Annotated in this window: 50 protein-coding genes (1 of these 50 only partly in view); 5 read left to right on the top strand and 45 right to left on the bottom strand. The window is 34.7% G+C overall.

The genetic code is table 11. From position 1 onward, the window contains the following. The 15 genes from BLS90_RS09290 to BLS90_RS09220 form a co-directional block, all read right to left on the bottom strand. On the bottom strand, positions 1–841 hold the 5' portion of the coding sequence (locus tag BLS90_RS09290) for a glycosyltransferase family 4 protein (RefSeq protein WP_245705078.1). 260 nt of this gene lie to the left of the window's left edge; the window shows 841 of its 1,101 coding nt (coding positions 1–841); it begins with the start codon at positions 839–841; its stop codon lies off the left edge, out of view. 118 nt (positions 842–959) lie between these two features. Beyond that, the gene (locus BLS90_RS09285; RefSeq protein WP_091257378.1) at positions 960–2,084 is read right to left on the bottom strand and encodes a glycosyltransferase; all 1,125 of its coding nucleotides are present in this window, start codon (positions 2,082–2,084) and stop codon (positions 960–962) included. A gap of 8 nt (positions 2,085–2,092) precedes the next feature. Continuing rightward, the gene (locus BLS90_RS09280) at positions 2,093–3,076 is read right to left on the bottom strand and encodes a hypothetical protein (RefSeq protein WP_091257377.1); all 984 of its coding nucleotides are present in this window, start codon (positions 3,074–3,076) and stop codon (positions 2,093–2,095) included. A gap of 60 nt (positions 3,077–3,136) precedes the next feature. After that, positions 3,137–4,129, bottom strand: a complete 993-nt coding sequence (locus BLS90_RS09275; protein ID WP_091257376.1) for a glycosyltransferase family 2 protein — start codon at positions 4,127–4,129, stop codon at positions 3,137–3,139. A 3-nt stretch (positions 4,130–4,132) separates the two neighbouring features. Next, positions 4,133–5,680, bottom strand: coding sequence for a glycosyltransferase family 2 protein (locus BLS90_RS09270; RefSeq protein WP_091257375.1), 1,548 nt, complete (start codon positions 5,678–5,680; stop codon positions 4,133–4,135). A gap of 132 nt (positions 5,681–5,812) precedes the next feature. After that, positions 5,813–6,979 carry a glycosyltransferase family 4 protein gene (locus tag BLS90_RS09265; protein WP_091257374.1) on the bottom strand — a complete coding sequence of 389 codons (1,167 nt, stop codon included), beginning with the start codon at positions 6,977–6,979 and terminating at the stop codon, positions 5,813–5,815. A gap of 2 nt (positions 6,980–6,981) precedes the next feature. After that, positions 6,982–7,857 carry a hypothetical protein gene (locus BLS90_RS09260; protein WP_091257373.1) on the bottom strand — a complete coding sequence of 292 codons (876 nt, stop codon included), beginning with the start codon at positions 7,855–7,857 and terminating at the stop codon, positions 6,982–6,984. A gap of 246 nt (positions 7,858–8,103) precedes the next feature. Then, positions 8,104–8,436, bottom strand: coding sequence for a GIY-YIG nuclease family protein (locus tag BLS90_RS09255; RefSeq protein ID WP_091257372.1), 333 nt, complete (start codon positions 8,434–8,436; stop codon positions 8,104–8,106). A gap of 296 nt (positions 8,437–8,732) precedes the next feature. Further along, positions 8,733–10,166 carry an MBOAT family O-acyltransferase gene (locus BLS90_RS09250; protein ID WP_091257371.1) on the bottom strand — a complete coding sequence of 478 codons (1,434 nt, stop codon included), beginning with the start codon at positions 10,164–10,166 and terminating at the stop codon, positions 8,733–8,735. Between the two features lie 29 nt (positions 10,167–10,195). After that, positions 10,196–11,287, bottom strand: coding sequence for a glycosyltransferase family 4 protein (locus BLS90_RS09245; RefSeq protein WP_245705077.1), 1,092 nt, complete (start codon positions 11,285–11,287; stop codon positions 10,196–10,198). Continuing rightward, complete coding sequence (locus tag BLS90_RS09240) at positions 11,274–12,677, bottom strand: hypothetical protein (RefSeq protein WP_091257370.1); 1,404 nt, start codon at positions 12,675–12,677, stop codon at positions 11,274–11,276. The genes BLS90_RS09245 and BLS90_RS09240 overlap by 14 nt, the downstream gene beginning before the upstream one ends. Continuing rightward, complete coding sequence (gene neuC / locus BLS90_RS09235; protein WP_091257369.1) at positions 12,677–13,798, bottom strand: UDP-N-acetylglucosamine 2-epimerase; 1,122 nt, start codon at positions 13,796–13,798, stop codon at positions 12,677–12,679. The genes BLS90_RS09240 and neuC overlap by 1 nt, the downstream gene beginning before the upstream one ends. Before the next feature lie 137 nt (positions 13,799–13,935). Next, a complete protein-coding gene (locus BLS90_RS09230; protein WP_091257368.1) occupies positions 13,936–14,976 on the bottom strand; it encodes an N-acetylneuraminate synthase family protein in 1,041 nt (346 codons plus the stop codon). Further along, positions 14,973–15,617 (bottom strand): hypothetical protein, encoded by a 645-nt coding sequence (locus tag BLS90_RS09225; RefSeq protein ID WP_091257367.1) that lies wholly within the window; start codon positions 15,615–15,617, stop codon positions 14,973–14,975. The genes BLS90_RS09230 and BLS90_RS09225 overlap by 4 nt, the downstream gene beginning before the upstream one ends. Next, positions 15,614–16,273: an acylneuraminate cytidylyltransferase family protein gene (locus tag BLS90_RS09220; protein ID WP_091257366.1), complete on the bottom strand. Its 660-nt coding sequence runs from the start codon at positions 16,271–16,273 to the stop codon at positions 15,614–15,616. The genes BLS90_RS09225 and BLS90_RS09220 overlap by 4 nt, the downstream gene beginning before the upstream one ends. A gap of 959 nt (positions 16,274–17,232) precedes the next feature. Between BLS90_RS09220 and BLS90_RS09215 the strand changes: the two genes are divergently transcribed. Next, positions 17,233–17,616, top strand: a complete 384-nt coding sequence (locus BLS90_RS09215) for an HU family DNA-binding protein (RefSeq protein ID WP_091257365.1) — start codon at positions 17,233–17,235, stop codon at positions 17,614–17,616. 657 nt (positions 17,617–18,273) lie between these two features. On the opposite strand, the gene BLS90_RS09210 is transcribed toward BLS90_RS09215, so the two are convergent. The 16 genes from BLS90_RS09210 to BLS90_RS09135 all read right to left on the bottom strand — a co-directional run bounded on the left by BLS90_RS09210 (position 18,274) and on the right by BLS90_RS09135 (position 36,995). Continuing rightward, positions 18,274–19,158: a glycosyltransferase family 2 protein gene (locus tag BLS90_RS09210; RefSeq protein ID WP_091257364.1), complete on the bottom strand. Its 885-nt coding sequence runs from the start codon at positions 19,156–19,158 to the stop codon at positions 18,274–18,276. Positions 19,159–19,256: 98 nt separating this feature from the next. Next, positions 19,257–20,267, bottom strand: a complete 1,011-nt coding sequence (locus tag BLS90_RS09205) for a glycosyltransferase family 2 protein (RefSeq protein ID WP_091257363.1) — start codon at positions 20,265–20,267, stop codon at positions 19,257–19,259. After that, positions 20,264–21,166, bottom strand: coding sequence for a beta-1,6-N-acetylglucosaminyltransferase (locus BLS90_RS09200; RefSeq protein WP_091257362.1), 903 nt, complete (start codon positions 21,164–21,166; stop codon positions 20,264–20,266). Before BLS90_RS09200 ends, BLS90_RS09205 begins: the two co-directional genes overlap by 4 nt. After that, entirely contained in the window at positions 21,166–22,311 is a 1,146-nt protein-coding gene (locus BLS90_RS09195; protein ID WP_091257361.1) for a glycosyltransferase family 4 protein, read from the bottom strand. The genes BLS90_RS09200 and BLS90_RS09195 overlap by 1 nt, the downstream gene beginning before the upstream one ends. Further along, entirely contained in the window at positions 22,312–23,118 is an 807-nt protein-coding gene (locus tag BLS90_RS09190; RefSeq protein WP_091257360.1) for a glycosyltransferase family 2 protein, read from the bottom strand. Between the two features lie 128 nt (positions 23,119–23,246). Continuing rightward, positions 23,247–24,245 carry a glycosyltransferase family protein gene (locus tag BLS90_RS09185; RefSeq protein ID WP_091257359.1) on the bottom strand — a complete coding sequence of 333 codons (999 nt, stop codon included), beginning with the start codon at positions 24,243–24,245 and terminating at the stop codon, positions 23,247–23,249. Positions 24,246–24,348: 103 nt separating this feature from the next. Next, positions 24,349–25,188, bottom strand: a complete 840-nt coding sequence (locus BLS90_RS09180) for a glycosyltransferase family 2 protein (protein ID WP_091257358.1) — start codon at positions 25,186–25,188, stop codon at positions 24,349–24,351. 1 nt (position 25,189) lies between these two features. Continuing rightward, positions 25,190–25,969, bottom strand: a complete 780-nt coding sequence (locus BLS90_RS09175; RefSeq protein ID WP_091257357.1) for a glycosyltransferase family 2 protein — start codon at positions 25,967–25,969, stop codon at positions 25,190–25,192. A 1-nt stretch (position 25,970) separates the two neighbouring features. Further along, a complete protein-coding gene (locus BLS90_RS09170; RefSeq protein ID WP_091257356.1) occupies positions 25,971–27,221 on the bottom strand; it encodes a protoporphyrinogen/coproporphyrinogen oxidase in 1,251 nt (416 codons plus the stop codon). Further along, complete coding sequence (locus BLS90_RS09165) at positions 27,211–27,807, bottom strand: hypothetical protein (RefSeq protein WP_139171404.1); 597 nt, start codon at positions 27,805–27,807, stop codon at positions 27,211–27,213. Before BLS90_RS09165 ends, BLS90_RS09170 begins: the two co-directional genes overlap by 11 nt. Before the next feature lie 37 nt (positions 27,808–27,844). After that, positions 27,845–28,795: a hypothetical protein gene (locus BLS90_RS09160; RefSeq protein ID WP_139171403.1), complete on the bottom strand. Its 951-nt coding sequence runs from the start codon at positions 28,793–28,795 to the stop codon at positions 27,845–27,847. 11 nt (positions 28,796–28,806) lie between these two features. Then, entirely contained in the window at positions 28,807–30,066 is a 1,260-nt protein-coding gene (locus BLS90_RS09155; protein WP_091257353.1) for an ABC transporter ATP-binding protein, read from the bottom strand. A gap of 256 nt (positions 30,067–30,322) precedes the next feature. Then, the gene (locus BLS90_RS09150) at positions 30,323–30,670 is read right to left on the bottom strand and encodes a four helix bundle protein (protein WP_091257352.1); all 348 of its coding nucleotides are present in this window, start codon (positions 30,668–30,670) and stop codon (positions 30,323–30,325) included. Positions 30,671–30,884: 214 nt separating this feature from the next. Continuing rightward, positions 30,885–31,754 (bottom strand): ABC transporter permease, encoded by an 870-nt coding sequence (locus BLS90_RS09145; protein ID WP_091257351.1) that lies wholly within the window; start codon positions 31,752–31,754, stop codon positions 30,885–30,887. A 645-nt stretch (positions 31,755–32,399) separates the two neighbouring features. Next, positions 32,400–33,842, bottom strand: coding sequence for a RagB/SusD family nutrient uptake outer membrane protein (locus tag BLS90_RS09140; RefSeq protein ID WP_091257350.1), 1,443 nt, complete (start codon positions 33,840–33,842; stop codon positions 32,400–32,402). Between the two features lie 15 nt (positions 33,843–33,857). After that, positions 33,858–36,995 carry a SusC/RagA family TonB-linked outer membrane protein gene (locus tag BLS90_RS09135; RefSeq protein WP_091257349.1) on the bottom strand — a complete coding sequence of 1,046 codons (3,138 nt, stop codon included), beginning with the start codon at positions 36,993–36,995 and terminating at the stop codon, positions 33,858–33,860. 521 nt (positions 36,996–37,516) lie between these two features. On the opposite strand from BLS90_RS09135, the gene BLS90_RS09130 reads away from it, so the two are divergent. Further along, positions 37,517–38,173 (top strand): ribonuclease HII, encoded by a 657-nt coding sequence (locus BLS90_RS09130; RefSeq protein ID WP_091257348.1) that lies wholly within the window; start codon positions 37,517–37,519, stop codon positions 38,171–38,173. A gap of 722 nt (positions 38,174–38,895) precedes the next feature. Here BLS90_RS09130 and lipB read toward each other — a convergent pair. From lipB to BLS90_RS09115, 3 genes are all read right to left on the bottom strand, one after another. After that, a complete protein-coding gene (gene lipB / locus BLS90_RS09125) occupies positions 38,896–39,594 on the bottom strand; it encodes a lipoyl(octanoyl) transferase LipB (RefSeq protein ID WP_091257347.1) in 699 nt (232 codons plus the stop codon). A gap of 275 nt (positions 39,595–39,869) precedes the next feature. Beyond that, positions 39,870–41,024 carry a glutathione-independent formaldehyde dehydrogenase gene (locus BLS90_RS09120; RefSeq protein WP_091257346.1) on the bottom strand — a complete coding sequence of 385 codons (1,155 nt, stop codon included), beginning with the start codon at positions 41,022–41,024 and terminating at the stop codon, positions 39,870–39,872. Positions 41,025–41,535: 511 nt separating this feature from the next. Continuing rightward, the gene (locus BLS90_RS09115) at positions 41,536–42,267 is read right to left on the bottom strand and encodes a hypothetical protein (RefSeq protein ID WP_245705076.1); all 732 of its coding nucleotides are present in this window, start codon (positions 42,265–42,267) and stop codon (positions 41,536–41,538) included. A 250-nt stretch (positions 42,268–42,517) separates the two neighbouring features. Between BLS90_RS09115 and lysS the strand changes: the two genes are divergently transcribed. Then, complete coding sequence (lysS, locus tag BLS90_RS09110) at positions 42,518–44,227, top strand: lysine--tRNA ligase (RefSeq protein ID WP_091257345.1); 1,710 nt, start codon at positions 42,518–42,520, stop codon at positions 44,225–44,227. Positions 44,228–44,285: 58 nt separating this feature from the next. Here lysS and BLS90_RS09105 read toward each other — a convergent pair whose 3' ends face one another. The 6 genes from BLS90_RS09105 to BLS90_RS09080 form a co-directional block, all read right to left on the bottom strand. Beyond that, positions 44,286–45,068 (bottom strand): glycerophosphodiester phosphodiesterase family protein, encoded by a 783-nt coding sequence (locus tag BLS90_RS09105; RefSeq protein WP_220083875.1) that lies wholly within the window; start codon positions 45,066–45,068, stop codon positions 44,286–44,288. A 229-nt stretch (positions 45,069–45,297) separates the two neighbouring features. Then, positions 45,298–46,257, bottom strand: a complete 960-nt coding sequence (locus BLS90_RS09100; protein WP_091257343.1) for a transporter family protein — start codon at positions 46,255–46,257, stop codon at positions 45,298–45,300. Positions 46,258–46,416: 159 nt separating this feature from the next. Next, positions 46,417–47,457 carry a cytochrome-c peroxidase gene (locus tag BLS90_RS09095; RefSeq protein ID WP_091257342.1) on the bottom strand — a complete coding sequence of 347 codons (1,041 nt, stop codon included), beginning with the start codon at positions 47,455–47,457 and terminating at the stop codon, positions 46,417–46,419. A gap of 30 nt (positions 47,458–47,487) precedes the next feature. Then, positions 47,488–48,300, bottom strand: coding sequence for an MbnP family protein (locus BLS90_RS09090; protein WP_091257341.1), 813 nt, complete (start codon positions 48,298–48,300; stop codon positions 47,488–47,490). Between the two features lie 134 nt (positions 48,301–48,434). Next, entirely contained in the window at positions 48,435–48,809 is a 375-nt protein-coding gene (locus BLS90_RS09085) for a hypothetical protein (RefSeq protein ID WP_245705075.1), read from the bottom strand. A 97-nt stretch (positions 48,810–48,906) separates the two neighbouring features. Then, a complete protein-coding gene (locus tag BLS90_RS09080; RefSeq protein ID WP_091257339.1) occupies positions 48,907–50,721 on the bottom strand; it encodes a hypothetical protein in 1,815 nt (604 codons plus the stop codon). A gap of 233 nt (positions 50,722–50,954) precedes the next feature. On the opposite strand from BLS90_RS09080, the gene BLS90_RS09075 reads away from it, so the two are divergent. Then, the gene (locus BLS90_RS09075; protein WP_091257338.1) at positions 50,955–51,419 is read left to right on the top strand and encodes a hypothetical protein; all 465 of its coding nucleotides are present in this window, start codon (positions 50,955–50,957) and stop codon (positions 51,417–51,419) included. 63 nt (positions 51,420–51,482) lie between these two features. Here the strand turns inward: BLS90_RS09075 and hemL are convergent, their stop codons facing one another. The 5 genes from hemL to BLS90_RS09050 form a co-directional block, all read right to left on the bottom strand. Beyond that, complete coding sequence (hemL, locus tag BLS90_RS09070) at positions 51,483–52,769, bottom strand: glutamate-1-semialdehyde 2,1-aminomutase (protein WP_091257337.1); 1,287 nt, start codon at positions 52,767–52,769, stop codon at positions 51,483–51,485. Positions 52,770–52,801: 32 nt separating this feature from the next. Beyond that, the gene (locus tag BLS90_RS09065; protein WP_091257336.1) at positions 52,802–53,713 is read right to left on the bottom strand and encodes a glucosaminidase domain-containing protein; all 912 of its coding nucleotides are present in this window, start codon (positions 53,711–53,713) and stop codon (positions 52,802–52,804) included. After that, on the bottom strand, positions 53,706–54,590 hold the full coding sequence (locus BLS90_RS09060) for a 1-aminocyclopropane-1-carboxylate deaminase/D-cysteine desulfhydrase (RefSeq protein WP_245705074.1): 885 nt from the start codon (positions 54,588–54,590) through the stop codon (positions 53,706–53,708). Before BLS90_RS09060 ends, BLS90_RS09065 begins: the two co-directional genes overlap by 8 nt. Positions 54,591–54,689: 99 nt before the next feature. Then, the gene (locus tag BLS90_RS09055) at positions 54,690–56,522 is read right to left on the bottom strand and encodes a T9SS type A sorting domain-containing protein (RefSeq protein WP_091257334.1); all 1,833 of its coding nucleotides are present in this window, start codon (positions 56,520–56,522) and stop codon (positions 54,690–54,692) included. A 394-nt stretch (positions 56,523–56,916) separates the two neighbouring features. Continuing rightward, complete coding sequence (locus BLS90_RS09050) at positions 56,917–57,297, bottom strand: hypothetical protein (RefSeq protein WP_091257333.1); 381 nt, start codon at positions 57,295–57,297, stop codon at positions 56,917–56,919. A 123-nt stretch (positions 57,298–57,420) separates the two neighbouring features. On the opposite strand from BLS90_RS09050, the gene BLS90_RS16860 reads away from it, so the two are divergent. Continuing rightward, entirely contained in the window at positions 57,421–57,597 is a 177-nt protein-coding gene (locus BLS90_RS16860) for a DUF5522 domain-containing protein (RefSeq protein ID WP_175455457.1), read from the top strand. Positions 57,598–57,671: the final 74 nt, after the last annotated feature.

Below are 57,671 nucleotides of genomic sequence, written 5' to 3'. Positions count from 1 at the left end.
AAAGTGCCACGGGAAGCCCCTCTGATTGTGAGGTGAGAATACCAATAGTCGATTGCCGTAGTATAAAGGGTATATCATTTTTGGTGCCGTAAAGAAACACATTTTTTTCCAAATCATATGCTACAATTAAATCCTTAATTTTTTGGGAATAATCATCTTCAAAATCTTTCCCAACCAAGTGAAAGGTCCATTCGGGATGGCATAATTTTAATTTACAAGCGACATCCAATAATAAAAAATGATCTTTTTGTAGCCTCAAATTAGCCAAACATACAATCCGCTTTCCGAGAATTCCCTTCAAAATAGTCGCTGCTGTACTGTTATTTTCTTCCGATGGAAAATTGGGCAAGTAAATGGTATTCTTAAAATTTAATTTTTGCTCCGCCCAATCTTTCAATATTTGATTCACAGCTATAATCCCACTAAAAAAGGGAGCCGCCATTTGTAAAGCACCTATTGGCCTATTGGCTAAAAACTCACTGTCACCATAATGATCGTGCCAAACTAAGTTTAAATTCGAACAACTTAACTTTAATAAAAAAGATATAAAAAAAGAGGTACTATGCGCATGAATAACAGTTACCTGATGCCTTTTCACAAACTTTCTCAGCCTGTAAACCGCAGCAAAGTCAACCGCTCTTTTTTTATTCAAAAACAAATAGGAAACAGAGTTGCTTACCTCTACTTTCAAAGGTCCTTCCTTACGGGTAACCACCAATCCGGAAAACTCAATGGTTTCAGCTAATGCATTGGCATAACTGACCGCCATCCGCTCTGCACCTCCTGCCTCCAGTGAATCGATAATTTGAATGATCCTTATTTTATGATTGTCATGTTGCATTTTTCTTCTTGCCTCTTGTTTCTTTCTTCATACTTACTATTTCGTTAATCAGGCGTCTTATATTTTGCCACTTCCATCGCGCGCAATTCTAACCCTTCAACCTTTAAACCTTAAACAATTAAACTTTAAACTTTAAACTTTTAAAAATCGCCTGCTCAAAAACCTCTAGCGTATAACTCCTCGACCAGTCCGCAGCCTTATTTCGTTTACTGTCAAAATCCGCTTGATTCTGTAATACCGCCTCTATTTGCCGACTATCATCCTCTAAATTCATTTCCAGCAAAACCCCTCTACTCCCATAATCCAGCATAAAAGGGACACACGAAACTGAAGTAGCAATAGGAACACAACCCCAAAACATCCCCTCGGCAATCACTTTTGGCCACCCTTCACTATCGGAGGGCAATACCACAAAATGACTGTCTTGATAGGCTTTCTGCACGGTAACTTTGGATTGATTACCTTCTAAAGTAATAATGGATTCAAGCTGATGCACTGCGACATATTCCTCCAAAACTTCCCGTTCTACTCCTTCACCATACAGACGCAAACGTACGGCATATCCTTTCTGATGCAATCTTTCAATCAACTGAATGGCATACAATGGCTGTTTTCCTTTGACTAAAGTACCCACGAAGACAAAATCAATTAGGTCTTCAACCACTTTTGGTGTTAGTGCCTTTTTTTCATTTTCCGAATACGTAGCGGTAAAAAAAGGTTTGATATTCAGCGAACTTCCCTCCCATGCTCCATACACTAAAACCTGCATATTTCGTGTCAAAAAGGAATTACTCAATATCCATTTCTGGAGTCGATACGTCCACGGTTGCTTCGCTTTAGGATCCCAATTCCCGGCATATTTAGCAGTTTTGGGAGTAGATGGAAATAAAATCTGTACAAAACATCCCAGCAACCCAATGTTTCCGGGACAACGCAAATGAATGTGATCGGCGTTTTTCATAGCAATAAAAATAATCCAAAGTAAACCGGGAAGTTTAAATAAAGTGCTCAAAACAGCTTTTAACGATAATAAATCAAAACTTGGAACGGGGATAAATTGTAGATTCTGATGTTCATAAGGAATATCGATGGCAGTTACTTTACCTGAAAAAAAAGGAGCTACAATGAGCATTTCATTAACTTGTTTACCCCATATATTCATTTCAAGAACATAGGGTGCGTAAGCAAAATACAGATTATCCGCTTTTGAATGGGGAACATGGGTGAATAGGACAAACTTCATTTTGACTATTATTTTTTTAAAACAGCAGCTACATCATTCCTGTTAATTAATACTGATTCAACCACGTATTTTGCTTGTGCTTGAGGAGTGCAAAAGGTGTCAAAATAATTTTTACCGTTTGTAGCTAATGCTTCATGGTAGGCTGGATTATCTATTACTTTATCGAAGACGGCTTTATATTCCATGGTTTGATCAATAAAATGCATTTCTGTATCTTGTTTGAAATTTTGAGGAAATTCAATTTTAAAAGGAAAAGACAATATAAACAGACCCTGATTTAAATATTCCGCCAATCTCCAACTAACAGCACCACAAACTGCAGGGTTATTTAAAACAATTTTAGATTTAGCACTAAACTTTGAAAATAATTTAGGAGAATATTTTTCATTATTAAGTTCAGTATCAAATCCATAATTATTTCCATCTGAGCGAGGTATAAATCCACCTTTAAAAACTATTCTTTTATCTGCCTTACAAAAACGAATAAACGCTGCACGAATTTGATTGGTTACTGGTTCTTTTTTCCAAATATTAGAGGAGAAGAATATGAAATTATCTTTTTTAAAACTTCTTTTAAATTGTTGATATGATGGCCTTCTCAAAAGAATATAAACTTGTTGAAAGACATCTTTAAATTTTAAATAGCGAAACAAATTCCATCCAAAAATACGACAATAAAGCAATGCTATATTAACGGGATAATGAGGATAAAGGGGTTTAACCTTGGGCTGCTCATATGATTCATGATCAATAAGCTTATTAGTCACAAAGTAAACACTTGCCATTTCATATAATTCTTGATTTATCACAGAAGGATCATCATTGTCAATAATGGCAATCGCACCGTTGATTTTAAAAACAAGTATCGGCTTATTGTTGAACCTTTTAAAATTAGCGTCCATTTTGAACTTGACACCATAGATTTGGTCTAATCCCAACAAATAGTAGGAAGTATAAAAATTAGGGATATTCAATAATTGTATTGTTTTCATAATTTCACCTTTCACCCTTTAAAAACAGAACATTTACGATATACATTTTAATAAAAAAAATCACTTTGGTCTATTGAACCATAAACTCCACCAACCAACTATCCTACCTACTGCCTCCGTAAAAGCTTCTTTTTTACTACTCCCGGTTAACGTATTACTAAACCTAATACCGGTCAACAGCAAAGTAATAGCATGCCATTTTAATTGATGTTTAAATGTTGGTCTAGGGTTTTTCGTTCGCCACACATACCATCCGTTTCGAACCACCATCCTTCCATATTTATAGGGATTGGGTCTTCCGGATGGATGATGATAGTGTTTCAACTGCACCTTTGTATTGATGACATTTTTGCCAAACTGTAAAGCACGGATACTGAAGTCCGCATCTTCATACAAGCCATACCCTTCAAAATAAGTGGAAAATCGAAGGGAATCAAACACTCTTTTTCGAAAGGAGAAGGACATACCAATCAACAAATCCACTTCATAAATTCGACCTGTCAAAGGAAAACCACAAGTTTTACCATGGGAATACTCCGGCATTCTTCCAGGACCAACATTGGAATGCAGTCCTAAATAATTACGCACTACATTGCGCTGTCCCTCTTTATAAACAAATCCCTCAAACTGAAAATAACGATACGCATCATATTTTTTATCAGGGACAGTTAAACTCCAACCATTCTCATTCACCGCAATACCTCCAACACCCGAGACTCTTGGATCATTTACAAAGGCATTGATCAATTCCTCAAAATAAGTGGGAGACAATTCAGTATCATCATCTAAAAAAGCAACAATATCACTAGTGGAAGCCACTTGATCTAATCCAAAATTTCTTTGTTTAGTCAACCCACGAAAGGCTTCTGAAACTAAAAAATAACGAAGATTCGCCATGTTCTTTTGAGCAATCATCCGTTCCGTTTCCTGGTTAACAGATCCATCGATAATTAATATTTCATGAGGAAACACCGTTTGCAACTGAACAGATTGCAACAATTGCTGCAACGATTGGGGACGCATATAGGTACAAATAATCAAGGATAATTTCATATTTTAGTCGTGTCGGGTTCCTAAATTCCGTAATTTTTGGGCATAAAAAACAGATTTCTTAAACTGAAGATTCTTATAAGGCAGACGCAGCAAACGATATAAAAAAGCAAGCTTAGACCCACTTAACAAATAATATGTAAAATGCTTATACTTATATTCTGTCAACTGCTTAGGCGTGTAATGTTTCAGAATACCATACATCACCGTAGGACTGGGTATAGGGGTAATATTTTTTACAGGGGTATCCAATTCCCAAGGCTGAGATTTTCTTTTTTTACCAAGCAATTTAGCCTGAGTTCCCCAAAAACGATACCCTCCGCTAGGGGGTTTTAAATGTAAATTAACAGCAAATGGATTAGATAAAACAGTTACTCCGATTTTACTTAACGACATTCCAAAATCGCTATCCTCGCCGTAACCGCCATCAAAATTAACGTCATTCCCAACCAACTGATTTACAAATTCTCGCTTGACACATGAATTGGCATTACTAAACATTTGGGTACAACCCGCAACAAATGGAGGGCGACGTAATTGTTCTAACTTATGGGCCAAATCCTCTAAATTCTGTTTGTGGTGATCCGCACGGATATCCAACCCGTTACAGGCGCCAACGGAATACGTTTGTAAGAACCGAATATGATTTTGGATAAAATCCGCAGGAATGCGAATATCATCATCGCCAAAAACAATATAATCACCCATGCACAAAGCAATCGCTTCATTCCTAGCTTTGCAGCTCCCCTTAGACTGTTGCCAGATTACTTTTAATTCAAAGGGATACTTCTTTTGTTCGTAGGCTGCTTCATCTCTCTCGCAGGACGGAGTAGCATCTACCACAATGACTTGTGTAGGTTTATAATTTTGATTAGACAAATCGTCTAACAATTGCAACGTATATTCTTGACGGAACATTGTAGGTACAATATAACTGACACTAGGGTGATCTTGAATAGAAAGAAGAGCTCTCGATGGAAGTTTGGAAGTATCATTCCTTTTTTGATAGGCGCGCTTAATACTAAAAAAGGTACTCCATTCCGAAATTTTCCAAAACCCCAATCTGTAAATCATGAAAAGAGCATGGCTTATTTTATAATTTTTCCTAAAAAAAAGATGACGGTCTTTTTGCGAAATACCAACAACTTCTTTTTGTGCAGCTGGAAATAAATTTTTAACATACAATGGAACTCCTCCTAAAAAACGGATGCATCTGAAACCAAAATCCAAAGCCTGCATTTGAGGATTTTCATAATCGCTATCAAAACCTTTTGTGAGGTCCCATACTGATTTACGAACCGCAAAAGCATTAGGATTAACCCTCCAGCTGACACATTGATCCAAGCCGTCAAAATCATTTAAATACCAAAAAAATACTGCAGTTTGATAGACCAATTCAGGGAATGCATTTTTATAGCCCTGTTCAAAAGAACTATGCCAAATATCGCCCGCTCCTTTGGACAAAACCTCTAATTGGATAAAATCTGGAGTACCAGCGTACAATAGGATTTCACCTGATGCAGTAGTAAATTCTTTTAATTGTAAATTGTCCATTTGTATTTATACCCTAACTCTTTATTTTTATATGACTTGTATTATTCAATCTGCTCATTACAACTTCTACTGCAGTAGCAGTTTCTGTTTGACGAATCACAGTTTACGACTTTTTTAAGAGCATAACAAAATCTATTTATTGTAAAATTTTTTATAAAAAACTAAACTCTGTTGTGCCACTTTTTGGATACTGAATTTTTCGCTAACTTTCTTTTTTGCCGCTAATCCAAATTCTTTTTGTAAATCACCATCTTCCATCAACTGAATAATTTTAGCCGCATAGTGTAAATGCTCTTTTGGATGTACTAAAAACCCATTGACTCCATCATCAATCACTTCCGGAGCCCATCCTACATTCGAGGCTACAATAGGTTTTTCCAATGCCATGGCTTCAATCCAGGAAACGGGTAAGGCTTCCGCAAAAGTAGGAAATACACAAACCGTCGCGCTGCTAATTTGATTTTTTATTTCATCATACGGCACAGCGCCTAAATAAGTTACATTCAGCAGCGCAGCTGGAGAAAATAGGCCTTGCATCATCTGCCAAGTGGATGAATTTCCTGAAATAATATCTGGAACATCTTTTCCTACCAGAATTAATTTCGCCTCTGGTTTTTTAGCGACCACCGCATTAAAAATAAATGGCAGTTCTAATAATCCTTTCTTACGGATTAAGCTCCCAAAATACAGTATGGTATTTTTATTATTATTTTTGTCATTATCATTACCATTGCTATTTTTATCACTAAAGACATCCATATCAATACAATTCGGAATAATAGAGAACTTTTTATCCAAATGAAATACCTCATTTGTGGTATCAGCGGTAAACTGACTCACAGAAAGCAACCCATCAGCATTTTTCAATGCTCTTTTTTCATGAAATCGATTGACCCATTTTACGGGGCGCTGATCCAAATGACAAAAATAAGTGTCTGAGCCATTTAATCGTATCACAACTGGACAATTTTTGGGAGATATAAAGGACGTAATACCCGTCCAATCCGGCGCTTCGACCAAATCAATTTCTTCATTGTCGTATAAAGCAGTAATAATATTCTCCAGTTTTTTTCGGGTAAGAAACCATGACAATCCCTTAAGTTTTACATTTCTGATTTGTTGAATACAAATACCGTTATCATAAAAAATACCTTCTTCTTTTTGGGCATACACTAAAACACGAACCGAACACCCTTCCGCCAAAAGTCCCATCGCCAGATTTTTTATACTGGTACCAATTCCTCCCGAACTTCCTGTTTTTGGATGTGGATATTCCGGCGTTAAAAAAGCTATTTTCATGGTTATTTATTAAAAAAATCTTTGATAATTATACTGGTAAACAGTCGTGCTCCAGTATCATTCAAATGCCCGCAGGAAGAAAAATACTGATCTCCCTCTACTACTTTTTCATAATTATGAATTTCAGGATAGAGATTTTGCACTTTTTCAAAATAATTCAAACCTTTGGTATTGCTGCACATCGGTGTCATTACTGCAACCAAATTGATGTTATTTTCCTCACAAAGTTGTTTAATTCCTTCATAATATTTGTTACGCAACGGTTTTAAATTGCTAATGTTATTTTTCATGTTACCCTTTTTATTACCTAAAGGATAATACCCCAAATGAGCTAAATAAATGGTAGTCTCTCTCCTTGCTGATTTGTAAAGTTCCCTAAACCCAATCTTGGAATCAAAGGCAACATACCGATAAAAAGGCACATAGTACAATTCATTAAAATCTGTTTCTTTAGAAAAATGATCGCAAATAGTTTTAGAATCATGAATAAAGGGAAGAAAACGGGAAGAAACACCATCATCTCGTTTCTCATTCGACAAATTCAAATCGGTCTCCAGTATCACATTTTTTATCTTATACTTTCGTTCCACCATAAGTTTTAAGAGCAATGAAGCTTCAAATAAATGGCCACCGCTCATTCCATAATTAAACGTTTTCAATCCTTTTTCGGCAAATATAGGAGCTACAAAATGATTATTGGCTCTGGAGGATCCTAAAATAACTACATCATAATCGCGTGCTGCTGAGTTGTAAACATAATCAATTTTCCCTCTATTCGAAGACTGTAAATAAACAGTGGTGTACAAAAAATCCAATACCACTAACAGTAAAAATAGTAGCACTAGGGTTTTGACGGTAAAAATTAAAAACTGCTTCATTGTTGTTTTATTCTGTATTATTATTCTAGTATTTTAATGTATTGTATTTAACAGCTCGATTTGACAATTAAACTACTCTTTGTCACGTCGAGCGCAGTCGAGACGCTTATATGTCTTAATGAATCTCGACTAAAGCCTGTCCTGAGCGTAGACGGAGGACTCGATTTGATAATTAAACTACTCACTATGTCACGTCGAAAGTTTATACTGAGCGGAGTCGAAGTACAGTCGAGACGCTTAGTCAAACTATTCTTCTATATCTTCAAAATCCGATTTGTATTTATGATTCGTTGCATTTCTACATTCTGATAAATCTTGTAATTTATCAAAATTCCCATCAATTAATGCCTGTTTTTTAACCCTGCTCCATTTTTTTAATTTTTTTTCAAACCCAATAGCCTGATTCGGATCTGTAAAATCCTGATAAAAAAGTAACGTCACAGGTCTTCTACTATGTGTATAGGCGTCTGGATATTTACCGGCATTGTGCTCGATAACTCTCCTGTCAATATCAGAAGTTACTCCTACATAAAGCGAATCATCGTTACAAAGAAGAATATATACATAATAGAATTTCATATACTGTTTTATTTTAAGTTAAACGAATCTCGACTGCGCTCGATTTGACAACTCGACTATAGCCTGTCCTGAGCGTAGACGAAGGACTCGATTTGATAACTCGAGATCTTTTGTCACGTCGAGCGCAGTCGAGACGCCTTATATTCCAAAACTAATCTCGACTGCGCTTGATTTGACAACTCGACTACAGCCTGTCCTGAGCGTAGACGAAGGACTCGATTTGACAACTCCACTACAGCCTTTCCTGAGCGTAGACGAAGGACTCAATTAAGCCTTAATCGATTCCCCTACTGATATCAAAACTGAAAATAAATAAATTCTTTATAATCAGAATACGTTCCCAGTGCTACAATGGCGGCAAGGCATAACGTTAATTTCAAATAACTATATCTCCCGGAAATGGGTTCTACTTTCGTGCGGCTGTTCCATTCCACAATAATAAAAGCAAGTATCAAAATAATGATTTCGTAATTGTAACGCTCGTTTTCCAAATACTGTGATTCAAAAATTCTATTGGTAAAAATACGACCAATATATTCAAAAGCCTCTGCTATGGATTTCACTCGGAAGAAAATCCAGGCCAAACAGGTAATTGCAAACGTGCTGATAATACTAAAGAAAACTTTAACGGAGTTCAAATCCCAATACAAGGATACTGTTTCCATATTAGATCGATTCCGCTTCAACAGCAATAACGGTAAAAAGTACAAAGCGTTAATAAAACCCCAGGCAATAAAAGTCCAATTGGCGCCATGCCAAAAACCACTCACTAAAAAAATGATAAACGTATTGCGGACTTTCATTGCCGTACCACCACTGCTCCCTCCCAACGGAATATACAAATAATCCTTAAACCAGGACGACAGGGAAATGTGCCAACGACGCCAAAACTCGGCAATGTCACGGGAGAAGTACGGGTAATTAAAGTTACGCAGTAAATCGATTCCAAACAGTTTGGACATTCCCAATGCCATATCTGAATAACCGGAGAAATCTCCATAAATTTGAAAAGCAAAATATACTGCTCCTAGCATTAGTGACAAGGAGTTCATTGATTCATAATTATCAAAAATAGCATTGGCATAGGTCGCACAGGTATCTGCGATCACCACTTTCTTGACTAATCCCCAAATAAACTGAAAGATTCCTTCTTTGGCTTTTTGATAGTCAAAACTGCGCTTCACTTTTACTTGTGGCAATAAATGTGTCGCTCTTTCAATAGGACCCGCCACCAGCAACGGAAAATAACTGACAAACAAAGAGTAATCGGCAAAGTTATATTCTGCTTTTATACGTTTTAAATAAATATCAATTACATACGATAACCCATGAAACGTATAGAAAGAAATACCCACCGGCAGAATCACGTTAAGCAATAAAGGACTTGTTTGAAGCCCGAATCCATTCAATAATTGAGAAAAAGAATCAGCAAAAAAATTATAATATTTAAAGATTCCCAAGAAACCCAGATTCACACTGATGCTCAACCAAAACCAAAATTTTCGTCCCAGTTCCGTTTTGGCCTTTTCTATCCGAATACCGGTGTAATAATCTAAAAAAGTAGAGAAAACCAGTAAGAACAAAAAACGCCAATCCCAACAGGAATAAAAATAATAGCTCGCAATAATGAGCACTGCATTTTGAGTGCTTTTGGTTTTATTAAAAACAAACCAATACAACACAAATACAATAGGAAGGAAAATGGCAAAGGAAAACGAATTAAAAAACATAAGGATAGGAACTATTTGACGGTGTAAAATTAAGATTTATTCTGTAATACCAGTGCAAAATGATGATCAACCATAGTAGTCAGTGAAAAACATTCTTCAATAAGCGTTCTGGTATTTGTTTCAATTTTCTTTTGCCCCAAATACACGGCTTCCAGAATATCCTTTAGAGCAAGAACGTCTTTTGCTTTATAAATATATCCATTTTCACCAGAAACAACAACCTCCTCATTCCCCCCAACATTAGTGGTTATTACTGGAACATCAGCCGCTAAACTCTCTAATATCGACAAACTGAAACATTCCATATGGGTAGGTTGTAGCATATAATCATAATTCGAAAATAAGGTTTTCAGGTGAGGACTACTGCCCATAAAAGTGAAACAATGCGTTACATTATGGTGTTTCATCTTTGCAACCAAAACACTTTTGTAGGGCCCCTCCCCGTAAAGATCAATTTTGACAGCCTTCTTTATTTCGTCCGGAAGTAGTGCGACAGCATCAATTAAATCCTGAATCCCTTTAGATTCCCGCAAATGCGATGCCGTCAAAAAACTGGGATGTATAATATTCCGATTCGTTCGTTGTAAAATATCCTCAATTATAACTCCATTATAAATCGTGAGCGTCTTCTTTTTTACAACAGAACCAAAGTCACGTATAATTTCCGATTTAGTATAATCAGAAACGCCTACAAAAACTGCAATATATCTAGAAAACAAAATCCCTTTGATTCTTTTCTCTATTCGCTTTTTTAAAGGATAGCCGCGAAGTGGTCTTGGATTGTGGTCTATGGTAATTATTTTAGCAGCGCTGAACTGCTTTATTTTATAAAAAAAAGGGGTGCATAATTCGATAAAGTGGGTAATGATATGCGTATATTCACTTTTTTTGGTTTTGCACAAACTAAGAAAATAATTTTCTACCGATTGGTGCCCGCTGTCAAAAATAGTTAAAGCGACATATTCCCCATGATCCGATTGATTCGGAAAAAACCAATCCACCTGAATGTCATTGGTTTTGCATTTGCTGTCAAACTGCCAAAAAAAGTAATCCATTCCACCAACTCTTTCGGATAACAGTTCATAATTACAAAGTACCGCTATTTTTTTAGGTTCTGTCATTATATTGTGATAAAGTAGCAGCAATGCGCGCACTGGTTCCATTTAATTTTTTACTTATTTGTAAGTCAATCATGGCCTTTCTTTCTTTTGTTCGAGACGAAGGATTGGCTAAAGCCTCCTTAATTTGATCGATCAACTCCATTGGATTCTTGGCAATACTCACAGATTGGCTATCAACTACTTTTTTGAAATGATCGTATCCTAAGAACCGTTGGTCATCATACAAACCATTTTCAGGATTTCCAAAAACGGTATTAATTACTGGTTTGTCAAATAACATAAAATCCAAACTCATTGTAGAGCACATGTTAATATTCAAATCAACATATTCCAATAACGAACGTAAATCCCTGATATCCTCCTCACTAGGAATGCGTTGCGACCAGCTTTCAGCATGATTCTCCCGAGTCAAAATCCATTTGGGGGTATTCCATATAATTTCGGGAAAATCTTTTTGTATAACAGCAAATCGTTCTGGTCCTTCTGCTGGAGAAGTACGTACGACAAGTTGGCAAGGAATTCCATTTTTATCTTCTCGTATGGCATTGGCAATAGTCCGAATCACAACAGGATCATTCGCTCCAATACTGGCATCAGCACAACTGAAACAAATTATTTTTTTACTGTCTTGTAAAGTAAACTTAGCATAAAAATCCTGTTTTTCTGTTTTGTATTTATCCATCACATAAGGCTCAAATTGAGGTGTTCCCACTACACTTACGTGTTCCTCTTTTACATTAGGATAAAAATACAACAACTCCTTTTTCATTAAATCACTCCATACCAAAAAATAATCAAAAGTCCCTAACATCCTGCCTTTGGAGGCCAAATTATCCCAACTGAAAATAAAACTGCTGACCGGTATTTTAGATTCAATCGCAGCATATAAAAAGGGAGCTAAATAAGGAGGCCTTTGATGCGTAAAAAAAATATGGGTCGGTTGATCTTCTCGCAACATTTGAATATAGCCTCTCGTAATTTTATGTTTAGCAAAAGACAAAAACTGCAGCTTTTCCGCAAACAAAATACTGGAAGAAGAGTGAACGGTTTGAGTAAAAAAGTAAATTATTTTGACTAAAAGGGATCGGGCAGAGTTAGTTTTAGGATACCCTGAATGCAAGTTGTCTTTCATTCCATAAAAAGATCTATGCTTTTGTAAATGGGCCAGTTCTTTCCATTTCCTAAAAAACCACGTCCATTTGCCCTCTACAAAAACATCCAATTCCTTTATAATAACCCTCGAAGGCAAAACAGCAGGATAAGCACTAATAGGCAGCCCCGAATAAATAATAATAGTATCAAATTGCAGGCTTGCTTCTGTTAGGAAATCACTCATTACAAAATTCCGGAATCCAACACCATCTGTGATGACTACACTTAGTTTTTTCATTATATATCTCTAAATTGTTTTTGATGATTGATTGCCCATATCGCATTAGTTTCTATCGACTCCAGAAAAAGGTTCGCACTGTTTCCTTGACCAAAATCAGTATCCGAAGGAGCTACTTCATGATCGTCTATTAGCGCTAATGCAGCTGCAATATTTTTTGTATCATAATCTACATTGATAATAGCAGCATGAACAGCTCTGTTTTGTTGTCGCGTTCCAATATTAATAATAGGAATCCCATAATAAGGGGCTTCCCGAATTCCGGCACTACTGTTCCCTATAATATATTGTGCGTTTTTGAGCAGAGTTAGAAAATATTCAAATCGCAAAGAAGGAAATATTCGAAAACGGGTATTGCTCTCTAATTTTTTATAGGCTTCCAAAATAGCGTTAGTTCCCAAATCATTATTAGGAAAAACAACAACATAATTATGGGTATCTTCCAGCAAAGCAGCAACAAAATGATCCGCATGATGCTGCATTTCGGCAGCTTCTGTGGTAACGGGATGAAACATGGCAATGGCATACGTATCAAAAGGAATCTGATAATAGGATTGGGCAACGCTCAAATTCGGTAACGCATCCGAAAACATAACATCAATATCAGGAGAGCCAATGGTAAATATAGAAGATTTCTTTTCACCCATTTGAATCAATCGTCTGGCCGCATCAGCATTAGAAACAAAATGGATGTGGCTTAATTTACTGACGCTGTGCCGAATTAGCTCATCTACTGTACCGGATAATTCTCCCCCCTCAATGTGAGCCACTAAAATATTATTGAGCGAGCCAACTATAGCGCCGGCAAGTGTTTCTGCGCGATCCCCGTGAACTATAATCATATCGGGAGGAACGGTCTTGATAAAAGCAGATAGCCCTTCAATGGTCTTGGCCAAAGTCAAATCCATCGTAGTTTCATGAGTATGATTGATAAAAGTATGAATATTTTTGAAGCCACAGCGTTCAATCTCCAATACCGTATACCCATACTGCTCTAACATGTGCATTCCGGTAACAAAAACAAATACTTCAAATCCTTCTCGTTGTTCAAGAATTGAAATCAATGATTTTATTTTTCCAAAATCAGCTCGGGTTCCTGTCAGGAAAAGGATTTTTTTCATTTATTTTTCTGTCATGTCGAGCGCAGTCGAGACACATTTAAATCTCAAATACCGTTCGATTGCCCTTGAGGGCACTATTGTTTTAGTACTCCGTATTAGTTATTTTTATAATCAAACAAAAGATGCTAAACTTGTCATCATTCAAAATCGGAATACGCTAATTGTTCATCAAGATCAATATCGCGAACCGCAATTTTCCCTATCAAATCATTAAAATATTCGGCCAAAATTGCTCCGGTTCCAGGACGCTTTACCCAGATATTTTTTTTTGTAAATAAATCTCCTTTTTTAATTGCAGCAATGGTACAAACCGTTGCAAAAGCAAAATCAATAGTCACTTGTTCCTCCAAAGCGGGCTTTTTTGTTCCACCACGCATTTGCCAAATTTCATTGGAACTTTTAATCAACTCTCCACAAGCCTGCTCATCCATACTACACACAATATCTGGACCTGTACGTTGCATATGGTCGGTAAAATGACGTTCTAATATACTAGCGCCTAGCGCAACAGCACCCAAACAGGCATTATTATTTAAAGTATGATCAGACAAGCCAAAAACTTTATCCGGAAAAGCATCATGCATTTCCACCATAGCCCCTAAACGGACCAAATGAATGGGCGTTGGATATAAATTAGTGGTGTGTAACAGCGCTACAGGTACGTTGTACTTGTAAAAAATAGCGACAGCTTTTGTAATACTTTCAAGGGTATTCATACCGGTACTTAAAATCACCGGCTTGCCAAAGGCTGCAATATGCTCCAGCAAAGGATAATTATTACATTCTCCAGATCCTATTTTATAGGCGGATACTTTGAATTTCTCCAACCGATCAGCGGCAGCTCTTGAAAAAGGGGTAGAAATGAAAATCATTCCTTTACTTTCTACATAATTTTTCAGTTCCAGCTCATCTGCTTCGTTCAGCGAACAGCGTTCCATAATTTCGTATATTGAAATTGTAGCATTGCCTGGAATTACTTTTTTGGCTGCGCCACTCATTTCATCATCCACAATATGGGTTTGGTGTTTGACTACCTCAACGCCTGCTCTGTGAGCAGCATCAACCATTTCTTTGGCTACCTGCAAAGAACCTTCGTGATTAATACCTATTTCAGCAATCACTAGCGGCGGATAGTCAGGACCTATTTTTCTTCCTGCGATTTCAATATATGGGTTCATTTATTTAGGTTTCTTATTCTATTGATCATAAAAGTTCTAATTTTTTGTTGAAACCAAAAGACCTTCATTCCTAATGTTGGATTTATAAATAGTAACTGTCCCCCACCAACATAGCTCGACGTTGGGCAATAGCCATGAGCGTATGGCTTATTTTTATTAAGAGTAATGATATTTACATGTTTTGATTTTGGAAAAATTTGTTGAATTAATTCTGTTTGCCCTTTCCTGTCACCCTCAATAAATATTATTGTGTGCATTTTACAGAAAGATACAACTTTGGTCAAAGTCTCATCATATCCGTCAATTATTATCAGATCAAATTTATTATCTTCAACAAGCTCAAGTTGAGGATATAATTTTAATTTATCGAAATACTTTACATTACTTTTTAGAGCGTTTAAACAGAATTTGTTGCTTTCGGTACCTACGTAATTCAATTTTCTATTTTCTTTCTCAGAAAACTTTAACACCGTATCAGAAATTGATCCTATTCCTAAACCTAACTCTAATATATTTTCAATTTTATATTTAATTATTATTTTAAGGATCGTTTCTAATGCAAACTCACTTGCAATGTAATCACTGCCTTCAAAACCACAAAACATTTTATAATTTTGTTCAACTAAATCTTTGTATTTCATTTATTATAAATTAAAAAATTGGCATAATCCAGATCCTCTTGTATATCAATATCAACTCTTGCAAAAATATGATTTACTTCATAAGGAAGGCTATTTTCAGAAAATATTTTACCTTCTCGAATCAATTTTGCTTGAGCAATATACAACAAGCCATTTTCAAAATAGAGTGGTTCTAAATCCTGACTACGTTGACCTATTTTGTAATTATAAGGTTCAAAATAATTGTTTGATATTTTACCTAATTTTTGATGGTTCCTCGTGACAGTGAATAAACTTTCAGCATCATTCATTCGAAACATTTCAAAAGCTTCTTTTAACAGTTTCTCTGGGCGTAACGGATTAGTTGGTTGTAAGACCACAACAGATTCTACAGCTTCAGCAATACTATCTAAAGCATGCTGTATTGCCGTTACGGTAGGCTCAAAATCTCCTGAAATAGCGGCTGGTCTGTCAATTACCCTAGCGCCATACTGTAAAGCAATTTTTTTTATTGCTGCATTATCGGTCGTTACATAGATTTCATCAATGATAGACGGGCTTCTTTGTGCAAATAGAATACTGTGAACCAATAAAGGAATACCTCCTAAAAGTAACAAATTTTTATTTGGCAAACGTTTGGAGTTACCACGGGCAGGAATAATGGCAATAGTTTTCATGTATAAAATTATATTGCTGTAAAAATACTTATTTTTTCGAATTTCAAATGCTCTCTGAGATTTTAATACTACTTTAGAATTAAGTAATGGCTCTAATTTAATGTCCTATTTTAATAAATTAGTAATTTCTTTCCCTCAGATTTCACATAGTAGAATAGATTAATTTGTCCACTATCTGTAACAATCTTTTAATCCTTCTAATCTGTGGCAAAACTTTTTTTAATAATTATGACAATATATATTTCTTGCTACTTAATGATTTAACAATTTGCTTTTTGCGTTAAAAATAAAAATACAGCCCTAAGCTCTAGTTCTAAAAATGGAACAAGCCTTTTGTAAAGGAAAATACAATTCTACTCTCATTTCTAATAAGGGAATTAACAAACATCACTGCCAATTATGACAAATGGGATATTTCAGTTGACGAATAAAACTGATAAGCACGAAATTCCATGTCTTAGCTCCCCTCTGCAGAGTCACTACTATTTGGGTTAAGAATATATTTTTCCTATTCCACAATGTAAAATTCAATACTCAACACTCCCAGAAAGGTATATTGCCCTGTAAATCTTATAAAATTGTATTTCAAATTGGATTGATAATGGTAAAAAACGCTATAATACCGCTACCTCAGCTAAAATCTAAAGATCACATAAACATTAAATATTCACTGCAATTTTTTATTTTTTTTATTTATAAAAATCCTATATTTTATGACATTTAGCTTTGCATTAAAAAAACACAGCGCGCTTATTATCAAATAATTATGCAAATAATTTAATAAAAATAAACTTCATTATTTTTTCTATTTGTTAAAAACTGTAACTGATTGTCAATAACTTAGATACTACTAAAATGCTACTTATATACAAAACCATTGTATCTTTGAAATGTCAGTTAGATACTTTTAACAAGTATACTAAGACCAAATATTTTTATTCATTTAATACCAATACACAATGGCTATTAAATACAAAGTTCTTCCAAGAAAGAACCCACGGGACCTAATGGCTCCTGAAAAATTTTATGCTGCTGCACTTGCAGATGGCGATGTAGATTTAGACCGACTCGCGGAGTTGATCTCTTACCAATGTACGGTTACGGCCTCAGACTGCTATGCCGTTCTGTTGTCTTTAGAACACAACATCATCGGAGAATTAGGGCAAGGCCGAATTGTTAAACTGGGCAGACTGGGCAATTTCCAAGTAGGAATAAGCTCTGAAGGAAAAGAAACAGCCGCTGATGTTTCCTCAAGCGCTATTAAAAAAAGTCGGATTCTTTTCCGTCCCGGAAAAAAATTACGCAGCATGCTGAATGAGTTATCATTTAGAAAAGCCGGCTAGAACCCCGTAATCAGTAGCATCTGATTATTGTAAGACCTCGAGTATTCCAGTACTCGAGGTTTTTTTTGGTTTATTTAAATCAAAAACACGGTTTATTTCGTCTTGACTGGATTTTTGTTTCGTCAAGACGTTGCAAAAACAACATCAGGTCAAGATATAAATAACTTCTTGAAGAACAAATTACATTCGATTTAAAATAATTTCCCTAAAAACTATCTCTTCATACCGCCATAAAAGCTAAAAAATTCGATTTTTTTAATTCAAAAAAGTAGTTTCTCTGGTCCTAGAAATCTCCTTTAGTGCTTTTTTCACATAAAAAAAACTCAAAAATACCGGCTAGAACCCCGTTTTTTTGAGCAAATTAATTAGTGTAAGACCTCGAATAATTCCAGTTATTCGTCGAATTATAAATCAAAAGTAGTGAAATGTTTCAATATGTTGTAGTGTTTTTTGATAAATATAGCTGTAAAGAATATCGATTCACCGCTACTTTTAGCATCCATCTGCTTCTACAAATTATTAGATTACGCCAAAAATTATTTTTCATATAAACGCTTTTGGTATTTCCCTCCATAATCCTGAGTGAAACGTCAGAATTAATAACATATTCGTACTGAAAAAAAACTCTCACTATCGAGAAAATAAACTAGAAGCGTTTCAAAATCGCAATCCTTTTGCTTTTCTCATTTTATCTAATACTTTTACATTAACTGGTTTTCTATAAGAAAGTACTTTAGGAATACCCCAAAGAACTTCAATACTAACGTTAAAAAAAATCTTAAAACAATTAAAATCTCTTAATGCATACTTCCTGAAATTATGCCAATACAGCTTAAAAATATTACCTAAAGGAAAGGGATAATACACTAAAAAATAATAGGTAGAATTTTTCAATTGTTTACCAAACCTAAAATAATTCTGTCCAGCTTTCTTTCTTTCGATCAAATTCACACGATGATTCACCTTAATTTTATTGGAATATAAAATATCGTGCCCCGCCGCTAACACTTCAATCGAAACACACGATTCTTCTCCATAAATATCAATCCAAACCGGAAAGCCATTGGTAGCTTCATAAACATCTTTACGGATAGCAAACCCACAGCCAATAAATTCATTGGTTAAATATTCCTCATTACTTAAGGCTACGGTGTTCAAAGCTTGTGAATCAGAATCATATATTCCTTTTATTTCTTGAAAGGCTATAATTCCTACATTAGGATATTGCTTAAAAATTGAATTAATTCGACTTACAAAATCAGAATATAAAGGATGCGCATCATCATCTAAACCGATAAAAATTTGTCCTTTTGCTTTTTGATAAAGTCCATGCCTTGCTCTTGAAGCACCTATACTTTTTTCGCAAGAAAACCACATAACCCAATTAAATTGATCTATCAACAAAGTTGATTCATCTGTACAGCCGTCCAGAAAAACTAAAACCTCTACATCTGTTTTATTGATGAGTAATTCTAAAATAATTAGTGTTTTTAGTAACTCTGCTTTACGATTTTTTGAAACAATTAGAATTGAAGCTTGCATATAAATAGATTATCTAAAAAAATTTAATATCATAAAAAAATAATTTAGCAATTTTTAGTTGTGATAAGTATAAGAAAAGTCGTATTTTAAATACTTTTTTATTTAAGTTGACTCTTAATCAGTCGAGTTAAACCGATGAATTTCACATTGGTTACTATTATATACCAAATAACAGGATTGTACCTACTAATACTAGATCGTTTCCAGAAATCAAGGATTTTTCGAGCTAATAAATAACTAAATTTTCTTTTGTCTTCGCTTTCTAAGTTATTGGCGTTATTCAAAAAAAGTCGATTAAAACAATCTATTAGCACCTTTAGTTTAGACTGAAAATGCTGCATACTTTTTGCATTCGAATCATAATAATATTCAAACACCTGTTGAGGAGACAAATTTATATTAAAAGTTTTCCAATAATTTGAAATAATAATAGAGCGCTCTTTGAGATGCACTATTTTATTTTCTGATGAACGATGATTACTTGTTTCAACTATTCTGTTTTTAACTAAAAATTCCGGCAAATTGACGATTATATGTTGTTGAACAATATTAGTCCACAGACCCCAATCTTCGCAAGTCCTGATATCTTCATCATATTTAAAATTATTGGATTTTATTACTTCGGATCTAAAAACAATTGTTTGATGGCCAAAAGAAGCTCCAAATAACAAATATAACTTTATGTAACTATAATTTTCAGGTTGCAACCAATTTACAGATTTAATTTGACTCATTTCTTTTAACCAAAAAGCCTGGGTTCCACACATAGCGATATAAGCATTTTCATCCATAAAATCGATCTGTCGCTGAAATCGTTCTGGAAATGCCCAATCGTCAGCATCCATTCTGGCAATATATTGATAAAGAGGTAATAATTTTTCTAAACCAAAATTTAAGGTTTTGGCAATACCCAAGTTCTCTGAATTTTTTATATAGATAACTCTCTTATCATTATAGCCTGATATAATTTGATTTGTATCATCTGTAGAACAATCATCGAAAATATAAAAATCAAAATCGGAATACGTTTGATTTAATATAGAATCTATACTTTCCTTCAAATATTTAGCGCAATTATAGGTAGGCATTAAAACTGCTAACTTTTTCATTGGTTAATCATTTTTTTTAGAGTATCAATAGTTTTTGAATTATATTCAGGATCAAATTTTCTTGCAAATAATAGACTTTCTTCAATACTATATAAATCTCCATCTTCCAGATATCGCGGACTGGCCTCTGCTCCTTTAAAACAAACTAAATGAGTTTTTTTATTAAATACCACAAATTGCTTTTGCAAATTGTAATTTAAAATCAAAGTTGCAAAATACAATTCATCTGGTGCTAAAACATATTTAAATACAGAGTTGAACTGTATGTTTTTATTACTTTTTTCAAGAATAAATTCTAATAAATCTTTCGTCAAAATCATCCATTGACTGCTTCCATAAATTTGGAAATTTGGAAATCGATTCTCAAATCGATTTAATGGAAACAAGAAACTGAAATGCATTTTTTTTATAACTCTGTTCGTCCAGCAGTTCAGTTTAGGATATTTTTTATATTGAAAAAAATAAAAGTTTTCTAATCGAAACAAACCTCCTCCCCACCATTTATTATAGGGTAATTTCCAATAATGTAAAAATGAAGTATTTATATTGCTTTCTAAAAATCCATGAATAACTTCATTTCTTTTTAAAGGTAAATCCTCGCTGGAAAGCATTATAAAATGATATTTTGAATACGTATAATGCTCGATCATAAAACTTTGCACTTCTTTCATCGTGTTCAAAGTAGCTTGTACTAAACTATAAGTCCCCCAGCTACACCGAACTCTATTTTTTACAAAATGACTGAATGAATTTTTAATTAAATTTTCATATTCCTTTTGATTTACTTTTTTATCTAAATGAATAAAAAACAAAGATTTATTATCATCTAGCAATGCTATCAAATCCTGAATTTGGCTTGGATTCTTATGTGCTAAAATACAGTAGACTTTTGTATGCATTATAAATTACTTAAAAGATAACTTAACTCATTTGCAAATTCAAGCGCTGGTTTTTCGGGAATTAAAGTTGTAATTTCTTGTCGCGCCTTAGTTCCTATTGCTTCCCAATTAATTCTTTGTTGCCAAGCACGCTCCAAGGCTTCATCCACATACTCTGGCCTTGGCGCAGCAGCAATAAAACCAGACTCATTATCCCGAATAAATTCGGCGTTTCCGCTTACATTAGTGACAATTACTAATCGCTTGCAAAGCATTGCCTCTACAATTACAATAGGTAAGCCTTCAAATCTTGAAGTTAAAATCAGACCATGATTCATTTTCCATATTTCTTCTGTTGAAGTATGAGAATGTATAATTACATTGTTTAATTGATACATTTCGACCAAAGCCTTCAAATTTTCTATATCATTCCCTTCTCCATAAAAATTAACATGTAAGTCTCTGCTTTTCCACTTCGCTTCAGCTAGAACCTGAAGTAAAACATCCTGACCTTTTGCACAGAAATCATATCTTCCAACAAAAGCCAAATGAAAAGCTTCTAGTTTTGGAAAATCTAAATCAATTGCAAAAGGCACATTAAAAGGGTTACGAGTGACAACAGCATTATCTAATATGATTCCCAACTGATTTTGAGTTACTAAAAGATTATCTTGACTGACAAAATAATTTTTCATACTGCTTACAAATGCCAATTCCATCTTCTGTCTTAAAACTAAATTAGGCCACAATCCTTCATTTACGGCATGCGAAATAGTGATATAACACAACTTATTTTTTCGCGCAAACAACATTAATTCTACAGCGTTGAAATTAAAGCCTTGATTCATTACTATTAAATCCGGGTTAAAATCAAGAATCAATTTATGCCTTAAATTAGCGGATTTAAACCGTTTACGGTAAGGCAAAAAACGATTCAGCGTTCGTTTCCATAATGACGAGATAGAATTTGAATGTATAAAAATTTGTATTTTACTATCTTTTTCGAGCGAAAGTAACTCTTGAGGAAGTTTTAGTTTTTCATGAACGCAAACAGCTATAGAAAAACTAAATTGAGATAATTCTGCAACAGTTCTAGACCACAGCAACTCGCTTCCACCCCACGATACATTTTCGGTAGTAAACAGTATTTTTTTAGAATTATTCATTTAGAAAGGCAATTTTCGTTTTACTTTTTTAAGGATCGTTGTTATTAAAAGATTAAAAGATGGTTCCTCTTTAAGTTTTTTATTTTCGATAACACTTTCTCTAAATAGTGCTAAATGTTTTAATTCTTTTTTATTAAAAATATAATCTAGCAACTTTGATCTTTTTTGCCAAGCCTCTGACAGCATAGAATTATCTCTAACCCTATAGTCAAAAAAAAGTTCGTCTACATATTCAAACCTACAACCGGCATTACCCATTCGAAGCCATAAATCCCAATCTTCGAAACCCATGACCGGCATTGTTTCATCATATCCACCCAACTTTTCCCAAGTAGATTTTCTAAAGCCGGCACAAGCATCTATATAATTATTGAGTAGCATCTCCGGAAAATTAAAAGGTTTGGATTTCCAAATGCTAACTTTATTTCCAAAATTTTGAGCATTACCATGAACAACATCAATTTCCAGATTATTGTTTAAAATACTTATTGTTTGTTCTATAAATTCAGGTCTCAATTTATTATCCGCATCTAGTGGAATAATATACTTCCCTTTGGCCTGTTTAATTCCATTATTCCTTGCTTTTGCCAAGCCTAAATTGGATTGATTAATATAAATTATAGCCTTATCACTTTTTACAACTTCCTCTAAAATAGCATTAGTAGTTGCATTAGTTGATCCATCATTAACTAAAATGACCTCATAATCTTCATTCATTGAATATTCTTTTATACTAGCAATAGCCTCCTCAAGATATTCTCCCAGATTGTAACAAGTTATGATGATTGAAAGACTAGGATTTTTCATGCTTTAAAATTTTGGCTTTAGTTTTCTAAATCAACTCAAGATTATCAATTGTTATATCAGAAGTAAATAGTAGTCATAAAAAATATTAAGGTTATAAATACTATTATTTGTAACCTTTTGAAAATATGTTATTTTTTTCCAGTGAAAAATACATTAATAGTAACCTTCAATCTATTCATGATTTTTTCAATCAAGGTCTTCTTAGTCAAATTTGCTTTAGCATTTTCATGTATTAATCGATAAAAAACTTTTAGTTGACTTGTATTTTCAATATCATTATCTAATAAATATTTTTGATACAACGAAAATAAGTCCTTCAAATCTGTTCTAGTTTCAAAATTATAGCGCGTTAAATATGACGCTATTTTATTTGGATAATTGTATTTGTAACCACTAAAATGAAAGAAACGCAAAGGTTGTTGATGATTAATACAAAAGTTTTCATTAGCTAAGTTTGTTAATTTTCTTTCATGCAAATTCCAGTTAGCCATGTTATAACCTAAGTGTTTAATTATGTGATAATTATCGAACAGAGATGGTAAATAATTAATCCACATTTGGTCATAAAACATATTTCTGCTAAAATCGCAAAAACCATATTTTAAAACCCTATCACCCCACCATTTTATAAAACCATTTACCCTATTAAATCTTGCCAAAGCAATAAAACCAAGATTATAAACTCCTCCCCTTAGAGTATGATAATCTGTAGGAGCATAATCATCATCTATAGGTGAACAAATATGAGGTGTTATTATTATATCTACAGAATCTAACATTGTTATAACTTCCTCAAAATAACTTAACACCAATATATCTGGATCAAGATAAATCAATTTATCAGCATTATAATTTATAAAAATATGTTCTATAAATGTAGGCTTAACTGCTGTGTTTAATTCAATAATATTATACTTTATAACTAAAGACTCAAATTCTGGAACATTAATATCTTTTACTTTTACTATTTCAAAATTATTAAATTGACTATAATCAAATGATGAGTCAAACTCATCTACCAATCCAATAATAAATTTCCAATTAGGATGGTGTTCTAAAAAAGAATCTCCTAAAGTTTTTGCCTGTGCTAAATAATTGTTAGAACAAATAGTAAAAGCTATATTCATAGATTTATTTATATATTTAATTATCACTAGATAGTTTTTATGAATACTTAATTTTAATTAATTTGACTGAACTCAACGCTGCTTTGTGATTCATTGAGATTTTTTAAAAATTATTAAAAATCGTAAATTTAAAAAAAGTATTACAAAAAATATCAATAACAAACTTCTTGTTTTTCAATTTATTCAGATTTTTTTCCTTTTCTTCTTTAGTTTGTTTTACAATACTATTTAATTGTGTGAATGAGCCTAATTGTTTAACAAAAAAATCAACATGCTTAATGCTCATATATTCCAATAACTGCTTTTCATGATCTTCACTATATTGTTTATGTCGTGAAACACTTTTAATTCTATAATAAAACCCACAAATATCTATACACTTTACTTTTCCACCCTCTTTTAATATTGCAATCCAAAACTCCCAATCTTCTATTCCATGAATCATATTTACATCATAACCACCAACCCTTTCCCAATCTGTCTTTTTAAATAAGGCAGAACAAAAAATCATATTTTTTTGACTTAAACTATGAAGAGAAAATGGCTTTAAATCCCATAACCCAAATTCATCACCAAATTTTTCAGCTTTACAATAAACCACTTTCAAAGATGCATCTTCTTGAAAAGATTCTACTGCTGCTTTAATATAATTAAATGAAATTTTATCATCCGCATCCAATGGCAAAATAAATTCGCCTGTTGCTTGTTTGATTGCTGTATTCCTAGCGCTACTTACTCCTCTATTTTCCTGAAAAAAATATTTAAATCGAGAGTCCTTGACAATCCACTCTCTTGCTACAGACGCGGTATTGTCCGGACTACCATCATTTATAATAATACACTCCCAATTTGTATAGGCTTGATCCAACACGGACTGTAACGCTTCATCGAGGTATTGCGCTTGGTTGTAACAGGGAACAATTATGGAAACTAATTCATTCATTCTAAAATTTCTTTATTAATCCTAGTTTAACCAATAAATTTATTTTTCTTGATTTTCTTAGATTTGAAAGTGTGTTTTTTGACTCATTCAATTGAGAAATATCAACCAAATAAGATGAAAAATTTAACCTCAAAACCTCTTGTTTTTCCCTAAAAATTATTTCTTTATTTTGAAAATTTGAACTCAAGCCATCCAAATAAAAAGTAGACAAAGTCATATCAATCTTTAAATAAGTAGAATTGTATTTACATATACTTTCTATAAAAAATTTCCAATCAGAAACAATTTTAAGATTTTCATCATACATACCAATTATACAAAATAAAGATGATTTTATAAAAGTTGCTGGATGCGGTAATGTATCATTGATTAAATAAGAAAAAGGCAATTTATGTGGATATTCCTTTATAGATGCATTATTGCCATCAACAACATTAAGATTGTAATAAATAATATCTTGCTCAGTTATTTTATTATAATTCTGTTCCAAAACCTTCAAATCATACAAATGATCCCCACTGTTCAAAAACAACAAATATTCCCCGCTGGCCTTGGCAATACCCTTATTCATAGCATTGTAAATCCCTTTGTCCGGTTCACTAACCCAATATTCGATGTGTTCACTTTGACTTTCGATATATTCGGCACTGCCATCGGTGGAACCTCCATCAATAACGATATACTCAAACTCTTGCCAAGTTTGATTCACGACACTCTCGACGGTTCGTTGAAGTCCTTCGAGGTTGTTGTAGTTGATGGTGATGATGGAGAATTTATTCATATTAAAATTTGTCTTCAACTAAATCCATTGCTGCTTCAATTGCTTTATCCATATTGTAGTACTCCCATTCAGCAAAACGACCAAGTAAATAAAAATGCTCAGGCTCTAAGCTTTCTTTTAAATTACAAATCAAAGTTCTGGTATCTTGTTGTTGAATTACATAACTATTTGGTTCTTTATTGAAAGCTATAGGTTCTAAATTACCTGGAAGTTTTGCCAACTCTTTTATCATTTCTTTGTCAGAGAGAATTCCTGAAAACTCCACAGTACAAGTTTTTCTCCTATTTGCAATATTATTGTTGGGACTAAAATTACCCGTAAAAATAATTCTGTGTGGTTTGATATTAGAATCTGGTAAATATAACCAGGAAAGATCTGAATCATCAGTATAGCACAACACATTAGATGTACCGTTACTAATAAGTGATCGAACAGCTGAACAATTGTTTATTATATCTGTATTATCAATTTGAATTAAATTATACAACCTTCTAACGTCTCCGGTGAAAATTACTGAATCAAACAGTTCACCATTTAGCTCCCATTTTTTATTAATATTTCTGATTGAAGATACATCGACGCCAGTTTTAATATCGACATCTCTAGCAAAATTTTCAGCAATAAATGATGAACCGCCTTTTTTGGGATAAAAGAAACTACTATGAACCATAGTCTTTTCATCTACTTTATAGATATTGTTGGTGATAATATTCAGTAAATTTGGCATTGGAAGTTTTCCTTCCAACCACGGTAAAGGAACCTTCGCTAAGTCGGTATTCCATATTTTATAATTATATGTTTTAAAATACAATTCATATAATGTATTACCAAAATTTATTTTCAAAAAATCATCAAAATTATTTGCTGCAATTTTTTCATTAAAATTATTCGATAATAATTCGGAAAAAATTTGCTCGACAAGTGATTGCTCAAATTGATGGAGGTGATTTTCTATAGGATAACCAATAATTCTATTCTCTATCCATATTTTTGCATTCCTTTTTGCTAAAATAAAAGTCTCATCCTTATCAAATTGTTTCCAAAACCAGTCTTCAACCTTCTTGATTTTTGTATTGAAAACATGACCACCAACACGATGAAATAAAACACCTTTTTCTTCTGTACATTTAACAAGTCCTCCTATTTGAGTACTTTTTTCATATACAACAACATTGTGACCTTTATCTTTTAGCATACGAGCAACAGACAGACCTGAAATACCAGCACCAATAATCGCAATATTATTTTTCATTTTTTAACGAGTTTATCTTTTCCCAATATCGGCTTTCACAAAGCTCCATCAATACATTCCTTTCCATATTTCCATGAGCAAACCAATGAATATAAGCGCGAAGTTCTTCAGCTGGTAATAGTGAAATATCTTTTATATATAAAACTTCCTGAGACTCCCAAAGCACTAAATTTACTGCTAACAATCCAAAAAAGGCCTCTTCCCAATCTTGTGCAATTACATCTGTTTTAATATTTGTAATTTTCGAATTAATCGCTGAATTACCAGGCACTGAATTAGCTAAACATCTAATAATATCTTTTGTTTGATTTTCAAATAAGTTATTGGCATTTTGCACATTGTTTGATTTATTTCGAAGACACCATTCTTTGATAATAAGGATAGTAAATCTATCCGTTAATGAGCCAATAGTGTTTAAACCAATAGAATCTTTTTTTTTCGGTAATTCTTGAATAAAATTTTTTTTTACCCATAAAATTTTCAATTTTTCAACTTCATCTTCCTTTATTTGTTTTAATTTACCATATAATTTCTCAACAGCATATTGAAGTGGTTGTGGTTCTTTTTCAATTGGTAAGGTATCCAATAAACTTTTTGCGTAAGTAGATAATTTTACAAAATAATTAACGTCCTTCATATTTATTTTTTTTTACAATTTCGTGTATAATACTGTTTATGATTTGTCGTATTGAATCAGAATCTATTTCAAACTCAATTATTTCATCACTAGTTAGACCCATAGATATCAAACTACTTCCAGATAAAAATGTCCCTGCATACCAATCAATTTTTGGATATATAATATATTTTTGCGATTTAGAGGAAGATATTAAATCACAAAATCCACTTCTAACCCCCACGAAAATTTTACACATTTCAACAAAAGGAATCGCTTGACTTAAAGAGAAATCAACAGCAATTACATTTTTTAAATCAACATATTTTTTGTTAGAACTATTAATTAGCACTTTATAGCCTAATGCTTGTAATTCATAGTTAAGTATCTCCCAAAAATCGAAAGGAATAATATCTTCATCGAAGGAATTAGCATGTGGGGCTAAAAGAACATTTTTACAATCAGTTAGATTGTATTTATTAAACTTTTCAAATGCAGCATTTCTAACAATCTGGTTAATGATAGGTTTATTGTATCTAGTTTTAATTGGCAAAGTCAGCATTATTTTATACACATCACCTAATGTCAACCCATTATAACCTATGAGACTATAAAGTGATTCTTTTAAAAAGTATTCAGGGTGCAAAATAATGGGAATTCCTTGATTTAAATTATTACAATGACAAAATTGTAATTCTTTTTTATCAATGAAAACTATTTTCTTCACCTTTATCTCAAAAATATCTAATAACTGAGCTTGATAGGGTTTTACCAAGCCAACAGAAACACTATTTACCCCGTTTTTCTTTTGGAACGCAGTTAATAAAGACAGAAATAAATAAAAATCGCCAATACCATACGGAAATATAAAAAACCACTCGTCTTTTTGAATATTAATTTTATATTCAAATTTCAACTTGGAATAACTTCTTAAAAAAAATTTTATTATTTTTTTCACAAGAAAACTCATTAAATCTTATTAATTTCCCACTTCAATGGAATGAATACTGTACCTGGCCTACTCTGGGTTTGCCCTCCATATAACTCATCAATATATTCAAAGCCTAATACATTTGGAAAATACTCTAAAGTTGTAAAACCCCTTATATTTGAGCCCAAATTAACAAAGTAATTGCCCGCACGTAAAAACTTTGGTAATGGAATAAGAATCTCAAAGCATCCTGCTTCACGAATAGAATCCGACATATCAAAATCATGACTAACAAAAATCGATTGATCCATTTGGTTAACAATTTCAAACGCAAATGTGCCATCAAAAACTTTTGCCTCTACAACAACTTTTAACTTTAAAAAACATTGTTTCCTATTGCTAACTACTTGAACATATTTATTCTCAGAATTTATTATTGAAGCATGTGTAAAGTAAGCAATAGAATTATTAGGAGTTAATTTATTCCAGATTGACTCAAAAATTTGATTTGAATTAATATATGAATCAACAGCCTCCGTTATTCCTCCCTCAAAAACAACCTTCCCATTCTCCAAAACAATTCCTCTCGTGCACAATTGTTTCACCGCCGCCATATTATGACTTACAAACAAAACCGTTCTCCCTCCTTGATTGGAAATATCCTTCATCTTGCCAATGGCTTTCTTCTGGAACTCTGCATCGCCCACGGCCAAAACCTCATCCACAATCAAAATTTCAGGCTCCAGAAATGCGGCTACGGCAAAAGCCAGTCGTACATACATCCCGCTGCTGTATCGTTTTACAGGGGTATCAATGTAGCGTTCACATCCGGAGAATTCAATAATTTCGTCAATCTTCGATTTGATTTCTTTTTTGGTCATCCCTAAAATAGCTCCATTGAGGTAAATATTTTCCCTGCCAGTCATTTCGCCATTAAATCCGGTTCCTACTTCAAGCAAAGAAGCCACGCGACCTCCAAACTTAATACTTCCAGTAGTGGGAGCGGTCACTCGAGATAATATCTTTAATAAAGTTGATTTTCCCGCACCATTTTTTCCTATAATCCCCAAAATCTCACCACGTTCCACCTCAAAATTAATATTCTGCAGTGCCCAGACATAATCGCTGGTGCCTTTGGTACTTCGGTCATTGGTATCGCCAATTTTTAAATAAGGATCTTCCTTCCCGCGCACCTGATGCCACCATCGGTTCAAATCGTGCGCCATAGTACCAGTACCCACTTGACCCAAGCGGTATTGCTTAGAAATGTTTTCGGCTTTTAATATAATGTCTTTCATAATTCGGGAGAAGTGAAAAGTAAATGGTGAATAGAAAACAACTTCTTACTATTCACAATTCCGTTTCATTTTACTCGTTTTTTAGCTATATACTATTTTCTTTTTTTAATTTTTACGTAAGATTCTTTATCACATTCCACGATTCTCTTCTCACTTTTCACCTTTCACCACTCACAATTCACTTTTCACCCTTCACTTTTCTCACTTCACTTCTCTCACTTCACTTCTCTCACTTCACTCACTTCTCTCACTTCTCTCACTTCTTATTTATATAATTCTTAAATCCAATCAAAAGCTTTTTAACCTCAATAAGTTGTTGTCCAAAAGCATCCTCATTTGTAACAAATCCTAATCGTGTCGCAATTAAATATTGCGTTTCTAATTCTGAGAGTGACCCTATAGAAATATAGAGAAAATGCATCAATTCTTTATCTCCTTTACGTGCAGCTCCTTCCGCTATGTTAGATGGAATAGAAACAGCTGCTCTTCTCATTTGACTCGTCAAACCATACTTCTCAGTATCTGGAAACATTTGTGTAATTTGGTAAACTGTAACTACCAAATCCATGCTCTTCTTCCAAACCTCCAAATCTTTATGATCCATATCTTTTTTATTTAGTGAGTAGTGAATCGTGAGTCGTGAGTAGCAACTAACTATTCACTTTTTTCTCTTCACTCTTCACTCTTCACTCTTCACTCTTCACTCTTCACTCTTCACTCTTCACTCTTTACTCTTCACTTCTAACTCTTCACTTCTAACTCTTCACTTCTAACTCTTCACTTCTAACTCTTCACTTCTAACTCTTCACTTCTCACTCTTAAACCGTATCTATAAAACTCTTTTCCGTCCTATTAAATATCAAAACTCCTACTAAAAAAACGAAAATGGTTACTAAAAACGTAAAACCCAATCCGTAAATAGAGAGTTGCCCAACATCCAGCAACATATATCGCGTCGTTTCAATCACGTATGCTAACGGATTGTATTCGACTAACCAGCCGTAAGTAGGTAATTTTTCTTTGATCAAAGCCATCGGGTACATCACTGCCGATAAATACATCAACAATTGTACACCAAAACCAATCAAGTTACTAAAATCACGGTATTTAGTAACTAAGGAGGAGATAAACATACCCAACCCCAATCCTAAAACACCCATCATAACAATTAGTAATGGAAAGAATAAAGTGGTTACATTCATGCCTATTGCAGCTCCTTGAAAATAGTAATATCCGTAAAAGCAAATGAATATAAAAAACTGGATTCCAAACTTCAATAAGTTGGAAACAACAATTGAAAGCGGTACGATTATACGGGGGAAATATACTTTCCCAAATATCCCTGCATTGGCTCCAAACGTATTCGAAGTTCCGGTTAGACAAGCCGTAAAATAATTCCAAACTGTGATTCCGGCCAAATTAAATAAAAATGGAGGCACGGTACCAGTATCTATTCCGGCAACATTATTAAATATAATAGTAAAGGTAATCGAAGTGAAAAGCGGTTGAATCAAATACCAAAGCGGTCCTAAAACGGTTTGCTTATACACCGTAACCACATCCCTTTTCACAAAAAGCAGCAGCAAATCACGGTATTGCCACACTTCCTTTAGATTGAGTGTGAAAAATTTATTTTTGGGTGTTATTTCAAACAGCCAAGTGGTATTTGTATGTTCTGAATGGTTCATTGATTAATGCTAATGTCGTATTGATTCTTTCCTGCTACTTAACTCAGTCGAGACGTATTCCGTTTTGTGGGCTAAAGGCAGTCGTTACGAGGCAAATATAAATCATTTGGACTAAGTATCCCATTAAAAACGAAGGGTTAGCGCATTTCTTTTTTGCTATTTCCTTTGAGGGCGTGGAAAAAAATCACAATCGGATCCCACCAACTTGTTTAGCGCAAAAAAAAAGCTTCAAGAACACTCTTGCAGCTGTATAGGATTGAAACATTGGACTTCCCATTCTATAAGAGTGCTATCTGACACCGTATTCTTTGGTGCTACTATAAAGTCTAGCACATCCTTGATCAAACTGGGTTTTGTTGTATTCTTAGTGTTGGATTGAAATCCAATTCTACTTGTGGGATTGGCACAAACACTTCATTATATGTTGCTGTACCGAGTTTGTTCCTAAAGCGCTACAGTTAGGATGTCCTCACGCTACAGGCAGTTAAAAATGTTGCTGCACTGGTAAAGCTACCATTACTCTTATTAAAAAATACTGTTAGAGCAAATAAGAGGGAACCGGCAATGCGCTTATGTACTATTACTGCAAAAAAAAACCTTCTGTGACGCATCACAGAAGGTTTTCAATAGTGTTATAGGTACTAATTAATGTCCAGGATTTTGAACCGCTAATTTATTATACAACAATTCATTTAATGGTATTGGCCATAAATACTGCGTATCAGTCGTACTTACTGATGGAGCAAGTCCTTTAGCAGGGAAGTTTTGTTTTAACCTCATAATATCAGGAGAACTAAACCCTTCACCTAATAACTCAATTCTTCTTTCAATTGCAATTTGGTCCAATAATGCTTGAACATTCGTAAAAGACGCACTTGTAAAAACTGTCGTAGCATCTGATCTTCCTCGAACTGCATTTAACAATTGAATGGCTCTTGCATCAAGAGAATTTGAACTTCTGGTTAATGCTTCTGAAAGATTCAAAAGTATTTCTGAGTAGCGAATAACAGGAACAAAATCAGGATCACTTTGACTTTTAGTCCATTTGTGTAACCATGTCTTACCTAAAAGCACCACATTAAAATTTCTTCTGGAATCCGAAGTTTTCCAGCCTGTGTTAGCTGTAATACTTGTAGGGGCTAATGAGTATTCACTACCACCAACAGATGAAGCATTATAATAATGAACTAAACCATTTTGTGTTCCTTGAAGATCATTAGGACCGTAAGGAAATGAAAACACATTTTCAACAGTAACTGCAGCCGATGCAAATGCAGCTTGGATAGTCGGTACCATAGCATTAGATACACCACTTGTAGCTGTGAAAGGAGCTGTGCTTGAAACAATTTTATTGGCTTCGGTAATCACTTCAGGGTATTTACCCATGCTCAAATACACTCTCGTTTTTAATGCAATAGCTGTATTTCTATGTGCTCTAGTCGTGTTGTTGAAAGCAGTTGTATTGGTTAAAGGAAGATTCAATTCCGCAAAATTTAAATCGTCAATAACTTGCTTATACACATCGGCTACAGAAGAACGTACTAGATCATTATTACCGCCACTGGTTTCAGCAACTAAACGCAAAGGAACTCCCAGTGATGCGCCGTTATCTTGCGTATATGGTTTAGCATACAAGGTCAATAGCGAATAATAAGAAAGCGCTCTCAGGAATCTTGCTTCGGCAGTAAAAGTAGTTTTTAATTCCGGCGTTATAGGTGATGTTTCTAGACCTCCTATTACCACATTGCATCTGTTAATGGCTGTATAAGCTGCTGACCAAAAGTTCTGCACCTCATTAGTACTAGATTGAACACCAAAATTCCAAGTGAATAAATTGGTAACACCATTGTTACGCTCATTATTGAATTCAGGTCCACGAACGTCTTGATAATTTAAAAAGCGACCTCCATAGAAGTTCCCCACTTTAACACCACTGTACATTCCCAGAACTAACTGTCCAACTCTTTGAGGTGTAGCAAATGCCGTTGCATCACTAATCCTTGTTTGATTGACTGGATTTAAGGAATCCGTATCACTACAGGAAACAATAACCAGCGCGGCAATCAACATTAAATATAAATTTTTCATACTATTTTTTTAAAATTATAAACCTAAGTTAAAACCCATTGAAATTGTTCTAGCCATTGGAGCAGAGTTTCTGTCTACACTTGGTGAACCATTTGCATTTCCATTACTTGAGATTTCCGGATCAAATCCAGAATAATTAGTAAAGGTAAATACGTTTTGAGCACTTACATAAAATCTAAAACTGGTCAATTTCAGTTTACTTAATAAACTTTGTGGCAAACTATAACCAAATGCAATATTTCTCACTTTCATAAAATCTCCTTTTTCTAAATTATCCGAAATAGGCATAGAAGAACCGTTAGAAACATTATCCCCAAAAACAATTCTTGGAATTGCCGTTATATCACCAGGATTCTGCCAGCGCGTTAGCACTTCAGCAGAATTGTTCCATACTCTTTGATCACGCAAACCTGCTTGTGTTCCATTGTAAACATAATTTCCACCAGAGAAATATAAAGAAAAATTCAAACTAAATCCTTTGTATGTAAACGTATTATCCAATCCACCAAAATAAGTTGGCAAAGCTGGCCCCATCACTTTAGCATCTAAAGCTTGATTGGCAGCGCGCGTTACGGTACCGTCACTAACTTTTGTCCATCTGGAAGCGGTAACAGGATTAGAATGATCATACTGAACAGCCGTTCCATCTCTGTAATAGAAAATTCTTCTACCATTAGCCGGATTAACACCACCCGTTTGAACAATATAAAAATTACCAATAGACTCTCCTACTCTAATTATATTTGTATTCTCTAGTTGAGTTGCCACAATAATATCAGAATTATTAGCATCCAATGATGTTACCACGTTCTTTTGAGTTGTAACGTTTACACTAGCGTTCCACTTAAAATTGCCTTTGTCAATAATTTTAGCATTTAAGGTAACTTCATACCCCGTATTTCTCATACTTCCAACATTAGCTAAAATTGAATTTCCAGGAATACCCGCAGAAGCCGATTGTGGTACACTCAAAATTAACCCATCGATATCATTTTTATAGTACCCTAACTCTCCTGTAAGGCGGTCATTAAACAAACCAAAATTTATACCGAAATCCGTTTTGTTACTCGTTTCCCATGTTAGGTTCTGATTTCCTGCTCTGTTAAAAAACAGGGAACCACTTGTACCATTTACACCTGCATCATAAAAGCTGCTTGCTGCAAAATCATTCAATCCTTGGTTATTACCCACTACTCCATAACTTGCACGCAACCTCAATTGGTTTACAATATCAGAACTAACTAGATTTCTAAAGAAATTCTCTTCTGTTAGTGCCCATCCTAGAGAACCTCCCCAGAAGTTACCCCATTTATTATCAGGAGCAAAAGCTGAAAAACCATCTCTTCTGGCATTGATCGATGCAAAATATTTTTTGTTATAATCGTAGTTTACACGTCCAAAATAAGATTCTAAATAATTTTCAGTCAGTAAATTACCAGAAGCTACTATTGCGCTAAAATTACCTTGGTACTCGTTAAAGAAAGGATCAGATACACCCCTTCTTGAAGCTCCCCAAGATTCTATTTTAGTATATTGTCTCTCCGATCCTAATAAAGCACTTAAATCATGTTTGTCTGATAGTCTTACACTATAATCTAAAATATTCTGAATTGACTTTCTAGAGTAGCGGTTCATTGTATTAGTAGCTGATCCAGAGAACTGCTGACCGTCACCATTTAAAGGTCCTAAGAAATCAATATTTTCAACCAAAAGGTTATCAATACCGTATAAAGATTTAAAATTAAGCCCTTTAGCCAGTTTAACTCCAATATAAAAATTAGAAATAAAATGATCATTTTTAGATAAAAAAGTATTAGTATCCAATATATACTGTGGATTTACCCATTGTAGCGGTGAAAGGTTGTTTCCTTGACCGATTTGAGTAGGAGCCAAATTGTAAGTACCATCATTATTATAAGGCCCAACGTTTGGCGCTTGAGCAAAAGCCAATCTTGCCGCACCAGAGGAGGCAAAATTATTTCCAGCTGTTGATCCTGTACTCAGTCCGTTATTTCTTGAATTGGTATAATTAAAGGTTCCCCCTAAAGTCAACCACTTATTTACTTTTTGATCTAAAGTAAAACGACCAGTTTGTCTTCTGAAGGAATTATTTACAAACATCCCCTCTTGCTCTAGTTGTCCTGCAGAAAGAAAGTATTTTGTGTTCTCATTTCCACCAGAAATACTAAGGCTGTGGTTTGTTGCCGCACCTGTTCTGTAGATAATATCATTCCAATTTGTATCAACTAGGTTACCATTAGCATCGTTCATCGTATAAAAACCTCTTGTAGTACCATTCGCTGGTGTACCTGCATTCTTTAATCCTTCATTTTTAATATCCGTAAATTGTTGTGCATTTAATAGCGGTATTAAATTAAAAGGACTTGTAAAACTCAACGAAGAATCAAAATTCACAGAAAACTTACCTGCTTTACCTTTCTTTGTAGTTATCAAAATTACACCCGCAGCTGCACGAGAACCGTAAATCGCTGCAGAAGAAGCGTCCTTCAATACCTCAATACTTTCAATATCAGCTTGATTAATGTTCGCTAAAGGATTATTGACCGCATTACTTTGGTTTAGGTTATCTCCGTTCCAAGAAGGAACACCGTCAATCACAATTAGAGGATATGAACTTAAATTAATAGAGTTAACACCTCTAATTCTAATTACTGCTTGATTTCCCAAAACACCATTAGGTTGCGATACATTTACACCAGATGCTGCTCCTGAAAGCGCTTGGTCAAAACTTTGAACTGGAATGTCTTTAATTCGACTCCCATCAATTTTGGCAATAGCACCGTTGACGTCTCTCCTCTTTTGAGTACCATAACCAACAACTACTACTTCTTCCAGAACACTGCCATCTTGTAATTTAAAATTAACCGTATTAGACGTTCCAACTTTAACAGTAACGTCTTGCATTCCTACAAAAGAAGCTACTAATACATCACCCACTTTTGCTTTAATGGAGTACTTTCCATCAAAATCAGTCTGAACTCCGTTTTTACTCCCTTTAACAACAACATTGGCTCCTGGAATTGGCCCAGAGGCATCTGAAACAACTCCCGAAACAGTGGTCTCTTGTGCAAAAGAAAACTGCATAGATATCGCTAATAGTAGCGAAAAAACCCATTTTAATTTTAATCTCATATTAAATTAGTTAAATTAGTTATCCTGCAAAAATGATAATAAAATGTTAAAAAATAGCACTTAGAGGCATAAATTTTTTTTATGATTACCATAATTATTACGATATGATACTGTCGTACTTGTTAAAAAGGATATTAATACTCAATAAAAGCTATAAAACATTGATTTTAGCACAAATATTAATTTTGATTTTTTATCACACCAACTTGAATTGTGATACAGGCTTTAGACCCATCCATTATACACTAACCCGCTGGTGTAAGTAGTTTATGATGGTAATTTTTCGTCAGTTCGAGTATTTTTATCCCAAAACTTCGGGAAGAAAAATGTATCGAGCCCTTCGATAAAAACTCAGCATAAAGAAAAATTTCATTAAAACGGTTCTCGATACACCTCACTTCGAGTAGCAGAGCGGATCGAGACTTTTTGTTCCGTTTTACTTCATAAAAAAAACTCGAACAGACGCTTTGAATAATTGCACCAAACAAGTTAAAGTACTTTCTTTGTATCAAAATACAACTATGCTACGTCCCTATTTTTCTTTACCACATTTAGAAACCGGAACCGATGAAGCTGGTCGGGGTTGTCTCGCTGGACCTGTTACGGCAGCAGCAGTTATTTTGCCTTTTGATTTTGCAAATAACCTCTTAAACGACAGCAAAAAACTATCAGAAAAAGTTAGAGAAACTTTGCGTCCCATTATTGAACAGGAAAGTATTTCGTATGCGGTGACACACCTAGAACCGCTGGAAATAGACCAAATCAATATCTTGAATGCGTCTATAAAAGCGATGCAAAACTCCATTTTGAAGCTGCATCCTCAACCCAAATTTATTATTGTGGATGGCAACAGTTCGATTGCCTTAACTCCATCCCTTTTCATAGGCGAAGTCCTAGTCAAAAATACGGTGAAACGATTTTCTGAAAAGGATTGCAATACATTTAACGACATTCCTTTTAGCTGCATTGTTAAAGGAGACTCTAAATTTACGAGTATTGCTGCTGCGTCTGTTTTGGCAAAAACGTACCGCGATGAATACATGAATCGGATTCATGATGAATTCCCCATGTACAATTGGAAACAGAATAAAGGCTATCCGACCAAAGAACATCGGGAAGCGATTAAGAAATACGGCGTCACAAAATACCACCGATTAACGTTTCGGTTAATCCCATAACTTGCCTAAGGATAATCAACGCATTAGGGACCCGAAGACAATTGATTTGGTTTAGCCCGCTGACATTCTACACGGTTGGAAATTAATTTTTTTACAATAGCTTCTCCATTTTTAAAAATTATCCAGCTGCAACCTGAACGCCAAGTTTGAACAGTTGAGATAATCTTCGATGTGAACAAAAAAACAGCTACCGCAAAATGATAGAACGTACCGGTGTTTCAAATTAATTTGAGACTAGTAAAAATGAAAAATTAGTGATGGAAACGAGAATTGATTTGTGATTTTTGATTAACGATTTTTGATTGCAGAGGTGGGTTTAGATGTGGAAACGAGAATTGATTTTTGATTTTTGATTAACGATTTTTGATAGCATATGTGGGCTTAGATATGGAAACGAGAATTGATTTTTGATTGTAGATTAACGATTTTTGATTGCAGAGGTGGGTTTAGATGTGAAAATGAGAATTGATTTTTGATTGTAGATTAATGATTTTTGAGTGCAGAGGTGGGCTTAGATATGGAAACGAGAATTGATTTTTTTACTGCACATTTAAAGGATTTTCACGGAGTTAACCCATCAATCTACTTCACTTTTTCTTTAATCAAAGTGAATCTGTGCATCACTGGCAACATACAGTGTTGGTTCGGATTACGAATAGTGCTCTATTTTAATAAAGCTATTCAGCACTGCGATTTGTATTTGCTACGGCAAGTGCTTTTTGCTATTGAAATTCACAAACAAATAACTTCGTAAAATGTTGCAGGATTTTTTCTTTTACTTCTTCTTCATTTACTTTTTCAACACCGAGTTCCACGTTTAATGATGTAACGGCTTTACCGCGAATGCCACAAGGAATAATATTGTCAAAATACCCTAAATCGGCATTTACGTTTAAAGCGAATCCATGCATGGTCACCCAACGGGAAGCACGAACGCCCATGGCACAAATTTTTCTGGCAAATGGTGTTCCTGCGCCTAACCAAACTCCTGTTTCACCAACACTCCTACCCGATTGAATTCCGTATTCAGCCAACGTGAGAATAATGGCTTCCTCCAGAAAACGCAGGTATTTATGGATATCCGTAAAGAAATTTTCTAAGTCCAAAATAGGATACCCTACAATTTGCCCCGGTCCGTGATAGGTAATATCGCCTCCACGATTGATTTTGTAGAAAGTAGCTCCTTTGGCTTCGAGTTGTTTTTCGGACAATAATAAATTAGATAGATCACCGCTTTTCCCTAAGGTGTAAACGTGTGGATGCTCGACAAACAAAAAATAATTTGGCGTTGCTAAATCAAGTTCTTCTCTTCGATTTCTAATTTTTAAATCGACGATTCCCTTAAACAATTCTTCTTGGTATTCCCAAGTCGCTTTGTAATCTTTATTTCCTAAATCTTGAAGTTGGATGGTTTTATTCATGTGTCATTGAGAGGAACGAAGCAATCGTATTTCATTCCCTTATTTTTGAATGACAAAGGTACAAAGGTTTAAAATATGAATGCTGAATAATGAATTTGGAATTTTGAAATAAATAAAATTAAACCAATAATGATATCTGGCGAGAATAAAAAATGGATAATAATAATTTACCGGTATAGAATTATTATTATCCATTTGATTGTTGACCAAAAGTGCACAAAATAACCACTTCAACTGACAGTTGCGATGTGAAAAATCCTCAACTCATTTAAAGTTTATTTTTTAGCTGTAATCATCTCTGGTTTCAGCAGCACTTTCGTCCATCCTTTATCGCGGGCATCAAAATGCTTGTAGGCATTTGGAGCCTCGTCTAATGAAAGTTCATGCGAGACAATTAATGAAGGTCTTGCTTTACCCACAGAAATCAAAGTAGAAAGCTGACGGTTATACGCTTTTACATTTGCCTGTCCCGTTGCTATTCGCTGTCCTTTCATCCAGAATTGACCAAAATCAAAATCCATGTGCCCTTCTTTTTGCAATTCCTCTTTTGATTTAGGATCTTTAGGAACAAAAACCCCTACAACCCCTATAGAACCCGTTGCTTTTACGGCCTGCACTAGTTCGTTCATTGTTATATTGGAATGTTCCTTACCATGTTTATCGCAACACTGGTACCCTACACATTCGCAACCTTTATCAGCACCCTTGCCATTTGTAAGCTCTAGGACCTGTTCTACAGCAGAACCTTTTGAAAAATCAATTGGAATAGCACCGAATTCTTCAGCAAGCTTCAATCGGTCTGGATGATTATCAACAACCATGATCTTACTGGCACCTTTTATACTTGCCGAATGTGCTGCCATCAGTCCAACTGGACCTGCGCCATAAATCACCACGGAGTCACCAGGTTTTACGCCAGCCAATTCCGTTGCATGATATCCTGTAGGAAAAATATCAGATAACATTACATAATCATTCTCCTTTTCTATCGCATCTTCTGGTAATTTTAGGCAGTTAAAATCACCATGAGGAACGCGCAAATATTCGGCCTGGCCGCCACTAAAAGGACCCATTCCGGCAAAACCATAGGCAGCACCTGCAAATCCAGGATTCAGTGTAAGACAAAAACCCGTTAAGCCGCTTTCACAGTTTTGACAATGACCACAACCAATATTAAATGGAAGACACACCATATCTCCCACTTTAATTTGTGCTACGGCTTTGCCCACTTCCACAACTCTACCCATATTTTCATGGCCTAAAATCTTTCCAGATTCCATATCAGTTCTACCTTCATACATGTGAAGATCGGATCCGCAAATATTAGTTGTGGTTATTTTAACCAATACATCTGTCGACTGCTCAATTTTGGCATCCGGCATTTCTACGACCCTCACATCTCGGGGACCGAAATAAACAAGTGCTTTCATACTATCATTATTTAAATTAACAATCAGATTTGAAGAATTACGGTTTGTAAATTTCCTTTCTATCAAATGTAGCCTATATATTTGCCATCGTTTTTATAGAATTATTAATTATTTTTACATAATTGTCACTAAACCAATTTATTACGAATCTGGACTCCAAGGTGAGTGGATGTAATGGCGATAGATTTCATGTAGTTGTGTACTGTAGTTTTAGTTGGTCTAAATTTTTTCCACTGGTATCAGATCCAGATTCGTGCTGTCAGGATTTACCAAATAATTTGGTGCCAAAAAATGTAGCTGCATTAATATTCGGTCTTCGCCAATTTTTGCTTTTGGATTTGAAACAGATTTTATTAGTTTGAATCTGAGATAATTCTTTATAATCGAAAATAAATTTTAAAAACTTAAAGTTATGATTGTATTTTCAATTAATTCATTTTCAAATGGTTAAAAAAATTATATGCATTTTGACCTCTCCAATCATATTTAAAAACTTAATGGGAATTTTTAATTACTCTAAAACTACTTCCAGATTCGTACTCTCGGGATTCATTAAACAATCTGTTATAAGAAATTGTAATTCCAATGCTTTTTTGTCATCACTAATTTTTGCATTGAGATTGGAAACTGATTTTATTTTTCGAGGAAAATAATATTTTAAAACAAAAGGTTGGCTGATTTTAAGATGAACTACTCGGGTTTTCAATTCTGTAATTTTATCTTGCTGTTTTTTTAGTTCGACAGCATCCGTGATTTTGACTATTCGTTTGAAAATTTTCCCATCAAAAATAAAATTCACACTGTAGTAATGCTCTTCGGCAACCAAGGCGTAATTATTTTCTATATCGTCGACATACTCTTCGGTTTTGTACAAGTCGGCCACTTCTTCTATTTTAGTAAACTTTTGACGGATTGTGGTACGAAATTCTTTCTCGAAAGAGCTTTTCTTACTGTGTACTTCTACCGAATTAAATTTTTCGAAAATAGCTTTTTCAAAGGCTGGTAGTCTGGAAAATGTTTCTGCATGCTGCGCTATTAAATCCTTGAAAATATAAGTGGTATCCTTGAACACTTCTTCTTTGGAGTAGTTTTCACCCATCAATTGCATGTAACTTTGCTCGTCTCGCAACTCATTTATTTCAATTTTTCCGGTTCCATCTTCATTTAAATGAATGGTTTCTGTGACTTGGCAGCTTGTTATAAAAAATACTAAAAGCAGTAAGACATAAATTTTATTTTTCAATTGTTATGATTTTGAATTGTTATTTTTCACAAATGTAAATTAATAACTACAATTCCTAGCCCAGATTAAAGTGAAAATCCTTTTTATTTTTTCTTTAAAAATAAAAAGATTACTTCACCATACTTCTATCTTTTTTGGTGTTCAGTGAATTTATTTACAACGGAAAGCTGGAAATAGCTCCAAAAAACGGTTAGCACTTTGCTACTTTGGTACTTATACAGTATCTTTGCGCTCTTAAAATCAGCACAAAATGGCATTATCCGAACAAGAAATATTACGCAGAGAAGCACTTACCGATTTACGCAATTTAGGCATTGAACCTTATCCTGCCGCCGAATTTATCACCACCGCCTATTCTAGCGAAATCCTTGCTGATTTCGAGAAGTACGATGGTAAGGAAGTAGTTTTGGCCGGTCGTTTGATGGGAAAACGCATCATGGGGAAAGCTTCCTTTGCGGAATTGAAAGATGCTGAAGGACGTATTCAAATTTATGTATCGCGAGATGATATTTCGACGGATGAAGAGAAAACGATGTACAATGTAGTTTTCAAAAAGCTATTGGATATTGGAGATTTTATTGGGGTTCGCGGGACTGTTTTTAAAACTCAAGTAGGCGAAATCTCTGTTCATGTTTATGGATTAACTGTTTTGGCGAAAGCCTTGAAACCACTTCCGGTGGTAAAAACAGATGCGGACGGAAAAACGCACGATGCTTTTGCAGATCCAGAACAAAGATACCGTCGTCGTTATGTGGATTTAACGGTGAACGACCATGTGAAAGAAACATTTATCAAGAGAACTAAATTGTTTAATGCAATGCGTACGTTCTTTAATGACAAAGGCTATTTGGAGGTAGAAACACCTGTTTTACAACCGATTCCTGGTGGTGCTGCAGCGCGTCCTTTTATTACGCACCATAATTCCCTTGACATGCCATTATACATGCGTATTGCGAATGAGTTGTATTTAAAAAGATTGATTGTTGGCGGTTTTGAAGGAGTGTATGAGTTTTCTAAAAACTTCCGAAATGAAGGAATGGATCGCACACACAATCCAGAATTTACCGCTATGGAAATATATGTAGCCTATAAAGACTACAACTGGATGATGAAATTTGCCGAAGACCTTTTGGAATATTGTGCCATTGCCGTGAATGGAACGAGTGACGTTACTTTTGGAGAGCACAAAATTAGCTTTAAAGCACCTTATGCTCGAATTACAATGACGGATTCGATCAAACATTTTACTAGTTTTGATATTTCTGGAAAAAGTGAAACGGAACTTTTTGATGCTGCAAGAGGCATGGGAATAGACGTGGATGCTACAATGGGAAAAGGAAAATTGATCGATGAGATTTTTGGTGCCAAATGTGAAGGAAATTATATTCAACCTACTTACATCACGGATTATCCTAAAGAGATGTCACCCTTATGTAAGCAACACCGTGACAATCCAGAATTGACAGAGCGTTTTGAATTGATGGTTTGTGGTAAAGAAGTGGCCAATGCGTATTCAGAATTGAATGATCCAATTGACCAAAGAGCCCGTTTTGAAGACCAAATGCGTTTGGCTGAAAAAGGAGATGATGAGGCTACCGGAATTATAGATGAAGATTTCTTGAGAGCACTTGAATACGGAATGCCTCCAACCTCTGGAATGGGAATAGGAATGGATCGATTGATTATGTATTTGACCAATAATGCTTCGATTCAAGAAGTGTTGTTGTTTCCACAAATGCGACAAGAGAAAAAACAAGTTCAAATCGAGTTGGAAGACGATGAAAAACTGATTGTTGCGCTATTGAAAACCAATGACAACCAAATGGATTTTGGTTTACTAAAAATCAAATCAGAATTGAGTGGAAAAAAATGGGACAAAGCCATGAAAAACTTATCTTCTTTAGGCATGACTGAAGTAGTTGTAAATGGCGATACTAAAGCGTGTAGATTGAAAGAGTAAGTTTATTCGATAATTACATTTATAAAAAAAGGAGCTTCAATCGAAGCTCCTTTTACATTTATCTTTTTATAATTTTGATATGCCTTGATTTTAGCTTTTTGTCGTTAGTGAATTTTGCTAATTGTTTTCCTGCTTGAACAGGCCGATCAGACGAAAGGATAGTTGCGCCATTTTCAATTAATTTATAATATAAAGCATCTCCATTTGCGGCAGCGCTTTTATCAATATTGCCCATAGTACCTAAAGTACAAGCTATTCCTCGGCTGTGTAAATACTGATACACTTCTGCTTTTGGTTCTGCCGTACCCACAAACGCAATCATTTTATCTACTTTGACACCAAGATTTTCCATACGCTCCACGTCTTCTCTTCCTCTTGCCGAAACTGAAATCATTAAATCGGGAGCCAGTTGAGCTACTTCGGCGGCTTGAGTTGCGTTGTATGTTATAATAACTGAGTAGGCTTCCGCCTTATTCCTGCGCACTGCATCTACAATCATTTTCATTGGAACCCCTTTTTTGACATCAAGGTTATAAATTACTTTGCCTTTTCCCCATTGCAAAACCTGATCTAAAGTTTCTATTTTATAAAGGGTTTGATTGCCTTCATTATCCTCCAGAAATAATTGTTGCAGTTCTTTGTAAGTATAATTTTCTATCTTACCGGTACCCGTCGTTGTTCTATCCAGCTTGTTATCATGCATCATAACCAAGACAGAATCTTTACTCAGCGCAATATCAGTTTCTATAATTGTAGGGTTGTATCGAATAGAATTTGCAAATGTTGCCGTACAATTTTCTGGAAATCCAGTCGTTGGACCTCCTCTATGCGCACTTATCAAGGGGATACTTTTGTTCGAATATTTTAAAAAACGATGTAATTCTGATGGTGTTTTAAATTGCAAAACATATTCTTTTGCCTGTGCAAAACTGAGAGCGCTAATTATTAAGAAGCAAAACGAAAAACAAAAATTCTTATTTTGAAACATATACTTTTTTTTATTTGAACGGTAAAAGTAAGGAATTGAAACGGTATCAAATAGCATCTCCAACGCAAAAGAGGCTCGACAACTACAAACTATAATTTAGGTTCACGCTCCATCTGTAATTTGCTTCAACATTACCGCCAGTAAGATTTTGATTGATGGGCAGCATGGCATTAGCTCCAAAAGAAAGTCTGTCTTTCCCGACCTCAAAACCAACTTTCCCAAAAAAAATATCACCGTTTGTATTTCTTAATTTTTGATTGTGCTGGTAATTGCTTTCATAGACTTCACCGGCAAAACCAAGTTGCGGAACAATAGAAAAACTATTTTTTTCGTATAAATAGAAAAAAGTTCCGGCATAATTGAGTTGATTTCCAAAACGGTAACTCTTTTGATTCTCGGTTTTAATCACATAATTTAGCATAGAGTTTAAACCAAATTGTTTTCTTTTAACCACATATTCGGTAGCCAAAAGATAATCCCAACTTCCCGTTCCTACCTGAAAACTTGGATTAATACTCCCTGAATTCGCCTCATTAAACTTTCCGGTTGGCGCTTTTATTCCACCTCCCAATTGCAAGGTATGTACTAAAAACGTGCTGTCTTTATTCGTCTGATACAAACGATACATTGCCAAAACAGTGATGTCGCCAATTCCATTAATGCTTTTATCTCCTGTTGCCGTTTCTCTTTCATGAAAATGAAAGGGCAATAATGCCGAAACCTGAACCTTTTCGCTAACCGGGATTCGGCCCCAAACCTGAACGGTATTGAAATTTTCTTTGTACCAAGGTGAATTGCTATACAAGCCATCCATGGATTTGTATTGTTGATTGAAATACCGAATCCCAACGAAATTAGTATTCAACATCGAGGCGAATCCCATGCTTCCGCCGCTGGCTGAGCAACCACAGGTATCGCAAAAATCCTCTTCTTCAAGGAAGGAATGGTATTTTGTAAATGGATTTACGGTATTTAAACTGTCTTTTTCGGCGGCGTTTGCCAATTGAAAAAAAAGTACTAAAAGCAATGTGTATTTTTTCATGTTTGTTGTTTTAGCCCTGATGGAAACGGAAAGCCCACAGCGGTAAAAGCTTGTTTTTCTTGTCCTGAAAAAGCGACCGGAGGAAGCTCTTTTCAGGACATAGAAAAACGGCTTTTGTAGCGAGGACTTGCAGTGTACAGCAGGAAATAGCTTCTGAAATTAATATTCAGAAAAGCGCTTGTCTGTTAGGTATTGCGTGTCTGTCAATGTTTTTAGAAAAGCAATAATTTTTGATTTGTCTGTCACTGTTAAAGGAATTCCGAGTGATCCGTTTTTACTCAAAATGGGGTCTAAAGTAGCTGAATTCACTATACCGGAATTGTAATGATCCATAACGGCTTCTAATGTGAATAAGCGTCCATCGTGCATGTAAGGCGCTGTTTTTTCTATATTTCTTAGACTTGGCACTTTGAATTTATACTTATCCTGAGGCAACTCCGTCACGCGAAAACGCCCGATATCATTGTACGCGGGATCAATAGGCAAACCGTTGTTTCTAAAAGAATTGTCCGTAAACAAATCCGTGGCGTGACAACTGGAACATTTTTGGTTAAAAATGGCATAACCGTCCTTCTCGTCTTGCGTGAGCGTTCCGCCAGATTCATTGCGGCGGTACTTGTCAAAACGGGAATTCGAGGACGTCACCATGACCATAAATTGTCCTAAGGCTTTGAGCATATTTTCGGAATTGATTTGTCCATCCGTAAAAGCAACTTTGAATAATTTCTGATACACCGGATCGCCTTTCATCATAGCAATCGCTTGAGCAAAATCGCCATTCATTTCTATAGGACTTGTGAACGGAATGATAGGCTGTAAATCCAAATGTGATGCTGCTCCATCATACATAAAAGTGGTTTGATAGGCCAAATTCTGGATTGGCGGCGTGTTTCGCGTTCCTATGGCATCATCTACTCCGTGACTCAAGGTATGTCCGTGATGCGTAAATGCATCTTCCTGAATGTGACAAAATCCGCAGGAAACAATCCCGTCCGAAGCCAATCGGCCGTCGTAGAAAAGCTTTTTCCCAAGTTCAAATCCCTTTTCGGTGGGTGGATTATTCGCCAGATCGTATGCCAAAGGCGGAAAATTTGCCGGAACTTGAAAGTTCAGAGGAACGTCCTGATAGTATTTGCTTTCATCAGTAGAACAAGACCACAGCAACGGAAAAATGAGCAATATGATATATTTTGCTTTCATTTTATATTTTTTAAAAAAGCGATCGGAGATTTAATTTCTAACCGCTTTTTGATTAAAAAATTGATCGTTGTGAACGTGATCTATTTTGAACATAGAAGAAATGTTAGTAGTAACCAAAGCCAGTTTAGCACCACCCATAACGGTTGCCGCTTCCGTAAGATTGATTTTATTAGCTCCATCTATAACTTGAGACAAATCAGTCATGATGTGAACCTGAGGTGTAATTGTAGTTCGTACCAGAGCATTTTCAGGGAAACTCAAAGTAACTTCTGTGTAATTATAATCGGTTCCAGTTTGTCCGGTATGCACTTTAAATTCTTTTGCCGTTGTTACCGTAGGAGCTGTAAAAGTACCTTCGAAGGCAACAAACTTATAACCTGCACTCCAAGACCAAATCATTCCGGCAGTTTGGGCTGTTGCCAAGAAATCTCCTTGACCCGTTGCTCCTGCTTCCCACTGCGTTTTATCGACTCCAATTCCGTATTTTACTTTAGTGTAATTTCCGGCCGGAATATTTGAAAGATTCAATAGTAATGTTGCAGGCGTCGCTTCATCTACAATAAAATAGCTTTGACTTTTTGGGTAGGTAAAAGTAGTTCCATCTTCTTTTGTCAAGACAATATTACTCACAATGTACTTCACTTTTGAAACCGCGACAACCTCAGCATTCGAATTGGTGTAGTTCGTATTGAAAGTAAAATTAGCCGATTTGTATATGTTGTCAAATTCTAATTTAAGGTTTCCGTTTCCGGTAATCATTTCATTATCATCGTCATTCGAGCAAGAAAACAAGGTAACTGAGATAGCCATTACAGCTAGTATATTTTTTAATTGAAATTTCATTTCTTAAAGTTTTTATTTTGAATATAAGTACTGTTTCGCATACCATTTTTGGATTATTATTTCCAAAAAAAGCAAACAAATTTTCATCCGTTGTTTAAAACGGATTACTAAAAGCACACTACGCGCCTAAAAATTTAAGAAATAAAAGTGGGTGGGTGAAAAACAAAAGCACTATTCAAGTGAGTATATAAATTAGAATAGTGTGGGTTTATTTTTTCTTTGGTGCCAAAAAAAACTGTTGCCATTTCGAAAGATTTGATTTCCTCAAAAATGATCACATCCAGTACAGGAGCATTTCCTTTTTTATCGGAAGAAAGAGGCTTTTCAGCCTCAGAAGCTTTGGCCAATTCTTTCATCAAATGACATTTTCCGTTGCATTGCATTTTAGGTTTATCCCTATTGATGCACAGCACTTTTGAAATGTATTCATAATTGACGACATACTCTAAAACCGGAAGAACGGGTTTTACAAGCATGATCAATACAATTATAAATATGATTTTTTTCACCGTGCAAAATTACTAAATGATTGTTTGATAAAAAATAGTTTTGAATAGAATAATCTTAAATAAAATCACTCTATTCAAAACCAAATACTTGAATGCTTTACGCCAATTTTAATTCGGGGATTTCAATCCCTAATAATTCAAGTTTATAGCAATAAAATTGACTGAAAATCTCATTTTTAGTGTTTTCGAAAAATGGAGTTGTTGAAAATAAATCTTCATAATATCCGATTCCTGAGAGCAAATTATTTTTGAACGAATTCCATTTTTTTATTTGTCCCAAAGTTATTTCTTCCGTAACCACTGAAATTTCATTTTTCAGATAATCCAAATACATTTTTAACTCCTTCACAAATAGATTTGGTCGATCAGTAACCGTCAATACAGATGCGTTTCCATAAATGTGCTGCACCATTTTAGAAAGTGAAACTTCTTGATCAAAATACGCCATATTAGGTCCTGGACAAATGATTACGCCTTGTGCCTGCCCTTTTATCTTAATGTCATTTTCAAGATACGAAGCATTGGCTAAACCCACGCAAAGACAGGCTTTCTCCGTAATACTATTTTTCTTTTTTTCGAAAATTTCAGCAGTTAAAATATCTTTTTCAAGCAGCAATTCTTCCAGTTTCAAGTCTTGGTATTTCTTGGAAGAGGTACAAATTCCTTGCGCATCGTATTCTTTGCTTAACGCCAAAAATCGTTTTGGACATGAACTTCCTGCTTTGTTTTCCTCAATTCGTTTCAATTTCAATTTTTCATTTGTCGTTCCTCGCAACGTATTGAAAGGAATTCCCAACGGCGAAATATGACTTAAATATAGATCATCTTCTTTGGCTCCAGCCAATAAATCTCTGGTGTGCTTATCAACCGAAGTAGCTTCCGGAACCAATAAAAACGGTGACCCCCAACCTACCGAGTTAACGTTGTATTCCTCCAATAAAAAATCGTGTTCTTCAGCAGTTCCTACACCGCCCTGAACGGTGATTTTTAACTCTAAAGGCTGTTCTGGAACATGCATTTCTTTTTGCCTCAATGCTTTCACCATCAACTCATTAGCGGATTGAACCAATTGCTCTTTTTTCTGTTTGAATTCTTCCAGAATTGGTCCCAACAAATAGCCTTCGGTTGCAAAAGCATGTCCGCCACAATTCAGTCCGGATTCGATTCGATATTCAGAAACCCAAAGTCCTTTTTTAGCTAAAAAATTTCCTTGAATCATCGCCGAACGAAAGTCACTTACTTTCAGAGTGATTTTCTTTTTCAATGCATTATTCGCATCCGGAAAGAAGGCCGAAAAACTTTCGAAATAGCTGTATAATCTTGGATTCATCCCCGCCGATAAAACAACCGAAGATTCTAATGTACTATTAACAAACCCGCGAAGCGCAGCATGTGCGTCATTAAAAATAATGGGTAATTGTTCGTCTTTGATGAAATTATCCTTATCCAATTTGGTCATAATATTGACATCAATATCGCCCGGATAAAGATTTTTTTCCAGATAATTTTTGATATTTTCTTTGAAAGCAAAACCGTCTTCCATTACGTTTTGCAAACCTGCTTTAATCGCAGATTTGTTGGGTAGCATGGCGATGTAATTTTCCAAAGCGGATTTACTTTCGGATAATTCCGTTTTGAAGTTTTCAAATTTTTCCTTAACGATTTTGTCTACCAAATTCAAATAAGAAGTAATGCGTTCTGCGCGGTAATCATGTATTTTTTGGGTAATTTCCTGATATGGTAAATCGAATTTCTTGCTGTAAAAAGCATTCATTTTTTCTATAAGCTCGTCATCCATAATTGAAATAACGGACGATATTCCATATTTAGCTACACGTATCGGACTATCAATAGTATAAGCAAGTCCCATCACGGGAATATGGAACGTATGAAGGGGATTATTTTCTGTCATGTTAAAAATGATTTAATAAATAAACCACAAAATTCGGGAAACTAAACCGTATAAAAACTGATAAATATCATGCTTTCAAAACTAGAATCAAGACTTATTTAAGTGCATTTTACAGAAAAAAAACAACTTCAACTTCAACTCCAATCCTAAAACCAAAACGATAAACTTTTGTTAACGATTAAACTTTTTAGTTCTATTCCTATCTTATAGCTATAAAACTTAAAACAATACACATGAAAAAATTATTTATCGTTGCATTGGTAGTTGTCGGAATGACAAGCTTTGCACAAGAAAGAAAAGCAAGACCTGAGAGAGCCAAAATAGAGCAAATGACTCCGGAGCAAAGAAACCAATTGCACTTGAAAAAGATGACTTTGGAATTAGACTTGAATGCTTCTCAACAAAAAGAAATGAGTAAAATAGTTGCAGAACAAAGCACTAAAAGAGAAGCCCGAATGGCAGAACGAAAAGCAAACAAAGATTCAGCTAAAAAACAACTTACAGCTGACGAACGTTTTGCTAAAAAAAGCCAAATGTTAGACGATCAGATTGTGATGAAAAATAAAATGAAAAAAATTCTTTCAGCAGACCAATATAAAAAATGGGATGAATTGAAAGGAAAAAACCACCACCGAATGAATCAAAAAATGGCGCATCATAACGGCAGAAAAGCAGCAAATAGGGTTGACAAAAAATAATTAATTCACATGAATGTTTCATCTTAATTCATAAAAAAAGACCCAAATTGGGTCTTTTTTTATTTAAAATGTTTTCGATACTTTGTCTACCGCTCGGATGGTAAAATCCAAATCCTCATAGGTTAGTGCATCTGTAAGAAACCAACTCTCATAAGCAGATGGTGCAATATAAATTCCCTCATTTAATAAACCATGAAAGAATTTTTTAAAGTTTTCATTATCTCCTTTAGCAGCCGATTTAAAATCGGTTACCGGATTTGAATCAAAATGAACTGAAATCATAGATCCAATTCTGTTGATTGTAAAGTCTACGTCATTTGCTCGCAAAACTTTGTCCATTCCTGCATGTAAATAAGCTGTTTTTTCCTCTAAGCTTTTAAATACAGAATGGTCATTATTTAAGGATTGTAACATTGTCAATCCTGCGGCCATAGCTAATGGATTTCCAGATAGTGTTCCTGCCTGATAAACAGGACCTAACGGAGCTAGATAATTCATAATTTCGGCACGAGCCGCAAAAGCACCTACGGGTAAACCACCGCCTATTACTTTTCCGAAGCAAACGATATCAGCATTTACATTTAGTAATTCTTGAACTCCACCTGCAGCTAACCTGAATCCTGTCATAACCTCATCAAAGATTAATAGAATATCATTATCGGTACACAATTGGCGTAAGCCTTCTAAAAAACCTGCAACTGGTGGAATACAACCCATGTTTCCAGCAACTGGTTCCACAATGATACAAGCAATTTCATTTTTATTAGCTGCGATTAAAGCCGCTACATTTTCTAAATCGTTGTATGTTGCCAGCAAAGTATCTTTGGCCGTTCCTGCAGTAACTCCCGGACTATTTGGCGAACCAAAAGTGATTGCTCCACTTCCCGCTTGGATTAAAAAAGAATCTGAATGACCGTGATAACAACCTGCAAACTTGATTATTTTATCTTTTTTGGCAAATCCACGAGCAAGCCTAACTGCGCTCATACAGGCTTCGGTACCGGAATTTACAAATCTAATTTTATCGATATTTGGAACCATCGAAACGGCTAAAGCTGCAATTTGGGTTTCCAATTCTGTTGGCATTCCAAATGAGGTTCCTAGCTTTGCTTTCTCAATCACGGCTTGTACAACTGGTTCGTAAGCATGTCCTAAAATCATTGGTCCCCAAGAATTAATATAATCAATCAAACGGTTTCCGTCTTCATCGTACAAATAGGCTCCTTTGGCACTTTTGACAAAAATAGGAGTTCCACCCACTGCTTTAAAAGCTCTTACTGGTGAATTTACACCTCCTGGTATTACTTTTTCTGCTTCAGCAAAAAGCTGACTACTTCTTTTATATAACATTTATGAATTATGAATTATCGTTATTTTTTAAGTTATTTTACTACCAATTTCTGTCCAATAGAAAGTGTATTGTCAGAGAGATTGTTTTTTTGTTTTAAATCTTCTACGCGTACTTCAAATTTTTTAGAAAGCGAATAGAGCGTATCTCCTTTTTGAACTACGTAGGAAGCCAAACTAGTCTTGACAGGATTTCTGGCTTCGATGGTGAGTTCCTCTACCAGCTGTTTTTCATTAGAAACATAATTAACATCCAAAACCTGATTGTCATATTGATATAAATTGTACCGCTCAATGTAGGAGATTAATTTATCTGGATATTTGGGGTCTGTTGCGTATCCCGCGGTTCGAAGTCCTCTGGCCCATGCTTTATAATCGTCTTTTGAAAATCCAAAAAGTTTTGCATACCTGCTTCTTCCGGTTAAAAACACAGCATGATCCTTAAACGATTCCGATGGATTATCATATTTTCTAAAACACTCTTGTGCTGCATCATCATCATGTTTGACACTATCTCCGATCCAACCTACATGACACTTTATACCAAAATGATTGTTGGCATTCATCGCTAAATCGCCTCTTCCTGCACCCGATTCTAAAATTCCTTGTGCCAATATAATACTTGCTGGGATTCCGTAATTTCGCATATTTCCCATCGCCACGTCTTTATATTGAGAAATATAAACGCGAACAATATCGTTTGTGACTACGGTTCTTGAAGTAGAAACAATTGTTTCTGTATCATTTCCTTTGGATTCCGTCTTTATTGGAATTGAGGCGCTGCTTTTTGTTCTATTTGAGTTAATTGTGTTTGTCTTTCTGACCGTTTTGACGATCTCCTTTTTTGATTTTAAAGGTGCTTTTTTTGTGGTTACAATAACTGGTTTAGTGGCAGTACAGCCTATTAAAGAAAGTAGGGTAAAAATGAGTAGGATTTTTTTAAACATAGATATCAATTGTTGGTAACTGCTTGTTTTTTAATTTAATATTCATTCCTTGAATTCCCTGAATTCCTCCAGTGTGGATCATTAAAATTTTTGATTCTGCAGGGAAATAATTTTTTTGTATCAAATCTATAACGCCAAAAACCATCTTTCCAGTATAAATAGGATCTAAAGGAATTTGGTTTTCAGCATAAAAGTGATTTATAAATAGCACTAGTTCTGCATTTATTTTTCCATATCCACCAAAATGATAGTCCGATATTAGCTCCCAATTCTCATTTTGAGCAAAATTACGAATTTCCTCTTTTAAAAAATCTCCTTTTAATGCAGGAAAACCTAAAACTTTTTGATGAGGCAAAGCACTATTAATTAATCCTGAAATGGTTCCGCCAGTCCCTATGGAACAACAAATATAATCAAAATCAGCATCTTCGTGCGTAATTATTTCCTCGCAGCCTTTGATCGCTAGCGCATTTGTTCCGCCTTCTGGAATTAGATAAAAATTGCCGAATTTATGTTTCAAATTTTCGATAAAAGACAATTCACTCTTCAATCGGTATTCTTCCCGAGAAATAAATTCCAATTGCATGCCACATTTTTGGGCAAATAACAAAGTGGGATTTTCATTGACTTTCTGTGCTAATTCTTCTCCCCTAATGATACCAATAGTTTTGAATCCTCGTTCTTTGCCTGCAAAAGCTACTGCAGCAATATGATTGGAAAAAGCACCTCCAAAAGTAAGCAAGGTTTTTTGATTCTCTGCCTTGGCTTGAAGTAAATTGTATTTGAGCTTTCTAAACTTATTTCCAGAAACAAAGGGATGAATCAAATCTTCTCTTTTGATTTGTACTGAAATAGAGTTCGGAAATAATGTTTTCAACTTTTGATTCAAAGGAATTGCTTTTGGTACAAAGGTAAAGTTTAAATATAAAAAAATGCAACCAGTTCAGATTGCATTTTTGAATTATTTTAATTCGTTTTAGTTTTTAATGATCACTTTTTTGCCAACCACTCCTTTATCTTTGGAAGCCAACTTAGCAATGTAAATCCCATCTGCTAATCCAGAAGTAGAAAATTGATACGAGGCATTAACTCCTAAATCTTTTTTGACAAAAATCAATTTACCAGCTACGTCATACAGACCAAAAGTATCAAGATCCATAAGTAAAGGGTTACTAATCATTACATTTTTAGTTGGATTATTTTGAAAAATTACAAAATTTTCTTTTGCTGCTTCATCGATACCCAAAGTACTGTTCGTTTTAAAAGTAATTTCAAACTGAGTATTATTCTCTCCCGCTGGCAAATCTAATTCATGAAAATCATTTACAATATCATAATAGGTATCTTTCACTTTGTCATGCAAATAAACCGTATTTGCGCCTGTAAAGTTGACCATTTCTTTTACTGTAATTTTGTAATTAGCTGGTTTGTCGTTCCTAAAACCAATTGCAATTTTTTTATCCATATCAAAATTTACAGCATTAATAATAAACTCTGAGCCTTCAATGACAAAGTAAACATCTGACTGGATATTATCTCCAGAGGACATCGCATCCATGGCACGGTCGATACCATCAGTTGCTTCAGGAATTAATGCCAAAGCCAATTGACGCACACCTTGATTATTCATCAAAGTATTGAATCTTATTTGCGGTGTTGGAGCCATGCTTACCGTCGCATAATCGAATCCGGACACTGCTTGTATTGCAGTCATAAAACCCGTAGCACTTTTTGTTTTTACAGTACTCATCATTTTACTTGGAGACGCAACAGGTGGCGTTTCTCTAACAAACACTCGGTATACATTTTTCATTTGTACCACTCCATTTGCAGCACCATCAATTAAAAACCCTTGCCCTATTGGCGAAAAACGTCTTTCGTAATTAGCCCCATTTACACCAGCCGTTCCTTCATTTCCAGAACCGTCATAAGAATAAAATGTCGCTGGAACATAAATTCCAGTAGTTCCTAAATTTCCCGGAGCGAACGTTCCATAACCCCCTTTATAGTCTGCAATAAAGTGCGAATTCACAGTAGGATCTTGCTCCCAAAAATAAGCAATACCAGTACAATTTGTTTCAGCCGATAGAAAAGCAGAGAGATCAATTGCAGAAGGATACGGATTGCCCGTCAAAGTAAATTGTGCAGTTGCCACTGGTATCGAAATATTACCATTGTTTGGCTTCCCTCTAAAATCGTAACGCTGTTTACTTCCCGGATTATTTTGAACTCCATTAACTGTAAATACATTAGTCCCTGACGTTCCTTTCATTGTGAATCCTTCTCCAGCATTCAGACTAGAACTATATCCCACCTGAATCCAATTAGAATATTCTGATGAAGCTGTTAATTTATTGATCCAAAAAGGAGCTATGGCTAACGGACTAGCAGTTCCATCATAGTTGTTCATAGGCAACAAAGAAGACTCTTTGAAAGTGATCAAACCGTCAATGTCCTTAAGTTGCGTCACTCCAAATGGCGAATTTCCGGCAGTTGCAATACTGCCTCCTACAGGCGAACACCAATAGTTATATTGAAAATTATTTGTTGATCCTTTTTGAAAAACAGACAAACTACCGACTCCATTATTTGCTCCAAAACTTGTTGAACCTTGCAAAAGCTGTGCGTTTTCCCTCAAATAAAAAGTACTAGTAGCGGCATTTAACGCTAAATCTTGTCCAATAAAAACCACCTCATTCCTGGCAAAAACGGAACTATTAGCGCTAACATACATTTGGGCTTCAATGGAGTTTTGAATTAAAAGTACAGTTGCTAATACCATTATTTTTTTAAGTAGTTCTCTTTCCATAATCGTGTAAATTAATAGCGTTAATGCTGATTTTTTATTTTAAATAGGATATTCCTAATAAGAACAGGACCGCTTTAAATTCTAAAAATGAATCCGGTAGGCCTAAAAATAAATGTGGTAATCCAAGTAACCGTTTTGTTTTTGATATTACAAATACAAAACCTCGTATTTTTATATAAAATTACAATAAAAAGACAATAGCAAACGTCATTAATACCGATAAAAAGTATAAACAATCGTTTAAGTACATGTTTTTTAATTTTAAATAATTATTTTCTTATAAAATTAATTTGAATAAAAATCGGAAATTGTCCAAATGCAGACTCGAAAAAAAATGATCAAAAACCACTAAAAACAAAACTTTAAATAGGGAGAGCTTTAAATAGAGTGCACTTTAGAAAAGAGGTACCAAAAGTATAAAAATAGTATTACAGCTATTTTTTTTCAGCACCACATAATCTAAAAACCGAAAGAAAGATCTTCTAACTAGATATTGATTATTCTTTTCGTTAGCATAAGCTTCTCTTTCAAAACTAATGTTTCTGTAGGCGAGATCAGCACTTTTATATTGGAACAAACGAAAAATATATTCTAATAGATACCAAATAAAGAACGGCACGATTAAAAGTTCTACTTGCTGACGAAGATGGATTTTTTCATGATTAATCAGAATAGTATCTTTTAAATCCTCCCGATATTTTAACAATACAAACGGAAATAGAGTGACACCACGATATCCTTTCGGAATTAAATATTTAGCAACAATTAGAAACATTCGCTATAAAATTTATAAATTTGTATTGATATAGGCGTATCCTTTACTAAAAAACGCAATCGTTTAAGAGATTCGGTTAATTGAAAAAGTAGGTACTACGCACACCACAGAACAATCCCAATTATGATTGAACAAAGTAAGGAAAATAAAATGACAGAAGGGGAAGATTTCTATTACACTCCGGAAGGATACAAATGTTTTACTGAAAAACACCATTTAAAACGTGGTTATTGCTGTAAAAGTGGTTGTCGCCATTGTCCTTATGGTTTTGATAAAAAAACAGGAACCAATAAAAAGTAAGCATCCTTACTAAACAAATCAACAAAAATGGATATTTGTTCCCAGAAATACCGAATCAAAATTCACAAATCCTA

The sequence above is a fragment of the Flavobacterium omnivorum genome (assembly GCF_900099915.1).
Classification (GTDB): domain Bacteria; phylum Bacteroidota; class Bacteroidia; order Flavobacteriales; family Flavobacteriaceae; genus Flavobacterium; species Flavobacterium omnivorum.
This window is presented reverse-complemented; position numbering and strand designations above follow the sequence as displayed.

Excerpts from the sequence above, each read along its gene's own strand:
- BLS90_RS09285 (WP_091257378.1), bottom strand. The coding sequence starts at position 2,084 with ATGAAGTTTGTCCTATTCACCCATGTTCCCCATTCAAAAGCGGATAAT.
- BLS90_RS09280 (WP_091257377.1), bottom strand. The coding sequence starts at position 3,076 with ATGAAAACAATACAATTATTGAATATCCCTAATTTTTATACTTCCTAC.
- BLS90_RS09275 (WP_091257376.1), bottom strand. The coding sequence starts at position 4,129 with ATGAAATTATCCTTGATTATTTGTACCTATATGCGTCCCCAATCGTTG.
- BLS90_RS09270 (WP_091257375.1), bottom strand. The coding sequence starts at position 5,680 with ATGGACAATTTACAATTAAAAGAATTTACTACTGCATCAGGTGAAATC.
- BLS90_RS09265 (WP_091257374.1), bottom strand. The coding sequence starts at position 6,979 with ATGAAAATAGCTTTTTTAACGCCGGAATATCCACATCCAAAAACAGGA.
- BLS90_RS09260 (WP_091257373.1), bottom strand. The coding sequence starts at position 7,857 with ATGAAGCAGTTTTTAATTTTTACCGTCAAAACCCTAGTGCTACTATTT.
- BLS90_RS09255 (WP_091257372.1), bottom strand. The coding sequence starts at position 8,436 with ATGAAATTCTATTATGTATATATTCTTCTTTGTAACGATGATTCGCTT.
- BLS90_RS09250 (WP_091257371.1), bottom strand. The coding sequence starts at position 10,166 with ATGTTTTTTAATTCGTTTTCCTTTGCCATTTTCCTTCCTATTGTATTT.
- BLS90_RS09245 (WP_245705077.1), bottom strand. The coding sequence starts at position 11,287 with ATGACAGAACCTAAAAAAATAGCGGTACTTTGTAATTATGAACTGTTA.
- BLS90_RS09240 (WP_091257370.1), bottom strand. The coding sequence starts at position 12,677 with ATGAAAAAACTAAGTGTAGTCATCACAGATGGTGTTGGATTCCGGAAT.
- neuC (WP_091257369.1), bottom strand. The coding sequence starts at position 13,798 with ATGAAAAAAATCCTTTTCCTGACAGGAACCCGAGCTGATTTTGGAAAA.
- BLS90_RS09230 (WP_091257368.1), bottom strand. The coding sequence starts at position 14,976 with ATGAACCCATATATTGAAATCGCAGGAAGAAAAATAGGTCCTGACTAT.
- BLS90_RS09225 (WP_091257367.1), bottom strand. The coding sequence starts at position 15,617 with ATGAAATACAAAGATTTAGTTGAACAAAATTATAAAATGTTTTGTGGT.
- BLS90_RS09220 (WP_091257366.1), bottom strand. The coding sequence starts at position 16,273 with ATGAAAACTATTGCCATTATTCCTGCCCGTGGTAACTCCAAACGTTTG.
- BLS90_RS09215 (WP_091257365.1), top strand. The coding sequence starts at position 17,233 with ATGGCTATTAAATACAAAGTTCTTCCAAGAAAGAACCCACGGGACCTA.
- BLS90_RS09210 (WP_091257364.1), bottom strand. The coding sequence starts at position 19,158 with ATGCAAGCTTCAATTCTAATTGTTTCAAAAAATCGTAAAGCAGAGTTA.
- BLS90_RS09205 (WP_091257363.1), bottom strand. The coding sequence starts at position 20,267 with ATGAAAAAGTTAGCAGTTTTAATGCCTACCTATAATTGCGCTAAATAT.
- BLS90_RS09200 (WP_091257362.1), bottom strand. The coding sequence starts at position 21,166 with ATGCATACAAAAGTCTACTGTATTTTAGCACATAAGAATCCAAGCCAA.
- BLS90_RS09195 (WP_091257361.1), bottom strand. The coding sequence starts at position 22,311 with ATGAATAATTCTAAAAAAATACTGTTTACTACCGAAAATGTATCGTGG.
- BLS90_RS09190 (WP_091257360.1), bottom strand. The coding sequence starts at position 23,118 with ATGAAAAATCCTAGTCTTTCAATCATCATAACTTGTTACAATCTGGGA.
- BLS90_RS09185 (WP_091257359.1), bottom strand. The coding sequence starts at position 24,245 with ATGAATATAGCTTTTACTATTTGTTCTAACAATTATTTAGCACAGGCA.
- BLS90_RS09180 (WP_091257358.1), bottom strand. The coding sequence starts at position 25,188 with ATGAATGAATTAGTTTCCATAATTGTTCCCTGTTACAACCAAGCGCAA.
- BLS90_RS09175 (WP_091257357.1), bottom strand. The coding sequence starts at position 25,969 with ATGAATAAATTCTCCATCATCACCATCAACTACAACAACCTCGAAGGA.
- BLS90_RS09170 (WP_091257356.1), bottom strand. The coding sequence starts at position 27,221 with ATGAAAAATAATATTGCGATTATTGGTGCTGGTATTTCAGGTCTGTCT.
- BLS90_RS09155 (WP_091257353.1), bottom strand. The coding sequence starts at position 30,066 with ATGAAAGACATTATATTAAAAGCCGAAAACATTTCTAAGCAATACCGC.
- BLS90_RS09150 (WP_091257352.1), bottom strand. The coding sequence starts at position 30,670 with ATGGATCATAAAGATTTGGAGGTTTGGAAGAAGAGCATGGATTTGGTA.
- BLS90_RS09145 (WP_091257351.1), bottom strand. The coding sequence starts at position 31,754 with ATGAACCATTCAGAACATACAAATACCACTTGGCTGTTTGAAATAACA.
- BLS90_RS09140 (WP_091257350.1), bottom strand. The coding sequence starts at position 33,842 with ATGAAAAATTTATATTTAATGTTGATTGCCGCGCTGGTTATTGTTTCC.
- BLS90_RS09135 (WP_091257349.1), bottom strand. The coding sequence starts at position 36,995 with ATGAGATTAAAATTAAAATGGGTTTTTTCGCTACTATTAGCGATATCT.
- BLS90_RS09130 (WP_091257348.1), top strand. The coding sequence starts at position 37,517 with ATGCTACGTCCCTATTTTTCTTTACCACATTTAGAAACCGGAACCGAT.
- lipB (WP_091257347.1), bottom strand. The coding sequence starts at position 39,594 with ATGAATAAAACCATCCAACTTCAAGATTTAGGAAATAAAGATTACAAA.
- BLS90_RS09120 (WP_091257346.1), bottom strand. The coding sequence starts at position 41,024 with ATGAAAGCACTTGTTTATTTCGGTCCCCGAGATGTGAGGGTCGTAGAA.
- lysS (WP_091257345.1), top strand. The coding sequence starts at position 42,518 with ATGGCATTATCCGAACAAGAAATATTACGCAGAGAAGCACTTACCGAT.
- BLS90_RS09100 (WP_091257343.1), bottom strand. The coding sequence starts at position 46,257 with ATGAAAAAATACACATTGCTTTTAGTACTTTTTTTTCAATTGGCAAAC.
- BLS90_RS09095 (WP_091257342.1), bottom strand. The coding sequence starts at position 47,457 with ATGAAAGCAAAATATATCATATTGCTCATTTTTCCGTTGCTGTGGTCT.
- BLS90_RS09090 (WP_091257341.1), bottom strand. The coding sequence starts at position 48,300 with ATGAAATTTCAATTAAAAAATATACTAGCTGTAATGGCTATCTCAGTT.
- BLS90_RS09080 (WP_091257339.1), bottom strand. The coding sequence starts at position 50,721 with ATGACAGAAAATAATCCCCTTCATACGTTCCATATTCCCGTGATGGGA.
- BLS90_RS09075 (WP_091257338.1), top strand. The coding sequence starts at position 50,955 with ATGAAAAAATTATTTATCGTTGCATTGGTAGTTGTCGGAATGACAAGC.
- hemL (WP_091257337.1), bottom strand. The coding sequence starts at position 52,769 with ATGTTATATAAAAGAAGTAGTCAGCTTTTTGCTGAAGCAGAAAAAGTA.
- BLS90_RS09065 (WP_091257336.1), bottom strand. The coding sequence starts at position 53,713 with ATGTTTAAAAAAATCCTACTCATTTTTACCCTACTTTCTTTAATAGGC.
- BLS90_RS09055 (WP_091257334.1), bottom strand. The coding sequence starts at position 56,522 with ATGGAAAGAGAACTACTTAAAAAAATAATGGTATTAGCAACTGTACTT.
- BLS90_RS09050 (WP_091257333.1), bottom strand. The coding sequence starts at position 57,297 with ATGTTTCTAATTGTTGCTAAATATTTAATTCCGAAAGGATATCGTGGT.
- BLS90_RS16860 (WP_175455457.1), top strand. The coding sequence starts at position 57,421 with ATGATTGAACAAAGTAAGGAAAATAAAATGACAGAAGGGGAAGATTTC.